This window comes from Mitsuaria sp. RG (assembly GCF_028369275.1).
In the GTDB taxonomy this organism is placed as follows: Bacteria; Pseudomonadota; Gammaproteobacteria; order Pseudomonadales; family Pseudomonadaceae; genus Aquipseudomonas; species Aquipseudomonas peradeniyensis.
Window position 1 is genome coordinate 1 of sequence record NZ_JAQMYQ010000005.1, and the last position, 56233, is coordinate 56233.

Here is a 56233-nt window from a genome sequence, read left to right on the forward strand (position 1 = left end):
GATCCTTCAAAAAGGGACCCGCCGTAAGGGCGGAAAGGTGACTATGCGTCCCCATCGCCAATGAATGCGCATAAAAAAATCAAAACTATCATCCCCAAACCCAAGCCCCCCAGAACACCCCCCACCCCATGGTCTAGTCTGAAACCTACCGGTACCGGCCCACCCCCAAACCACAAAAGCCGGCCCGGAAACCATTGGAGTCCCTGGGAGGTGCCCCATGAGCCTGCTGCTCGAGCCATACACCCTGCGTCAGCTGACCCTGCCCAACCGCATCGCCGTATCCCCCATGTGCCAGTACTCCGCCGTCGACGGCCTGGCCAACGACTGGCACCTGGTCCACCTCGGCAGCCGCGCGGTCGGTGGCGCGGGTCTGGTGATCAGCGAGGCGGTCGCGGTCACCGCCGACGGACGTATCACCGCCGAGGACCTCGGCTTATGGACCGACGACCAGATCAAACCCCTGCAACGCATCACCCGTTTCATCACCGCCCAGGGTGCCGTCCCCGGTATCCAGCTGGCCCATGCCGGGCGCAAGGCCAGCACCCACAGGCCATGGCTCGGCAAGCAGGGCAGCGTCAAGATCGAGGACGGCGGCTGGCAACCGGTCGGGCCATCGAAGATCGCCTTCGACCCACAGCACACCGCGCCACGTGAACTGACCAAGGACGAGATCCAGGACGTGGTCGGCGCGTTCGTCGCCGCCACCGAGCGGGCCTTGCAGGCCGGCTTCAAGGTGGTCGAGATCCACGCCGCCCATGGCTACCTGCTGCACCAGTTCCTCTCGCCGCTGAGCAACCAGCGCCGCGATGAATACGGCAGCTGCTTCGAAAACCGCATCCGCCTGACCCTGCAGGTTGCCGAGGCGGTACGCAAGGCCTGGCCGCAGGAGCTGCCGCTGTTTGTGCGGGTATCGGCCACCGATTGGGTCGAGGATGGCTGGAACCCGGATGAGACCGTCGAGCTGGCCCGTCGCCTGCGCGCCCTGGGTGTCGACCTGATCGACGTGTCGTCAGGAGGCACCTCGGTCAATGCCGAGATCCCCACCGGCCCCGGCTACCAGACCCGCTTTGCCGAACGGGTACGCAAGGAGTCGGAAATCGCCACCGGCACCGTCGGCATGATCACCGAACCGGCCCAGGCCGAGCATATCCTGCGCACCGGCCAGGCCGATGTGATCTTCCTCGCCCGCGAGCTGCTGCGCGACCCGTACTGGCCATTGCATGCCGACGACGACCTGGGTGGCAACAAGGCGACCTGGCCGGCGCAGTATCAGCGAGCCACCAGCCGGGCCAACCCCATCCACGAGTCGGACCTGCGCGACTGACTCAGCTACAGGCCGCCTGGCTGAGGATGTCGCTGACCCACTGGTTGATGCTCTTCTGCGCCAGCTCGGCCTTGGCCGCCACGCTGGCGTGGAGGGTGGGCTCCAGGCGCAGGCTGAGTTTTCCGGAGTAGGTCTTCTGCGGTTCGCGCCCCAGGCGCTGGCAGGTTTCGAGGTAGTCATCGACAGCTTCCTCGAACGCCTGGCGCAGTTCGCTGATCGATTCGCCATGGAAGCCGATCACATCGCGGATGCCGGCGACATGACCAACCAGCAGTTGGTCTTCGTCGCTGTATTCGATGCGGGCCGAGTAGCCGCGGTAATTCATCACATTCATGGGGTAACTCCTGCCTGCTCCAGGAACTGGCGGGCATCGCGCACCTGATAGGGCTTGGCGTGCCGGTCGGGGTGAGGGCGATGGAAGGTCGCGACCTCGCCATTGAGCTCAAACCGCACGCGTGAACCCCTGCCTTCGATCACCCGGGCATCGAGCGAAACCAGCAGGGACTCCAGGCGCGACCAGTCCAGCGTTCGTGGAACGGGCTTCTTGAAGACGAGTTCGAGTAACGCACGTTGATGATTATTCATGGTATCAGTCTGTGATACCAGTTCCACAAAGCTCAATAGATCAACGGTAGGGCGTCGCAGGGGCAATTCGTGGGAAATGTCGCGCGGTTGTGCGGAAAAACCGCTGCTCCATGGTAACGCTCCCGACTGGAAGCAACTGGCGAAGCCAACAAACCAAGCTGGGCAACATCCGGATGCAAATGCGTTAAGCGTGGCTTCAGCTTGCCGGCCTACTCTGGAGCCCTACCTACTTTGGATGCTTGCGAGGTCTGCCAGATGAACACCCGTGGTCTGCTCGATCAGCTATTGAAAACCGGTCAATCCATGCTGCAGAACCAACAGGGCAAGGGCACCAGTCACAAGGGCTCCGGTAGCCTCGGCAGCCTGCTGTCCGGTGCCGGTGGTGGCGCATTGGCGGCGGGAGCCATGGGCCTGCTGCTGGGGAACAAGAAGGCGCGCAAGTACGGCGGCAAGGCGCTCACTTACGGCGGATTGGCCGCGCTTGGCGTGCTGGCCTACAAGGCCTATGGCAACTGGCAGGCGCGCCAGGGCGCGGGCAATCACGAGCCGCAGACCCTCGACCGCCTGCCGCCGGCCCAGGCCGAGCAGCATAGCCAGGCCGTGCTTCGGGCGTTGGTGGCAGCGGCCAAGTCCGATGGCCATATCGACGAACGCGAGCGGGCGTTGATCGAGGGCGAGTTCACCCGCCTGGACAGCGACCGCGAGTTGCAGCACTGGCTGCATGCCGAACTGAACAAGCCGCTGGACCCGGCCGAGGTCGCCCGCGCCGCGCAGACCCCGGAAATGGCCGCCGAGATGTACCTGGCCAGTGTGATGATGGTCGATCAGGAGAACTTCATGGAGCGCGCTTATCTCGATGAGCTGGCCCGCCAGCTGCGCCTCGACCCGAACCTGCGCCAGGAGCTGGAGAACCAGGTCAGGCTTGCCGCGGGTCAATGACCCGGCATTTGGCCACCTGAACGGGCACGGACGCCTGAATACCGCCACATTCAGCCGCAATTGAACGGGAAGCCTGGGCTATACTTCGGCGATTTTTCCCGCTCGTATCGAATTCCTGAGGGCTGAATGTGAAGAACTGGACCTTGCGCCAACGGATCCTGGCAAGTTTCGCCGTGATCATCGCCATCATGCTGCTGATGATCGTGGCCGCCTACTCGCGGCTGGTGGCGATCGAGTCCAGCGAGGAAGCCGTGGGGTCCGACAGCATCCCCGGCGTCTACTACAGCTCGATGATCCGCAGTGCCTGGGTCGACAGCTACGTCACCAGCCAGCAACTGGTGGGGCTGTCCAACCACCGCGAGATCACCACGGCCGATCTTGAGTTGTTCAAGGGCTTTGATGATCGCCTCAAGAAACATATGGCCAGCTACCAGGCGACCATCCGCGACGCGGCCGACCAGGCAGCTTTCGATGACTTCACCCGTCTGGAGGAGGAGTACGTCAAGCTCGTCGACCAGGTCCTGGAGACCTACCGCCAGAAGAACTACCCCGAAGCCCAGCGCTTGATCATGGATGTGCTCACGCCAGCCTGGAAGGAAGGGCGCCAGCACCTGAACGAAGTGATCGAGCGTAACCGCGAGTCCGCCGACAAGGCCACCAACGACATCGTCAGCGCGGTCAACACCGCCAAGGGCAGCATGATCGTCTCGTTGCTGCTGGCCATCATCGCCGCTGTTGTCTGCGGCCTGCTGCTCATGCGCGCGATCACCGCACCCATGCTGCGAATCGTCCATGGGTTGGACGGCCTGCGCTCCGGCGATCTGAGCATGCGCCTGAACCTGGACCGCAAGGATGAGTTCGGCGCGATCGAGGGGGGCTTCAACGAGATGGCCGAGTCGCTGGCCAACCTGGTGGCCCAGGCCCAGCGCTCGTCGGTGCAGGTGACCACCTCGGTCACCGAGATCGCCGCCACCTCCAAGCAGCAACAGGCCACCGCCACCGAAACCGCCGCCACCACCACCGAGATTGGCGCCACGTCGCGGGAAATCGCCGCCACCTCGCGGGACCTGGTGCGCACCATGACCGAAGTCACCAGCGCCGCCGACCAGGCTTCGAGCCTCGCTGGCTCCGGCCAGCAGGGCCTGGCACGCATGGAAGAAACCATGCACCAGGTGATGGGCGCCGCCGACCTGGTCAATGCCAAGCTGGCGATCCTCAATGAGAAGGCCAGCAACATCACGCAAATGGTGGTGACCATCGTCAAGGTCGCCGACCAGACCAACCTGCTGTCACTTAACGCCGCCATCGAGGCGGAGAAGGCCGGTGAATACGGTCGCGGTTTCGCCGTGGTCGCCACCGAGGTGCGGCGTCTGGCCGACCAGACCGCCGTGGCCACCTACGACATCGAGCAGATGGTGCGCGAGATCCAGTCGGCGGTGTCGGCCGGGGTGATGGGGATGGACAAGTTCTCCGAGGAAGTGCGCCGCGGCATGTTCGAGGTGCAGCAGGTCGGTGAGCAACTGAGCCAGATCATCCACCAGGTGCAGGCGCTGGCGCCGCGGGTGCTGATGGTCAACGAGGGCATGCAGGCCCAGGCCACTGGCGCCGAGCAGATCAACCAGGCGCTGGCCCAGCTCAGTGATGCCAGCACCCAGACCGTCGAGTCGCTGCGCCAGGCCAGCTTTGCCATAGATGAACTGAGCCAGGTGGCTGCCGGGCTGCGGGGCGGTGTGTCGCGGTTCAAAGTCTGACGAAGATGAACGACATGTCCCCCCGCGAGGCGCGCGCCACCACTGAAAAGGGCGTGCTGTACCTGCAGTTTCGCATCGCCGACCAGCGCTTCGCCCTGGATGTGCGCGAGGTGATCGAGGTCCTGCCGCATCGTGCGCTCAAACCCATAGCCCAGGCCCCGGCCTGGGTGGCCGGCGTGCTTGCCCATCGTGGTGCGCTGGTGCCGGTGATCGACCTGTCGGCGCTCAGTTTCGGCTCGCCGGCCCAATCGCGTAGCAGCACGCGCCTGGTGCTGGTGCATTACCGCGTCGATCCACAGCGCCCGCAGTTGCAGTTGGGGCTGATCCTGGAGCAGGCCACCGATACCCTGCGTTGTGCGCCCGAGGAGTTCCAGCCCTACGGCCTGGACAATGCCGAGGCACGTTACCTCGGGCCGGTGCGCCAGGACGCACGGGGCTTGCTGCAACGCATCGAGGTGGACGACCTGCTGTCGGACGCGGTGCGCGAGTTGCTGTATCCGCTGGAGCCAGGGCAGGTGCAGGCATGATTGAGCAACGTTTCTTTCGCTTCCTGCAGGAGCGCATCGGCCTGGACGTCGAGTCGGTCGGCGCGGCAATGGTCGAGCGTGCCTTGCGCCAGCGCTGCACCCTCGTGCAGGCGGTAAACCTGGACGACTACTGGCTGCGCCTGCAGCAGTCGACCGATGAGCAGCAGGCCCTGATCGAGGCAGTCATCGTTCCGGAAACCTGGTTCTTCCGCTACCCCGAATCCTTCACTGCGTTGGCGGGGCTGGCCCACAAACGCGTGGCTGAACTGGCCGGTGCCCGGCCTCTGCGTATCCTCAGCCTGCCGTGCTCCACCGGCGAGGAGCCGTATTCGATCGCCATGGCGTTGCTCGACGGCGGGCTGAGCCCCGGGGCATTCCGTATCGACGGCATCGACATCAGCCCCAGCTCGGTGGCCAAGGGCGAGCAAGGTGTTTATGGCCGCAATTCCTTCCGCGGCAGTGAGCTGGCCTTCCGCGAGCGGCATTTCACCGCCGTCGACGAGGCCCATCGCCTGGATGCGCGGGTGCGCCAGCAGGTCAGCCTGCAGGTGGGCAACGTGCTCGATCCGGCGCTGCGGGCGCGTGAAGGCCTCTACGATTTCGTGTTCTGTCGTAATCTGCTGATCTATTTCGACGTGCCGACCCAGCAGCGGGTGTTCGAAGTGCTCAAGCACCTGACCCATGCCCAGGGCGTCCTGTTCATCGGCCCGGCCGAGGGTAGCCTGCTGGCGCGCCTGGGCATGCGACCGCTGGGGATCGCCCAGTCATTTGCCTACGTGCGTCAGGATGAAGCGCCGCCGGTCGTCATTGCCAAGCCGGCGCCGGTGGCCCGCCCAGCAGTCGCGCCACCCGTGCCACCGCGGGTCGTTGCGTTGCCGTCACGGAGCGGCAGGACGAGCGCCGCGCCAGTCGCCAGGGCGATGCCTGCCGAGGATGAGGCGCAACTGCTGGCCCGCATCGCCCAGCATGCCAATGCCGGCGACAGCGCCCAGGCCAGGGAAGGCTGCGAGCGCTATCTGCGCAAGTTCGCGCCCAAGGCACAGGTCTATTACTGGCTGGGGTTGCTCAGCGACACCGAGGGCGATGCCGCGCAGGCCATCACCCATTACCGCAAGGCCCTCTATCTCGAACCACAGCATCCAGAGGCGCTCATGCACCTGGCCATGCTGCTGGCCGCGCAGGGCGACGAGGCGGGCGCGCGGCGCCTGCAGGAGCGTGCTGCTCGGGCTGGCCGGGAGTCTGAACGATGAGCGGCGGATACCATATGCAACTGATCGCCCACGATGACGAGCAGATCGATGACTGCTGGAACCGTATCGGGGTGCATGGCGACAAGCAGTGCCCCTTGCTGCCACGGCATGTGCACTGCCGCAACTGCGAGGTCTATGCCGAGGCGGCCACGCGCCTGCTCGACCGTTATGCGCTGATCCAGGATGAACAGCTCGAGGCGCCAGTCGTGCAGGAAGAGGCGATCGGCCGCTCGATGCTGCTGTTCCGCCTGGGCGAGGAATGGTTGGCCCTGGCCACCGCCTGCCTGGCCGAGATCGCCCCGTTGCAGCCGGTGCACTCGTTGCCTCACCAGCGTTCGCGGGTGCTGCAGGGGGTCGCCAATGTGCGCGGTGCACTGGTGCCTTGCTTGTCGCTGGCCGACCTGCTCGGCGTGCCGATCGAGGCGGGCAGTGAGCGCGGCGGGCGGAGCATGCCGCGCATGCTGATCCTGGCGGCCGAAGGCGGGCCGGTGGTGGTGCCGGTGGACGAGATCGACGGTATCCATCGCCTCGACCCGGCGAGCCTGGACAATGGCCGCGATGCGGCGCACTTCACTGCGGCGGTGCTGCAGTGGCGCGGGCGCAGCGTGCGTGTGCTGGATGAACAACACCTGATGTCAGCCGTGAAGCGGAGCCTCTCATGACCCCGGAGCAAATGCGCGATGCGTCGCTGCTCGAGCTGTTCAGCCTGGAGGCCGAGGCCCAGACCCAGGTGCTCAGCGCGGGCCTGATGGCGCTGGAGCGCAACCCCGCGCAACCCGATCAGCTCGAGGCCTGCATGCGTGCGGCGCACTCGCTCAAGGGGGCGGCGCGGATCGTTGGCATCGACGCCGGGGTCAGTGTCGCCCACGTCATGGAAGACTGCCTGGTAGCAGCCCAGGAGGGCCGCCTGCTGCTGCGCCCCGAGCATATCGACGCGCTGCTACAGGGCAGCGACCTGCTGATGCGTATCGCCACGCCGGGCGATCAGGACAGCGAGGCCGCCGTGGCGGTGTTCCTGGCGCAGATGGCGGCCTTGCTCGACCCCTCGGCGCCCCAGCTGGCCAACGCGCAGCCGAGTGCAGCGAGCCTGCCGCCTGTCGTCCAGCCCGCACTGCCGGAGCCCGAGCCCCTGCCGCCACCGGAGCCCGACGTCGAAGCGGAACCGATGCCTGCCCGCAAGGCCGGAAAACGCGGTGGCGAGGGCAGCGAGCGGGTGTTGCGGGTCACCGCCGACCGACTGAACAGCCTGCTGGACCTGTCGAGCAAATCGCTGGTCGAGACCCAGCGCCTGAAACCCTACCTGGCCACCCTGCAGCGCCTGAAGCGCATGCATGGCCAGGGCATGCGGGGGCTCGACGGGCTGAAGGCCCAGTTGGAGGAGAGCGGCCAGGGGCCGGAGGTGCTCGAAGCCCTGGCCCAGACCCAGCAATTGCTGGCCGAGACTCAGCAGATCCTGTTGCAACAGGCCGCTGACCTGGACGAGTTCGGCTGGCAGGCCAGCCAGCGTGCGCAGTTGCTGTACGACACGGCACTGGCCTGTCGCATGCGTCCGTTCGCCGATGTGCTGACCGGGCAAAGCCGGATGGTCCGCGACCTTGGCCGCTCGCTGGACAAGCCCGTACGCCTGCTGATTGAAGGCGAGAAGACTCAGGTCGACCGCGATGTGCTGGAAAAGCTCGAGGCGCCGTTGACCCACCTGCTGCGCAATGCTGTCGATCACGGCATCGAGCTGCCCGAGCAGCGCCTGCTGGCCGGCAAGCCAAGCGAGGGCACGGTACGCCTGCGTGCTTCGCACCAGGCCGGATTGCTGATCCTCGAATTGTCCGATGACGGTGCCGGTATTGATCTGCAGCGTCTGCGCCGCAGTATCGTCGAGCGTGCCCTGTCGCCGGCCGAGACCGTGGCGCAGATGAGCGAGGCCGAGCTGCTGACGTTCCTGTTCCTGCCGGGCTTCAGCCTGCGCGACACGGTCACCGAGGTGTCCGGTCGCGGTGTCGGGCTGGACGCGGTGCAGCACATGGTCCGCGACCTGCGCGGGTCCATCGAGTTGACCCAGGTGGCGGGGCAGGGCTGCTGCTTCCACCTGGAAGTGCCGTTGACCCTGTCGGTGGTGCGCAGCCTGGTGGTCGAGGTGGGCGGCGAGGCTTATGCCTTCCCCTTGGCGCATATCGAGCGCACCGTCGAAGTGCCGGCCGAGGCCATCGTGCAGATCGAAGGCCGTCAGCACTTCTGGCACGAAGGGCGGCATATCGGCCTGGTGGCCGCCAGCCAGTTGCTCAACCGACCGGCGGCCCAGGGCGATGAACAGAGCCTTCGGGTAGTGGTGATCCGCGAGCGCGATCAGCTCTATGGAGTGGCGGTCGAGCGGCTGATCGGCGAACGGGTGCTGGTGGTGATGCCGCTGGACGCGCGCCTGGGCAAGGTCCAGGACATTTCCGCCGGCGCCCTGCTCGATGATGGCTCGGTAGTGCTGATTGTCGATGTCGAGGACCTGCTGCGCTCGGTGGACAAACTGCTCAGCACCGGCCGTCTGGAGCGTATCGAACGGGGCGGACGGGGCGGCAAGGGCGTGGCACGCAAGCGCATCCTGGTGGTCGACGACTCGCTCACGGTACGCGAGCTGCAGCGCAAGCTGCTGGGCAACCGCGGCTATGACGTGGCGGTGGCTGTCGATGGCATGGACGGCTGGAACGCCCTGCGCAGCGATGATTTCGACCTGCTGATCACCGACATCGACATGCCGCGCATGGACGGTATCGAGTTGGTCACCTTGGTAAGGCGCGACAATCGCCTGCAATCGCTGCCGGTGATGGTGGTGTCCTACAAGGATCGTGAAGAAGACCGGCGTCGTGGACTGGATGCCGGCGCCGACTATTATTTGGCCAAGGCCAGCTTCCATGACGATGCGTTGCTGGAGGCGGTCGTGGAGCTGATCGGAGGTGCCCAGGGATGAGAATCGCCATCGTCAACGACATGCCCATGGCCGTGGAGGCCCTGCGCCGTGCGTTGGCCTTCGAGCCCGCGCATCAGGTGATCTGGGTGGCGGGCAATGGCGCCGAGGCGGTGCGCCTGTGCGCCGAGCAGACCCCGGACCTGATCCTCATGGACCTGATCATGCCGGTGATGGACGGTGTCGAGGCCACCCGGCGGATCATGGCCGAGACTCCCTGCGCCATCGTCATCGTCACGGTGGACCGCAAGCAGAATGTGCACCGGGTGTTCGAGGCCATGGGCCATGGCGCCCTGGATGTGGTCGACACACCGGCGCTGGGCGCGGGCGACGCCCGGGAGGCGGCCGCGCCGCTGTTGCGCAAGATCCTCAACATCGGCTGGCTGATCGGGCAGCAGCGTCCCAGCGCTGCCCGGGCGGTGGCCGCGCCGCTGCGCGAGGCGTCGCAGCGGCGAGCACTGGTGGCCATCGGTTCTTCGGCGGGAGGGCCGGCGGCGTTGGAAGTGCTGCTCAAGGGCCTGCCGCGCACTTTCCCGGCGGCCATCGTGCTGGTCCAGCATGTCGACCAGGTGTTCGCCGCCGGCATGGCCGAATGGCTCAGCACCGCGTCCGGCCTGCCGGTGCGCCTGGCCCGCGAGGGTGAGCCTCCGCAGCCGGGGCAGGTGCTGCTGGCCGGCACCAATCACCATATCCGCCTGCTGAGGAATGGCGAGCTGGCCTACACTGCCGAGCCCGTCAACGAAATCTACCGGCCCTCGATCGACGTGTTCTTCGAGAGCGTGGCGCGCTACTGGTCTGGCGATGCGGTGGGCGTGCTGCTTACCGGGATGGGACGCGATGGCGCCCAGGGCCTGAAACTGATGCGCCAGCAGGGCTTCCTGACCATCGCCCAGGACCAGCAGAGCAGCGCGGTATACGGCATGCCCAAGGCTGCCGCGGCGATCGACGCGGCGGTGGAAATCCGTCCGCTGGAGCGAATTGCCGGGCGACTGATGGAAATCTTTTCGAAATGACGATATGTATTGAGGCGCGCCGCGTGGCCGGCGGTCAACGGGTGACTACGGATGAATGATCTACCGATCGAAGGTTTCACGACCATCAACGAAAGCGCGGCGATGGTCCTGCTGGTCGACGATCAGGCGATGATCGGCGAAGCCGTGCGCCGTGGTCTGGCCCACGAAGAGAACATCGACTTCCACTTCTGCGCCGACCCGCACCAGGCGGTGGCCCAGGCCATGCGCATCAAGCCCACGGTGATCCTTCAGGACCTGATCATGCCGGGTCTCGACGGCCTGACCCTGGTGCGCGAGTACCGCAACAACCCGGCCACCCAGGACATCCCGATCATCGTCCTGTCGACCAAGGAGGACCCGCTGGTCAAGAGCGCGGCCTTCGCCGCCGGGGCCAACGACTACCTGGTGAAGCTGCCGGACACCATCGAGCTGGTGGCGCGTATCCGCTATCACTCGCGCTCGTACCTGACGTTGTTGCAGCGTGACGAGGCTTATCGCGCCCTGCGGGTGAGCCAGCAGCAGTTGCTCGACACCAATCTGATGCTGCAGCGGTTGATGAACTCGGACGGTCTCACCGGGCTGTCCAACCGCCGTCACTTCGACGAGTACCTGGAGCTTGAGTGGCGCCGGGCTATTCGTGAGCAGCAGCAGTTGTCGTTGCTGATGGTCGATGTCGATTACTTCAAGGCGTTCAACGACAGTTTCGGCCACCTGGCCGGTGACGAGGCCCTGCGGCAGGTGGCCGAGGCCATACGTGGCTGCTGTTCGCGGCCGACCGACCTGCCGGCGCGATACGGCGGCGAGGAGTTCGCCCTGGTGCTGCCCAACACTTCGCCTGGTGGTGCGCGGCTGGTGGCGGAAAAGCTGCGCCAGACCATCATGGGCCTGAAGATCGCCCACACCGTGCCTGAGGCGGCCTCGCACCTGACTGTAAGTATCGGTCTGGCGACCTTGACGCCGAGTGTCGGCAGTCATTGCCGGCAACTGATTTCGGCGGCGGACAAGGGGTTGTATCTGGCCAAGAACAGCGGGCGTAATCAAGTCGGGATTGCCTAAGTGAGTTCCCGCGGGGTGTTAGTGTTTTCAGAACTTACTAACCCTGCGGGACCGGCTTGTCGGCAGAGGCCATAAATTACAATTGCTGGCTAAAACCTAAACTCCAATTTCTTCGCTCTTCGCTCTTCGCTCTTCGCTCTTCGCTCTTGCTTCTAAGTGCGCGGTAGATCAGGCAACACCAATTGCGACTTCAGGAGGCCGAGCGGAGTTCTTGCGAAGGGAGGTGACGGGCATGGATGCCCGTCAAGCGCTGCGCCCCAGGATGGGGCGTTCAGCGCGGTCCTCCCGGGAGCAAGAACGGAGCGAGGGAACCCCGGAGCGAAGCGTAGGGGCCGGATGAATGGAGCGAGGATTTTTTGGTTCCTTTTTGATCCTTCAAAAAGGGACCCGCCGTAAGGGCGGAAAGGTGACTTTGTGTCACCATCGCAAATGAATGCGCCTATAACTTTCAAAACTCATGCTTTAAAAGTCAAAGTCAAAGTCAAAGTCAAAGTCAAAGTCAAAGTCAAAGTCAAAGTCAAAGTCAAAGTCAAAGTCAAAGTCAAAGTCAAAGTCAAAGTCGGTCGGTGCTGGTTTTAATAGTTGTAAGTGCATTCATTTTCGATGTCGACGCATAGTCACCTTTTCGCCCTTACGGCGAGTTCCTTTTTGAAGGATCAAAAAGGAACCAAAAAATCCTCGCTCCATTCATCCGGCCCTCCGCTTCGCTACGGGTTCCCTCACTCCGGCCTTGCTCCCGGGAGGACCGCGCTGCAGGGCCCATCCTGCGCCCCAGCGCTTGACGGGCATCCATGCCCGTCACCTCCCTCCGCAAGGCCTGCGTTCGGCCTCCTGAAGTCGCGAAGGTACGGGCGGCGCCTGGGATGACGCAGCTGTCGCTAGCGGGTTATGGGGCTAGACTCCTGATCGGCAACGGCAACGGCAACGGCAACGGCAACGGCAACGGCAACGGCAACGGCAACGCCGGAAATAGGGCGTAATGGGGTTTGCGCCCAGACCGCCCGGCGGGTCTGCCGCCAGCCCCCAGACTCGGTTATACTCGCGGGCTTTTCACCGAATTCGCACGAGAGCTGCCCGCCCATGGAAATCCAACCGATCCTGAACACCATCAAGGACCTCACCGAGCGTTCCCAGTCTATTCGGGGGTATCTTTGACTACGATCACAAACATGATCGTCTGGTCGAAGTAAACCGCGAGCTGGAAGACGCCGCCGTCTGGAACAAGCCCGAATACGCCCAGGCCCTGGGCCGCGAGCGCGCCATGCTGGCGCAGGTGGTCGAAACCCTCGACAAACTGTCCAATGGCCTTGGCGACTGCAAGGACCTGCTCGACATGGCCGTCGAAGAAGGTGACGAAGGCGCCGTCAGCGATGTCGTGACCGAGCTGCAAGGGCTGGAGGAATCCCTCGCCCTGCTCGAGTTCCGTCGCATGTTCAGCGGCGAGATGGACCCGAACAACGCCTACCTGGACATCCAGGCCGGCTCCGGCGGCACCGAGGCCCAGGACTGGGCCAACATCCTGCTGCGCATGTACCTGCGTTGGGCCGACAAGCGTGGCTTCGACGCCACCATCATCGAACTGTCCGAGGGCGAAGTCGCCGGCATCAAGGGCGCCACCGTGCACATCAAGGGCGAGTACGCCTTCGGCTGGCTGCGCACCGAGATCGGCGTGCACCGCCTGGTGCGCAAGAGCCCGTTCGACTCCGGGGCCCGTCGCCACACCTCGTTCTCGGCGGTGTTCGTCTCGCCCGAGATCGACGACAAAGTCGAGATCGAGATCAACCCGTCCGACCTGCGCATCGACACCTACCGCTCCTCGGGCGCCGGTGGTCAGCACGTCAACACCACCGACTCGGCCGTACGTATCACCCACGTACCGACCAACACCGTGGTGGCCTGCCAGAACGAACGTTCGCAGCACGCCAACAAGGATACCGCCATGAAAATGCTGCGGGCCAAGTTGTACGAGCTGGAAATGCAAAAGCGCAACGCCGCCTCGCAAGCCCTGGAAGACAGCAAGTCGGACATCGGCTGGGGCCACCAGATCCGCTCCTACGTACTGGATGACTCGCGCATCAAGGACCTGCGTACCGGCGTCGAGCGCAGCGACTGCAACAAGGTGCTCGACGGTGATATCGACGAATACCTGGAAGCGAGCCTCAAGCAGGGCCTGTAACCCGTACACCACCGCCGCGATACCAGGCCCGACGGGCCGGTATCGCCTGCCCTGCCCGACAGGGGCAACGAACACCTGATGGAAAGAATGACGACATGAGCGACCTCAAGACCGAAGCGCAAGACCTGCAACAGGAAGAAAACGCCCTGATCGCCCTGCGCAAGGAAAAACTTGCCGCCGAGCGCGCCAAGGGCAATGCCTTCCCCAACGACTTCCGCCGCGACAGCTACTGCAACGATCTGCAGAAGCAGTACGCGGACAAGACCAAGGAAGAGCTGGAAGCAGCCGGCATTCCGGTCAAGGTCGCCGGTCGCATCATGCTCAACCGTGGCTCGTTCATGGTCATCCAGGACATGACCGGTCGCATCCAGGTCTACGTCAACCGCAAGACCCTGCCAGAAGAAACCCTGGCTGCGGTCAAGACCTGGGACCTGGGCGACATCATCAGCGCCGAAGGCACCCTGGCCCGTTCCGGCAAGGGCGACCTGTACGTCGAGATGACCAACGTGCGCCTGCTGACCAAGTCGCTGCGCCCGCTGCCGGACAAGCACCACGGCCTGACCGACACCGAGCAGCGCTACCGCCAGCGCTACGTCGACCTGATGGTCAACGAGGAAACCCGCCACACCTTCCGTGTGCGTTCGCAGGTGATCTCGCACATCCGCAAGTTCCTCATCGAGCGCGACTTCCTCGAAGTCGAAACCCCGATGCTGCAGACCATCCCAGGCGGCGCCGCGGCCAAGCCGTTCGAAACCCACCACAACGCCCTGGACATGGCCATGTTCCTGCGCATTGCGCCGGAGCTGTACCTCAAGCGCCTGGTGGTCGGTGGCTTCGAGAAGGTGTTCGAGATCAACCGCAACTTCCGTAACGAAGGCGTTTCGACTCGTCACAACCCAGAATTCACCATGCTCGAGTTCTACCAGGCCTACGCCGACTACCGCGACAACATGGACCTCACCGAGGAACTGTTCCGCGAGCTGGCGCAGCTGGTACTGGGCAGCACCGACGTGCCGTACGGCGACAAGGTGTTCCACTTCGGCGAGCCGTTCGTGCGCCTGTCGGTGTTCGACTCGATCCTCAAGTACAACCCGCAGCTCACCGCCGCCGACCTGCAGGACGTCGACCGTGCTCGCGAGATCGCCAAGAAAGCCGGCGCCAAGGTGCTCGGCCACGAAGGCCTGGGCAAGCTGCAGGTGATGATTTTCGAAGAGCTGGTCGAGCACAAGCTGGAACAGCCGCACTTCATCACCGAGTACCCGTTCGAAGTCTCGCCGCTGGCCCGTCGCAACGACGACAACCCGGCCGTGACCGACCGCTTCGAGCTGTTCATCGGTGGCCGCGAGATCGCCAACGCCTACTCCGAGCTCAACGATGCCGAAGACCAGGCCGAGCGCTTCCTGGCCCAGGTGGCCGAGAAGGACGCCGGTGACGATGAGGCCATGCACTACGACGCCGACTTCGTCCGCGCCCTGGAATACGGCATGCCGCCGACCGCCGGTGAAGGCATCGGCATCGACCGTCTGGTGATGCTGCTGACCAACTCGCCGTCGATCCGCGACGTGATCCTGTTCCCGCACATGCGCCCACAGGCCTGAGCGATCTGAACAAGCCGCCTTTCGAGGCGGCTTTTTCATGCCTGAAGCTTTATGTTGTTTGTGCTGGCCTCTTCGCGGGTAAATCCGCTCCCACAGGGGAGTCGCACTTAACCTGTGGGAGCGGGTTTACCCGCGAAGAGGCCGGCACCGGCAACCCACTGTTCATGAGGTACCTCCAGTGACCCCCGCAATGCCCCACCAGGGCGCCGCCGGCATCGCCACCGCCGTCGCCGAGAGCGTGCAGTACCAGGGCCGCAAGACCGCCCGCCAGGGCAGCGAACAGCGCCGCCAGCAGATCCTCGACGCTGCCATGCGCATCGTCGTGCGCGATGGCGTGCGCGGCGTGCGCCACCGCGCCGTGGCCGCCGAGGCCGCTGTACCGCTGTCGGCCACCACCTACTACTTCAAGGACATCCAGGACCTGCTGGCCGATACCTTCGCCCAGTACGTCGAACGCAGCGCGGCCTACATGGCCAAGCTGTGGACCAACACCGAAGGCGTGCTGCGCCAGTTGCTGGCCCAGGGCGACGGCACCCCCGAGGCCCGGGCGCACCTGGCCGATGAAGTGGCGCGCATGCTGGCAGACTACGTCCTGCGCCAACTGAACAACCGCCGCGATTTCCTCATGGCCGAGCAAGCCTTTCGCCAGGAGGCGCTGCTGTGCCCACGCCTGGCCGAACTGGTGCAGGCCCACGAGCAGATCCTGCTGCATGGCGCGCGGCAGATCCTGCAGGTGGTTGGCTCGCGCCAGCCCGAGCAGGATGCCCAGATGTTGACGGCGATAATCGAGCAGATGGAATATCAGGGCCTGCTCAAGGATGCGAATGCGCAGGCCGATGAGCAGATGCTCGCTATCCTTGTCCGATACCTGCAGATGGTGCTGGCCTCGGCCTGAGTGGCGAACGACTTTTCAAGGAGAACCTGATGAAAGCCTGGCGTGTGGTGTTGTTGACCTTGTCATTCCTCCTGCTGGGCGGTTGTCTGGTGACGTTTGACGAGCCGCTGCCGGCCAACCAGCCGGCGCCTAAGGCCCTGCTCGGGCAGTGGAGCAGCAAGGATGCCTGGGGCCAGCCGCTGAAGCTGAGCATCAGCCGCGCCGGCGGCAACACCTACAAGGCGGTGGCCCGCGCCCAGGGCAAGGCGCCCGAGGAGTACGCGTTCACCGTGGCCCGGCACGGCAACCGCTGGTACCTGTCGGCCGGCGTGCCCAAGCGCCTGGGCGGCAACTTCCTGATCGGTGGCTTCGAGGTGATCGACGGCAAGCAGCTGGTGGTCTACAACCTCGATGTCGAGCAGGTGCAGCAGGCCGTCGCAAAGAAAGAACTGAGCGGGCGCAATACCGAAGTGCCGGAAGATAACGGCGAGGGCGTGCTGATCGACAGTCCGACCGAGCGGGTGCTGGCGTACCTGGACGATCCCGCCAACTCCGATCTGTTCGTCGAGGTGGCGCGCTTCCAGCGTGTTGGCAAATAGTGGCGACAGTGTGTGCCTTTTCGCGGGTAAACCCGCTCTGCGCAGCTTTGCCGACGGTGCTGAACCTGTGGGAGCGGTTTTACCCGCGAAAAGGTCTGGCACGTATCTGAACCGTTAAGGAGTCCCGCGTGGACGAGTACCAGCAGACCATACGCACGTTGTCCGACCGCATCGTCGCCACCCAGACCCCGATCCGCGTGCTTGACGCAGTGAAATGGGACGACGGTATCCGCCAGGGCTTCCTCAAGGCCAAGGGCAAGGAGCCTCCGGCGGTGGACCGTGCCTACTACCAGAGCCGCCCGCTGTCGTTCGACTCCAGCGCGGTGAAGGCCGAATTCCAGAGCATCGAGCGCGACATCACCCGGCAGTTGGGCCAGTTCAACCCGGTCGGGCAGATCATGCGGCGCATGTGCAAGGAATACCGCATGGTGGTGCGCATGCTCGAGGCACGCGGCACCGAGGACTTCGGGTTGATTTCCCAGGAGCTCTACGGCGCCGCCTCCGACGCCTTCCACGCCGGTGATCCGACCCTGGCCGACCTGGGCCTGATGCTCTCGGATTACCTGAACAACATCGACGGTCGCGGCGACCTGAAGGACGAACCGAAGAACCTCACGGCCAAGGAAGCGGTGGCGATCCTTCAGCGTCGCCTGAACAAGGTGTTCGGCGAAGCCGAGGAGACCATCCGCGTGTTCGAGTCCGACGGCATCGTCGCTGACGCCGCGGCCGGCGCCGACTACATCAAGGTGCGCGCCGACGCGATGTTCAACAGCCGCGACGTGCGCGCCCTGGAAGTGCATGAAGGCCTGGTGCACGTCGGCACCACCCTCAACGGCCTGAACCAGCCGATCTGCACCTTCCTGGCCAAGGGCCCGCCCTCGTCGACGGTGACCCAGGAGGGCTTGGCCATCCTCATGGAGGTGATCGCCTTCGCCTCCTACCCCAGCCGCCTGCGCAAGCTCACCAACCGCACCCGTGCCATCCACATGGTGGAGGAGGGCGCCGACTTCCTGCAGGTCTTCGAGTTTTTCCGTGGCCAGGGCTTCGAGATGGGGCAGAGCTACAGCAATGCCAGCCGGGTGTTCCGTGGTTCGGTGCCCAATGGCCTGCCATTCACCAAGGACTTGTCCTACCTCAAGGGCTTCATCATGGTTTACAACTACATTCAGTTGGCCGTGAAGAAGGGCAAGCTCGAGCAGATCCCGTTGCTGTTCTGCGGCAAGACCACCCTGGAAGACATGCGCACGCTGCGCCAGCTGGTCGAGGAAGGGCTGGTCGAACCGCCCAAGTACCTGCCCGAGCAGTTCCGCGACCTCAACGCGCTGTCGGCCTGGATGTGCTTCTCCAACTTCCTCAATCACCTGAGCCTGGACCGTATTGAAGCCGACTACGCGAACATTCTCTGACGCCTGCCGTCACCTCGCCTTCGGCCTCGGGTTGCTGCTGTTGAGCGGCTGCAGCAGCCTGCTGTTCTACCCTGAGCCCGGCCAGCCGTTCACCCCGGAAATGGCCCACCTGCAGTACCAGGACCTGACCCTCAACGCCGCCGACGGCACGCGTCTGCATGGCTGGTGGCTGCCTGTGCCGCAGGGTGTCGAGGTCAAGGGCACGGTGCTGCACCTGCATGGCAATGGCGGCAACCTGGCCTGGCACCTGGGCGGCAGCTACTGGTTGCCGAAAGAGGGCTACCAGGTGCTGATGATCGACTATCGCGGCTATGGGCTTTCCCAGGGCAAGCCGACATTGCCTGACGTGTATGGCGACATCGGCGCGGCGCTGGACTGGCTCGACAAGGCGCCCCAAGCCAAGGGCAGGCCGCTGGTGCTGCTGGGCCAGAGCCTCGGCGGGGCCATGGCCATCCACTACCTGGCCCAGCACCCCGAGCAGCGCCGACGCTTCAGCGCCCTGGTGTTCGATGGCGTGCCGGCCAGCTACCGGGCGGTGGGGCGTTATGCCCTGAGCACTTCGTGGATGACCTGGCCACTGCAAGTGCCGCTGTCGTGGCTGGTGCCGGACGGCGACAGTGCGATCAACTCGATCGCCCGCCTGGACAGCCCGCCGAAGCTGTTCTTCCACAGCATCGACGACAACCTCGTGCCGTTGGACAACGGACTGCGCCTGTACCGCCAGGCGCCGCCGCCCCGGGTGCTGCAGCTTACCCGGGGCGACCATGTGCAGACTTTCGCCGACCCGACCTGGCGCCAGGTGATGCTGCGCTTCCTGGAAGACCCTAGCCATTTCAACGGCCTGCGCCGCCTGGCCGAAGTACCCAACTACCCTGACGAGAAGAACAAGCAATGAGTGAAGAACGCAACGCCATCCCGCTGATCCTGACCGGCGTCGGCAGCATCATCGTGACGGTGGGAGCCCTCTGGTACTACGGCTACCTGCATTTCGCCAAGCCCGAGGATGCGCTGTTGCTGCAGGATTTCACCATGCTCAAGACCATTCCGGGCGAAGACTACAAGCTCTCGCTGACGCCGGCGCCACAGGTGGCGCAGTGCATCGATGGTGTGCTGGTGCTGTTCGACACCGAGCAGAAGGGTCTGACCGGCGTGCTGGTGGACAACCGCAAGCGCGCGGTGCGTTGCATGGGGCAGGAGACGCCGCAGCAGGTGCAGTGAATGATGGGGCTGCTGCAATGCGGCCCGATCAGTTCAATCGCGCGCTGGCGACTGAATAGACATCGCATCGTTCACGTTTGCCGATCGCGATGACAAGCACTACCACGCGATGATCAATCACCTGGTAGACCAAGCGGTAGCCGGCTGATCTCAATTTGATCTTGTAGCAATCAGCCATGTTATTGAGCCGGTCTTTTTCAACTCTGGGTTGAGCCAGTCGGGCCTTGAGTTTCTTGGCAAGCTGCAGGCGCAGTGTGGGTTCGAGCTTGCGATACTCCTTGTGCGCTCGTGAATCAAACTCAAGGTTGTAGCTTGCTGTCGCGCTCTGCGTCGGCGATGAGCTCATCGATATCCACCTTCACGGTAGGCCCGCCAAGTCGCTGGCGTACCAGCTCGGCCAGTTGGATATCGTCAATCAGATCCATCATCGCCTCGTAGCGCTCTGGTGGTACTGCGTAGAAGGCGGGCTCGTTCCGATTGAGGATCACCACGGTTTCACCGTGCGCTTGGCGAATGGTGCCCATTGGGTCTTTCTTAAGGTCGGTGATGGATGCTGCCAGATCGGCGAGGACAGGGTAGGTCATAGTTGTATCAACCCATTTGTCGAGAAGGACGGTTGCCTCAGTTTAGTGCTTTTAAAGGTGTCTTCAAAGGTGCTTTTGACGGAAGGTCAAGCATGAAAAAACCCGCCATCAGGCGGGTTTTTTCATTCAGACAGCAGCCCTCATTGGACTTGGCTCACCGCCCGCGGTGCCACCGGCTGGTTGTCGTTGGAGATGGTCACCTCCACCCGACGGTTCTGCGCGCGGCCCGAGTTGCTGCCGTTGTCGGCCACCGGGTACTCCTTGCCATAACCCTGGGCGACGATGCGCGCGGGATCCACGCCGGCACGTACCAGTGCCATACGCACGGCGGCGGCGCGGCGCTCGGACAGGGTCTGGTTGTAGTTGGCCGAGCCGACGCTGTCGGTGTAGCCCTCGACGATCACCTTGCGCTCAGGGTTCTCCTGGAGGAACTGGGCCAGCTTGGTGACGTTGGGGTAGGCGCTGCTCTTGAGCACGGCCTTGTTGAAGTCGAACAGCACGTCACCGAAGGTCACCAGGGTGCCACGGTCGGTCTGCTTGGCGTTCAGGCTGTCCTGCAGCTTCTTGATCTGCGCGTCGCGGGCGTCCAGCTTGGCCTGGGCGCGCTGGGCGGCGGCGTTCTTGAGCTCGGCCTCGGCGCCGCGCAGGGCGATGGTCTGCTTGGCCACTTCGACACGCTGGTTGGTCAGGTAGGCGAGCTGGTCGACTTTCTTCGAGTCCTCGCGCTCCATGTAGGCCTTGTCGGCCTTGTTCAACCAGTCCTGGGCGTCCTTGGTCTCGAGTGCGGCCACCTTGCTCGATTGCGGGTCGCTCTGCAGGGCCGAGAAGTTGGTGCGGGCCGACTCCAGGTTGGCGTTCGGGTCGTGGGAGCAGGCGGCGAGGCCCACGCTCAGGGCCAGCAGGGCGGGAATCATGACGTAGTTGCGCATAGTGTTCATCCTTTGATCGTTAACGAAGGCTCATGAGGCTGGGCAGGGCTCATTCGGCGCTGCGCAGGCCTTCCTCGCGTACATCGTTGATACCCTGGCGGGCATCCTGCACGGCCTTCTGGGCCTTGGCCGCCTGGGCCTTGCGCTCGGCGACGCGGGCGTCCCACTCAGCTTGTTCGGCCAGCAGCTTGGCCTGGTCGTACTGCTTGTCGTGCATGGCGATCTCGGCCTTCTTGAACTTGTCCTGGGCAGCCTTCATTTCCACTGCGGCGAACTCGGTGCCACCGGCACTGACCGCCGAGTTGACCGCCGATTGGGTCACGGCGTATTGCTCGGTCGGCGGTTTGCCCGCGCAGCCGGCCAGCACCAGGCTGCTGCCCAGGGCCAGCGCGGCCAGCTTGAGCCCGCGCAGGTGAGTGGAGGAAGGTTGTGCGATGCGGGTCTTCATGGTGGTCAACTCCATTGGGTCACTCCTGTTAAACGACGATGCCACGCCGTGGCTATCGCTGTTCCCCTGTGGCCAGCGTCGGGCGCAAAGGCCCGTGTTTACAGGGTTTTGCCGTGATGGCTATTGGCTGTGACCGAGGCGTTTTTTGAATAGTTCAGAAAAATTTGCACGCTAAAGGTATTTTTTTCTGACTAATCAGTCAGCGGAATTTCCATGGAACTTCCGCTGTGGATGACGGTATGCCGGGTCTTGCCCGGCACCCGGAAAGGCTCAGTGCGACTGCTCTTCCCGCACCCGGCCAAGGGCCTGCAGGTGGCGCCGGGAGAGGGCCAGGAAGCGCGGCGTCGGGCCGATGTCCTCGTACAGCGGGTCGCCTTCCTCGTCGGTGGCGATCACCTGCTGGCCCTTGATGTAGGGGAAGCTGGCCTCCAGTTCCTCGAGCGCCGCCGCCACCAGTTCGCCCAGCAGTTCCTCTGGGCTGCGCTTGGGGTACATGTCGATCAGCGCGGCCAGGCGCGCTTCGGCTTCCATGTCCAGGTGCAGGACATGGCCGGTGGGGCTCAGGCGGCCGGCGGCGTTCTGTTCCCAGTGCTGGGCGAGTTGGCGAATTTTCATGATGACCTCTGTCAAAGCCTGGTAATGGCATTGCTTCGGATGTCCTGTGTTCACTTTAGTTGCTCTGGCCGTTTCTGGCTTGCCAGGCGCAGGCGCGAGTGGGCACTCTTGGGCGCATGCGGTTTCCTGGAGTGGAGAAGGCTGATGAGTGATATCGATCTGCGCTTGCGCGAGGATGTGCACCTTTTGGGAGAACTGCTGGGCGAGACCATCCGCCAGCAGCATGGCGAGGCGTTCCTGCAGAAGATCGAGGACATCCGCCACAGCGCCAAGGCCGACCGGCGCGGGCAGGGCGAGCGACTGAGCTCGACCCTGGGTGACCTGGCCGAGGAGGACCTGCTGCCGGTGGCGCGGGCGTTCAACCAGTTTCTCAACCTGGCCAACATCGCCGAGCAGTACCAGCTGATTCGGCGTCGCGACGCCGACCAGCCCGAGCCCTTCGAAGCGCGGGTGCTGCCGGAACTGCTGGCGCGGCTGAAGGCGGCGGGCCACGGCAACGATGAGCTGGCCCGGCAACTGGCCAGGCTGAACATCGAGCTGGTGCTTACCGCCCATCCCACCGAGGTGGCCCGCCGCACCCTGATACAGAAGTACGACGCCATCGCCGCGCAACTGGCCGCGCAGGACCACCGCGACCTCGTTCCCGGCGAGCGCCAACAGGTGCGCGAACGCTTGCGCCGCCTGATTGCCGAAGCGTGGCACACCGAGGAGATCCGTCGCACCCGGCCGACTCCGGTGGATGAAGCCAAGTGGGGCTTCGCGGTCATCGAGCATTCGTTGTGGCAGGCGATCCCCAACCACTTGCGCAAGGTCGACGCGGCCTTGTTCGAGGCCACTGGGCTGCGCCTGCCGCTGGAGTCGGCGCCAGTGCGCTTCGCCTCCTGGATGGGCGGTGACCGCGACGGCAACCCCAATGTCACGGCGGCGGTCACCCGCGAAGTCCTGCTGCTGGCGCGCTGGATGGCCGCCGACCTGTTCCTGCGCGATATCGATGGCCTGGCCGCCGAGCTGTCCATGCAGCAGGCCAGCGCCGCCCTGAAAGACAAGGTCGGCGACAGCGCCGAGCCTTATCGCGCCCTGCTCAAGCAGCTGCGCGACCGCCTGCGTGCCACCCGCGCCTGGGCCCATGCCTCGCTGACGAGCACGCAGCCGGCCAGCGCCGCGGTGCTGGTGGACAATCGCGAGCTGATCGCGCCGCTGGAGCTGGCCTACCAGTCGCTGCATGAATGCGGCATGGGTGTGATCGCCGACGGCCCGTTGCTTGACTGCCTGCGTCGGGCGGTGACCTTCGGCCTGTTCCTGGTGCGTCTGGACGTGCGTCAGGATGCCGCCCGTCACCGTGACGCGCTGTCGGAAATCACCGACTACCTCGGCCTCGGTCGCTATGCCGAGTGGGACGAGGAGCGACGCATCACGTTCCTTCAGGCTGAGCTGAAAAACCGTCGCCCGCTGTTGCCGGCGCACTTCCAGCCCCAGGCCGAGACGGCCGAGGTGCTCGCCACCTGCCGCGAGATCGCCGCCGCGCCTGCGGCGTCGCTGGGGTCGTACGTGATCTCCATGGCCGGCGCGGCCTCCGATGTGCTGGCGGTGCAGTTGCTGCTGAAGGAGGCCGGGCTGACCCGGTCGATGCGCGTGGTGCCGCTGTTCGAGACCCTGGCTGACCTGGACAACGCGGGCCCGGTGATGGAGCGCCTGCTCGGTTTGCCGGGTTATCGCGCAGGCCTGCAGGGGCCACAGGAGGTGATGATCGGCTATTCCGACTCGGCCAAGGACGCCGGCACCACCGCGGCGGCCTGGGCCCAGTATCGCGCCCAGGAGAACCTGGTGCGCATCTGTCGCGAGCATCAGGTCGAGCTGCTGCTGTTCCATGGCCGGGGCGGCACGGTCGGGCGCGGTGGCGGACCGGCCCACGCGGCGATCCTGTCGCAGCCGCCGGGCTCGGTGGGCGGACGTTTCCGCACCACCGAGCAGGGCGAGATGATCCGCTTCAAGTTCGGCTTGCCTGGCATTGCCGAGCAGAACCTCAACCTCTACCTGGCCGCCGTGCTGGAGGCGACCCTGCTGCCGCCGCCACCGCCGGAGCCGGCCTGGCGCGCATTGATGGACCAGCTGGCCGCCGATGGCGTCAAGGCCTACCGCGGCGTGGTGCGCGAGAACCCGGACTTCGTCGAGTACTTCCGCCAGTCCACCCCCGAGCAGGAGCTCGGCCGTCTGCCGCTGGGCAGCCGGCCGGCCAAGCGCCGCGCCGGGGGCATCGAGAGCCTGCGGGCGATCCCGTGGATCTTCGGCTGGACCCAGACAAGGCTGATGCTGCCGGCCTGGCTGGGCTGGGAAACGGCGCTGAACAATGCCCTGGCACGCGGGCAGGGGGCGCTGCTGGCGCAGATGCGCGAGCAATGGCCGTTCTTCCGCACCCGCATCGACATGCTGGAGATGGTCCTGGCCAAGGCCGATGCACAAATCGCCGAGGCCTACGACGAACGTCTGGTGCAACCCGAACTGCTGCCGTTGGGCGCGCACCTGCGCGACCTATTGTCGCAGTCGTGCCAGGTGGTACTGGGCCTGACCGGGCAGCCGGTGCTACTGGCGCACAGCCCGGAAACCCTGGAATTCATCCGTCTGCGCAACACCTACCTGGACCCGCTGCACCGCCTGCAGGCCGAGTTGCTGGCACGCTCGCGCAGCCGTGAAGCCGCTCTGGACAGCCCGTTGGAGCAGGCCTTGCTGGTGACCGTGGCGGGGATCGCGGCAGGTTTGCGCAACACCGGCTGAGGTTGTTCGAGGCCGGTCGTGGTCATTAGCCGGGCTGGCCTCGACCCAACCCCCGATGGCCGGTTGCGCCGGGCGCAACCAGTGCCCCGGCCAGCGGCGGGCGGCCCGTTCCTGGCACTTTTGGACGCTTGTCGGGGGGGCGGGCGCTGTGTATCTTGAGCAGCCTTTTGACCGATTTTACGGTCTCGTCCGATTTTCCGGAGTTGGCCTTGTGCGCCGAATCCGTTGATTTGCAAAGAAAAATATGAGGAGCACAAGATGCGCGTAATTCTGCTGGGAGCTCCCGGGGCCGGTAAAGGTACTCAGGCAAAGTTCATCACCGAGAAGTTCGGTATTCCGCAGATCTCCACCGGTGACATGCTGCGTGCCGCCGTCAAGGCCGGCACCCCGCTGGGCCTGGAGCTGAAAAAGGTCATGGATGCCGGCCAGCTGGTCTCCGACGAGCTGATCATCAGCCTGGTCAAGGAGCGCATCGCTCAACCGGACTGCGCCAACGGCTGCCTGTTCGACGGCTTCCCGCGTACCATCCCGCAAGCTGAAGCCATGGTCGCTGCCGGTGTCGACATCGACGCCGTGGTCGAGATCGCCGTGGACGACGAAGAGATCGTCGGCCGCATGGCCGGTCGCCGCGTGCACCTGGCCTCGGGTCGCACCTACCACATCCAGTACAACCCGCCGAAGGTGGAAGGCAAGGATGACGTTACCGGCGAAGACCTGATCCAGCGCGACGACGACAAGGAAGAAACCGTGCGTCACCGCCTGTCGGTCTACCACAGCCAGACCAAGCCGCTGGTGGACTTCTACCAGAAGCTGTCGGCGGCCAACGCCGGCAAGCCGAAGTACAGCCACATCGAAGGTGTCGGCTCGGTCGAGTCGATCACCGCCAAGGTACTGGCAGCCCTGAGCTGATCCGTCGACCTTGTCCGACAACGGCCCGCTTGCGGGCCGTTGTCGTTTATACTGCCGCTCTTTTTCCCCTGTTGCCTGGATACCTCGTTCGATGACCACCTTGCTGGCCCTGGATACCGCCACCGAAGCCTGTTCCGTCGCCCTGCTGCACGACGGCAAGGTGACCAGCCACTACGAGGTGGCCCCACGCCTGCACGCGCAGAAGCTGTTGCCGATGATCAAGCAGCTGCTGGCCGACTCGGGTGTGGCGCTGAGCGCGCTGGACGCCATCGCCTTCGGTCGCGGCCCGGGCGCCTTCACCGGCGTGCGTATCGCCATCGGCGTGGTCCAGGGTCTGGCTTTTGCCCTCGAGCGTCCGGTGCTGCCGGTATCCAACCTGGCGGCCCTGGCCCAGGGCGCGCTGCGCGAGCGAGGCGTGCAGCAGGTGGCCGCGGCCATCGATGCGCGCATGGACGAGGTGTACTGGGGTTGCTACCGCGCCGAGCAGGGTGAGATGCGCCTGCTCGACCAGGAAATGGTGCTGCCGCCCGAGCGGGTAACGCTACCGCAAGGTCTGGATGGCGAGTGGTTCGGCGCCGGTACCGGCTGGGGCTACGCCGAGCGCCTGGCGGTGCAGGTCGCGGCGAGCGACGCCGTTGCCTTGCCCAGCGCCCTGGACATCCTTGCCCTGGCCGGCTTCGCCTGGGCCCGGGGCGAGGCGGTCGCCGCCGAGCAGGCGCAACCGGTCTATCTGCGCGATAATGTGGCTACGCCCAAGGCGCGTTGAATGCAGTTCGTCGGCTATCGCTGTTCACGATAAAACCTTTTGCGCGTTCTGTGGTCCAGTTATCAGTTCGGGCATTAGCGAAGGATTCCTGATGCTGCTAAATTGCCATCATTGATCCTGAGTGCCCCTGTCATGCGTATCGACGGCTTCTCCTCACAGAGCTACCCCATCAAGCGTACGCCTCGCAAGGCGCCAGCGCGTGACGAAGCTATCGACGAAGCCGATGCCGAGATCATCGAGGACATCGACGCACAGGTCAGCCGTGCCAGCCGTCGCGGCGAGAACCTGCCGGCCCGCCAGCAGGACCTGATCTACCCCCGCGCCCGCGACCGGCGTACCTCCACGGCCCTGGCCAGCTACCTGACCACTGCCGGCTTCACCGACTGGGAGATGGAAGTACTGGGGCTGGACCTGTACATTTGATGGATGACGCCATCACCCCTCCCTTATTTCCTCGGTTGCCCGTCCTGGGCTGAAAACGCCTGGCGCGAGTACCTGTACCCCGCCGACGCTCGCACCAGCGAATTCCTCGGGCTGTACAGCCAGGTATTCAACGCCGTCGAAGGCAACACCACCTTCTATGCCCGTCCCGCGCCAGCGACGGTCGAGCGTTGGGCGCAGATCATGCCGGCGGGGTTTCGCTTCACCGCCAAGTTTCCCGGGGATGTCAGCCACGCGGGCGACCTGCGCGAACAGCTCGACTCGGCGCTGGACTTCACCCGACTGATGGCCCCCTTGGGCGAGCGCGTGTCGCCTTACTGGCTGCAATTGCCGGCGATGTTCGGCCCGGCGCGCCTGGGCGAGCTTGCGTACTTCCTCGATGAGATCGGCGTGCCGGTGGCGGTGGAGGTGCGCAACGACGCATTCTTCGCCCGTGGCGAGGAGGAGCGCCAGCTCAACCGGCTGTTGCATGAGCGTAGTGTCGAACGCATCTGCCTGGATCCGCGTGCGCTGTTCAGCTGCGCTTCGCGCGAGCCCGCCGTGCTTCATGCCCAGGCTAAGAAGCCCAAGGTACCGCCGCGCCCGGCAGCCTTTACCCAACACCCGCAGGTGCGCTTCATCGGCCATCCCGAGCTCAAGGCCAATGAGCGCTTTCTCACGCCCTGGGTGGACAAGGTCGCCGCCTGGATTGAAGAGGGGCGCCGCCCCTACGTATTCCTGCACACCTCGGACAACCGCCTGGCTGCGGCACTGGCGCAGCGTTTTCACCAGCGCCTGATGACCCTGTTGCCAGGCTTGGCGGCGCTGCCTGAATTGCCGCGCGCCCCTGAGGTCGAACAACTGGGATTACTGTGATCTGACTGTCGGAGGTTGAACCATGGATGTGCAAACCCTGCGAGCCGAAGCCTTCAAGGCACTGCATGAGCGTGATGGCGCGTTCGTCATTCCCAACCCGTGGGATGGCGGCTCCGCACGGTTGCTGGCCAGCCTGGGTTTCGAAGCGCTGGCCACCACCAGTGCCGGGTTGGCGTTCAGCCTCGGACGGCCGGATGCCGAAGGCGCGCTGACGCTCGAGGAGACCCTCGACAATGCCCGCGCCATCGTCGATGCCACGCCGTTGCCGGTGGCGGCGGACCTGGAAAACGGCTTCGGCGATCTGCCGGAAGACTGCGCGCAGACTATCCTGCGCGCTGCCGAGGCGGGGCTGGTGGGTGGTTCGATTGAAGATGCCAGCGGGCGCAACGATGCGCCGATCTACGATTTCGAACGCTCCGTGGCACGGGTGCGTGCCGCCGTTACGGCAGCCCGCAGCCTGGCCTTCCCATTCACCCTCTGTGCCCGCGCCGAGAACCTGCTGCACGGGCGCCTCGACCTGGACGACACCATCCGCCGGTTGCAGGCTTATGCCGAAGCCGGAGCGGACGTGTTGTACGCGCCGGGTCTGCGCAGTGTCGATGAGATCCGCGCGGTGGTGCAGGCCGTGGCCCCCAGGCCTGTGAATGTGTTGATGGGCATGGCAGGCGTGCCCTTGAGTGTGAACCAGTTGCAGGACCTGGGGGTGAAGCGGATCAGTGTCGGTTCCTCGCTGGCGCGGGCGGCGTTGGGCGCTTTCCAGCGGGCTGCGCTGGAGATCCGCGAGCTGGGCACCTTCGGCTATGGCGAGCAGGCCCTGCCTTTCGCCCAGCTCAACGATCTGTTCCGTCGCTGAGGTCGCATGCGCAGAATGTTCACCCTGCTGGGCGGCCTGTTGCTGGTTGTGCTGCTCGCCTGGTTGTCGGGCTGGCGTCTACCGGATGCCTGGAACCCCTGGGCTGCCCTGGATGTGCGGCATCCTCCGAATCTGCTGACGCCCTACAAGCTGTCGCGCCTGCGCGACGATCCCGAGCTATGCCGCCAGGCGTTGCAGACCACCCCGCTGCGGTATCGACCGCAGAGTGACAGCCCGCCGCAGGCCGCTTGCCCGTTGCGCAACGTCTGGCGTGTGGAGGGAGGACAGGCGCGCTTGAGCAGCAGTTTCCTCGCCAGTTGTCCGCTGGCGGTGGCCTATGCGCTGTTCGAAGTGCATGGATTGCAGCCGGCGGCGCAGCGGGTGTTCGGTCAGCCGGTGGTCCAGGTCGATCATCTGGGCAGTTTCGCCTGCCGCAATGTCTACCACCGCAAGCAAGGCCGGCTCAGCCAGCATGCCACGGCCAATGCGCTGGATATCAGCGGTTTTCGCCTGAAGGATGGCCAGCGCATCGTACTGGCTCAGGACTGGCGGGGAGAGGGCCCCAAGGCTGACTTCCTGCGGCAAGTTCAGGCGGCGGCCTGCGAGAGCTTCAGCACGGCTTTGGGGCCGAACTACAACGCCGCGCACCACAACCACTTTCACCTGGACATGGGTTTCTGGCAGATCTGCCGTTGAACTCAGGCGTGTACGCGCACGTTGTTCAGCACCACCGGGCGCGCCCAGTGGATATCGAACTCCAGGTCGTTCTGTTGCTTGGCCAGCGTCTGCTCGTCGAAGGGTTCGGGCGCAGGGTCGAGCAGGTTGGTCTCGAACTCGGCGATCGGCAGGAACAGCGGCCGTGGCGATGGGCCGGGGCCGGGCTCGGCGGTGGGGTGGCCCTGGCTCATGACCACAGGGCGCAGCCAGCTGTTGCTGATATCGAGCTGGCGCTGTTGCTCGATCAGTTCGACGGTGTCGAAGGGTTCGGGGGCGGGCGGCAGCAGCTTGGCTTCCAGTTCTGCCTTGGGCAGGAACAGCGGCTCAGGCGGAGCCACTTCGGTGTCGTGAACAGGCAGGGTGCGCTGGGCATCGATCAGGGCCAGGGCGCGGGCGCCGCCGACCGGTTCGCCGCTGTCCTGGTCGCACTGCATCAGCGCCTGGCTGAAGGTGTCGACTTCGCCTTGCGATTGCTCTGCCATGGCCTGGGCGAAGAAATCCTGCCACAGGTGGCTGACGCCACCCAGTGCCTGGGTATTCTGTCGACCGTAGTTGCCGACGGGCGACAAGTAGGTCAAGCCGATGGGAAGAGTGTCTGACATGGCAGTCGCGGACGTTGAGCTCTGGCAGAATAGCGGGATATTGCCTGTATCGGCTCTGGCCGGGGTTTCATTAATTTATTTCGAGTACGGGAACGGATGGTAGAGCAACAGCAGGGCGCAGGTATCAGGGTCGAGGCACTGGCCCCGCAGTTCCAGGCGCAGGCCGAGGCATGGGCCGAGCGGCTGGGCTTGCCGTTGGTCGATGAAACCGCGGAATTCGCCGTGCAGCTGGGGGGCGAGGGGCTGCAGATCCAGCAGCTCGGGCCACAGGCGCCGGGGCCGGTGCGGGTGGATTTCGTCGAGGGGCAGGCGGCGCACCGGCGGTTGTACGGGGGGGGCAACGGGCAGATGATCGCCAAGGCCGTGGGCATCGCCCAGGGCGTGCGGCCGCAGGTGCTCGATGCCACGGCGGGGCTGGGCAAGGATGCGTTCGTGCTGGCCAGCCTGGGTTGCCAGATGACCCTGATCGAGCGTCAGCCGTTGATCGCTGCGCTGCTGGAAGATGGTCTGGCGCGGGCGCGTGGGGACGAGGAGATCGGACCGATCGTTGCGCGCATGCGGTTGCTGACTGGTAATGCCATCGAGCGGATGCGGGCTTGGGAGGGGGAGGCGCCGCAGGTGATCTACCTGGATCCGATGTTTCCGCATCGGGACAAGAGTGCGTTGGTGAAGAAGGAAATGCGGGTGTTCAGGCCTTTGGTCGGCGATGACCTGGATGCGCCTGCTTTGCTCGAGGCGGCTTTGGCGTTGGCCACGCACCGGGTGGTGGTTAAGCGGCCGCGCAAGGCGCCTATTATCGAGGGGGCCAAGCCGAGTCATAGTCTGGAGGGGAAGTCTAGTCGGTATGATATATATCCCAAGAAGGCTTTGAAGGCTTGACTGCTGGTTAGTTAGTTGGTTGGTTGGGGTGTTTGTTTTTTAAGTTGTAGGCGCATTCATTTGCGATGTCGACGCTTATTCACCTTTCCGCCCTTACGGCGGGTTACTTTGGTCTTGGCCAAAGTAACCAAAGCCGTTGCGCTCCATTCATCCGGCCCTCCGCTTCGCTCCGGGTTCCCTCACTCCGGTCTTGCTCCCGGGAGGACCGCGCTGCAGGGCCCATCCTGGGCCCCAGCGCTTGACGGGCATCCATGCCCGTCACCTCCCTGCGCAAGACCTCCGTTCGGCCTCCTGAAGTCGCGAAGTTACGGGCGGCGCCTGGACTGGCGCAGCTGTCGCTAGTTGAAATTTAATTGATCTCCCGATCGCATCGCGGGGCAAGCCCGCTCCCACGCAATAGTCGCCGCGATATATAAACCTGTAGGAGCGGGCTTGCCCCGCGAAAGGGCAGGAACAGCCAATACATAATTAACTGTCAAACAACCAACTTCGAATTTCTTGCTCTTGCTCTTGCTCTTGCTCTTGCTCTTGCTCTTGCTCTTGCTCTTGCTCTTGCTTCTAAGCGCGCAATAGTCCAGGCGCCGCCAATTGCGACTTCAGGAGGCCGAGCGGAGTTCTTGCGGAGGGAGGTGACGGCCATGGATGGCCGTCAAGCGCTGCGCCCCAGGATGGGGCGTTCAGCGCGGTCCTCCCGGGAGCAAGAACGGAGCGAGGGGACCCCGGAGCGCAGCGCAGGGGCCGGATGAACGGAGCGGAACGGTTTTGCCTACTTTTCCCTAGAGAAAAGTAGGTCGCCGTAAAGGCGAAAAGGTGACTAAATGTCGACATCGCCTACGAATGAGCATGCAAAAATCAAAACAACCACCCCCGAACCCGATCCCGATCTACCCCCGAAAAGCCCGAACAAAAACCCCAACAGCCTCCCGCACATGCGCCTCAGCCTCATCCCCACTCAGCGCCTGCGCACACCCCAGCAACAACCGATAATCCGGCGCCCCCTTCACCAGGCAGAAGAAATGCTCCGCCGCCCGCAACGGGTTGTCGATCCGCAGCAACCCCCGCTGGTCGACACAGTGCAGCAGCGCCGCCATCCCGGCCATCACCCGCTTCGGCCCCGCCTCGTAGAAGTACTGCCCAAACCCCGGATCCTGGCTCCCGAGGGCAAAGATCAGGCGACTCAGCTTGACCGCCTCGTCACTGCTGATCAGCGCCTGGAACCCACGGGCAATGTTCAGCAGCACATCCTCCACCGCCACCCCTTCCGGATACTCGAACATCAAGTCAGGCAATTGGTTCTGGCAGGTGGACATGACCGCCGCGCCAAACAGCGTCTGCTTGTCGGTGAAATGGCTGTAGACGGTGAGCTTTGAAACACCTGCCGCCGCCGCGACCGCATCCATGCTGGTGTCGGCATAGCCAAGGCTGAGGAACAGGTGCTTGGCGGCTTCGAGGATGGCCTCTCGTTTGGCCAGGTCCTTGGGCCGGCCTGGGCCGATGGGTGCGTCGTTGGACATGAGGGACCGCATTCAGTGTGAAAGGGACACATCTTACCGGGTCGTGAAGCCGTCGGCTGCAGCATACGTCGCAACGCAAATATGAGTTTTCTCTGAAACGCCCGCTTCCCCGGCAAGGTTCGCTGACTTAATATACTCGCCAGTATAAATATTCGATGCACCCTCTGCCAAAGGTCATTCATCATGTTGCGTCGTGCGTTGTCCCTCGCCCTGCCGGCAGCCGCCGTGCTCCTGCTTTCCGCCTGCGGCCAGGAGGCCGCGCCACCTGCCGCGCCGCGGCCGGCGCTGGTGGTCCAGCCGCAACCCGCGCAGGCTTCGGCCGACAGCTATCCGGGCGAGGTGCGCGCGCGCTTCGAGCCTGAACTTGCGTTCCGCATCGGTGGCAAGGTCAACAAGCGCCTGGTGGAGGAGGGGCAGCGGGTCAAGACCGAGCAGCCGCTGGCCGAACTCGATCCCCAGGACGTGCGCCTGCAACTGGAGGCCAACCGCGCCCAGCTGGCGGCGGCCGAGGCCAACCTGGCGCTGGTGCGCGCCGAGCGCGACCGCTACCAGAAACTGCTGGACCGGCAGATGGTCAGCCGCTCCCAGTTCGATAACGCCGAGAACCTCTACCGCGCCGGCCAGGCGCGCCTGAAACAGGCCAAGGCCGAGTTCGAGGTGGCCGGCAACCAGGCCGAGTACGCGGTGCTGCGCGCGCCCCAGGCCGGGGTGATCGCCAAGCGCCAGGTCGAGGTGGGCCAGGTGGTGGCCGCCGGGCAGACCGTGTTCACCCTCGCCGCCGACGGTGAGCGCGAAGTGGCCATCGGCCTGCCGGAGCAGCAGTTCGCCGGTTTTGCTGTCGGCCAGACGGTGAGCGTGGAGCTGTGGTCGCACCCGAACCGACGCTTCGATGGCCGCATTCGCGAGCTTTCCCCGGCGGCGGACCCGCGTTCGCGGACCTTTGCCGCACGCATCGCCTTCACCTCCAGCGACACGCCAGCCGAACTGGGGCAGAGCGCCCGGGTGTTCATCGAGCATGCCGAACGCTCGCCGCTGGCGGTGCCGCTCTCGGCGGTGACCGCCGAGGCCGGCCAGGCCTATGTCTGGAAGGTCGGCAAGGACAACCGCCTGGAGCGCGCGCAGGTGCGCCTTGGCGCCTATGGCGCCGACAGTGTGCCGGTGCTCGAAGGGCTGCAGGCCGGCGATTGGGTGGTCGCCGCGGGCGGCCATGTGCTGCGCGAGGGACAACAGGTGCGGCCTGTGGACCGCAGCAACCGTGAAGTGAACCTGGCGGCCAAGGAGTAAGTCCCGATGGGTTTCAACCTTTCCGCCTGGGCGCTGCGCAATCGCCAGATCGTGTTGTTCCTGATGATCCTGCTGGCGGCGATCGGCGCCATGTCCTACACCAAGCTGGGGCAGAGCGAGGATCCACCCTTTACCTTCAAGGCCATGGTCATCCGCACCCTGTGGCCCGGGGCGACCGCCGAGGAAGTGTCGCGCCAGGTCACCGAGCGCATCGAAAAGAAGCTGATGGAGACTGGCGAGTACGAGCGGATCGTCTCGTTCTCGCGGCCCGGTGAGTCCCAGGTCACCTTCATGGCCCGCGATTCGATGCATTCCAAGGACATCCCCGAGCTGTGGTACCAGATCCGCAAGAAGGTCGCGGACATCAAGCACACCCTGCCGCCCGAAGCCCAGGGGCCGTTCTTCAACGACGAGTTCGGCACCACCTTCGGCAACATCTACGCCCTGACCGGCGCCGGCTTCGACTATGCGGTGCTCAAGGACTACGCCGACCGTATCCAGATCCAGCTGCAGCGAGTCAAGGACGTGGGCAAGGTCGAGCTGATCGGCCTGCAGGACGAGAAGGTCTGGATCGAGCTGTCCAACGTCAAGCTGGCCACCCTGGGCATACCGCTGGCCGCCGTGCAGCAGGCGCTGCGCGAGCAGAACGCGTTGAGTACCGCAGGCTTCTTCGAGACGCCCAGCGAGCGCCTGCAACTGCGGGTCAGCGGGCGCTTCGACAGCGTCGAGCAGATTCGCCAGTTCCCCATCCGCGTAGGTGACCGCACCTTCCGTATCGGCGACGTCGCCGAGGTGCAGCGCGGTTTCAATGACCCGCCCGCGCCGCGCATGCGCTTCATGGGCGAGGATGCCATCGGCCTGGCGGTGTCGATGAAGGACGGCGGTGACATCCTGGTGCTTGGCAAGGCCCTGGAAGGCGAATTCGCCCGCCTGGCGCAAAACCTGCCGGCGGGCATGGAGCTGCGCAAGGTGTCCGACCAGCCGGCGGCGGTAAAGGCCGGGGTCGGCGAGTTCGTGCAGGTGCTGATCGAGGCCCTGGCGATCGTCCTGTTGGTGAGCTTCTTCTCCCTGGGCCTGCGCACCGGACTGGTGGTGGCGCTGGCGATCCCGCTGGTGCTGGCCATGACCTTTGCCGCCATGTACTACTTCGGCATCGGCCTGCACAAGATTTCCCTGGGGGCGCTGGTGCTGGCCCTGGGCCTGCTGGTGGACGACGCGATCATCGCGGTGGAGATGATGGCGATCAAGATGGAGCAGGGCTACGACCGGCTCAAGGCAGCGAGCTACGCCTGGACCAGCACGGCATTCCCGATGCTCACAGGTACCCTGATCACCGCCGCCGGTTTCCTGCCGATCGCCACGGCGGCTTCCGGCACGGGGGAGTACACCCGTTCGATCTTCCAGGTGGTGACCATCGCCCTGCTGACCTCATGGGTCGCCGCGGTGGTGTTCGTGCCCTACCTGGGTGAGCGCCTGCTGCCGGACCTGGCCAAGCTTCACGCGGCCCGCCATGGCGCCGACGGGCATGCCCCCGATCCGTACGCCACACCGTTCTACCAGCGCGTCAGACGGGTGGTGGAGTGGTGCGTGCGGCGGCGCAAGACGGTGATCGTCCTGACCATCGCCGCGTTCGTCGGCAGCATCCTGCTGTTCCGTTTCGTGCCGCAGCAGTTCTTCCCGGCCTCCGGCCGGCCGGAGCTGATGGTCGACCTGAAACTGGCCGAAGGCGCCTCGCTGAACAACACCGCCGAACGGGTCAAGCAGCTGGAGGCGCTGCTCAAGCAGCAGGATGGCATCGCCAATTACGTCGCCTACGTCGGCACCGGCTCGCCGCGCTTCTACCTGCCGCTGGACCAGCAACTGCCGGCGGCGAGCTTTGCCCAGTTCGTGGTGCTGGCCAAGTCGCTGGAGGACCGTGAGCGTCTGCGCAGCTGGCTGATCGGCACCCTCGACCAGCAGTTCCCCGACTTGCGCTCGCGGGTCACGCGCCTGGAGAACGGCCCACCCGTGGGCTATCCGGTGCAGTTCCGCGTCACCGGCGAGCACATCGAGAAGGTCCGCGCCCTGGCCCGCGAGGTGGCGGCCAAGGTGCGCGAGAACCCGCATGTGGTCAACGTGCACCTGGACTGGGAGGAGCCGAGCAAGGCGGTGTACCTGGACATCGACCAGGACCGCGCCCGGGCCCTGGGGGTGAGCACTGCGCACTTGTCGAGCTTCCTGCAGAGCTCGCTGACCGGCAGCAACGTCAGCCAGTACCGTGAGGACAACGAGCTGATCGAGATCCTCCTGCGCGGCACCTCGGAGGAGCGCCGCGAGCTGGGTAGCCTGGGCAGCCTGGCAGTACCTACCGACAACGGCCAGAGCGTGGCCCTGTCGCAGGTGGCGACCCTGGAATACGGCTTCGAGGAAGGCATCATCTGGCACCGCAACCGCCTGCCCACCGTCACCGTGCGTGCCGACATCTACGACAAGGAACAGCCGGCGACCCTGGTCAAGCAGATCCAGCCGACCCTGGCCCAGATCAAGAGTGAGCTGCCCGATGGCTACCTGCTTGAAGTGGGCGGCACGGTGGAAGACTCCGAGCGTGGCCAGCGCTCGGTGAACGCCGGCATGCCCCTGTTCATCGTGGTGGTGCTGAGCCTGCTGATGATCCAGCTGCGCAGTTTCTCGCGGATGTTCATGGTGTTCCTCACCGCGCCCCTCGGGTTGATCGGCGTGACCCTGTTCCTGCTGGTGTTCCGCCAGCCGTTTGGTTTCGTCGCCATGCTCGGGACCATCGCCCTGGCGGGGATGATCATGCGCAACTCGGTGATCCTGGTGGACCAGATCGAACAGGATATCGCTGCGGGGATGGCGCGTTGGCAGGCGATCATCGAGGCCACGGTGCGGCGCTTCCGGCCGATCGTGCTGACCGCATTGGCGGCGGTGCTGGCGATGATTCCGCTGTCGAGGAGCGTGTTCTACGGGCCGATGGCGGTGGCGATCATGGGCGGCTTGATCGTCGCCACGGTGTTGACCCTGCTGTTCCTGCCGGCGTTGTATGCGGCGTGGTTCAGGGTCAGGAAGGACTGACAACATCGCGGGTCAAGCCCGCTCCCACGGTGGGAGCGGGCTTGACCCGCGATCGGAACCGACGCCTCAAAGCGCGCCGAACACCTTCTTGGCCAGGCTGGTCGCGGCACCGGCCGGGTTCTGGCGAATGCTTTCTTCCTGCTTGGCGATCATCTCGAACAGCCCGTCCAGGGCTTTCTCGGTCACGTAGCTCTCGATGTTGGCGCTCTTGGCGTCGACCACGCCCAGGCCTGCGGCTTGCCCGGCGAAGTTGTTGTACTGCTGGGCCAGGCCGACCTTGTCGGTGGCCTGCTTGACGATCGGCAGGAACTTGGCGCGGATCTGCTCGCGGCTGCTCTTGTTCAGGTACTGGGTGGCCGAATCCTGGCCGCCGCTGAGGATGCCCTTGGCATCGGTCACGGTCATCTTCTTCACCGCGTCCACCAGGATCGCCTGGGCTTGTGGCACCGCAGCCTCGGCGGCCTTGTTCATGCTGGATTCCAGGGCTTCGACCTGTTCACCCTTGCCGAACATCTTCATGGCCTTGGCGGCCTTGCCGAGGTTGCCCGGCAGCTCGATGCGCACGTCGGGGTTGTTGCTGAAACCGCCGGGGGTGCTCAGTTGCTTGACGGCGATCTGCGCGCCTTGGGTGAGGGCGTCCTTCAGGCCGCCGGAGGCGTCGCTCTGGGACAGGTCGCCGAGCGACAGGGCCAGGGCGCTGGCCGACAGCAGCAGGCCGGCGCACAGGGTGGTGAAGCGCAGGGAGGAGCGGATCATGGGGATTTCCTTATGGGCAGAATGGTGCAGGTTCAGCGTATCGGGTAGACCGGGATCGGGCCAGTTCACTCAACCGCCACAGGTTCCGGTGTTTCATCGCGGTGCAAGGCTACCTGGCGAATCGACAGACGCAGCTCTGCCGACAGTACCCGCTTGGCCACGCCCTCGGCCAGCTCGGCAAGCTTGTCGTGGTAACCCAGCTTGCCGTTGTCGTCCGGCTGCAGCACGCCTTCGCGCACCAGGGTCTGGATGAAGTGGCGGAACAAGGTCTTGTCGAAGAACTCCGGGGCGTTCAGGCCATGCAGGATCGACAGGCGCTGGGCCATCATCACGCACAGCTCCTCCAGCTCTTCGGCGCTCAGTGTGTGCTGGCCGCTGTTGAGCAGCAACGAGGTGGCCATGTAGAAGCGCTGCAGGGTCTGGGTGATGGTGCGTGCCAGCAGGGTCAGCAGGACGAACTGCCGCGAGCTGGGAGCTGGACGCATGTAGATGTCCTGCTCCCTGCGCAGCAGCCCCTGCTCGACCAGCGCCGTCAGCCACTGGTCGATCACCTCGTCCAGTTGCTCGGGCGTCCAGCGCAGGAACAGCTCGGCCTGCAGGTACGGATACAGCGCCCGCACGTACTGGCCCAGCAATTCGCGGCTCATGCGCGAGCTGCTGAGGAAGAAGCTCGCCAGCAGCCCCGGCAGGGCGAAGATGTGCAGTACGTTGTTGCGGTAATAGGTCATCAGCACCGCATTGGCTTCGTCCAGGTAGAGGATGCGCCCCAGCGCGTCCTTCTGCTCGGCCAGCAGGTCCATGCCCAGCACGTGGTCGATCAGCGCCTTGCCGTCGCCATCGGGCAGCGTGGTATGCGGCGAGTAGGGCACCTGGCGCAGCAAGGCCAGGTACAGGTCGAGTACGCGGGTCAGGGCGCGTTCGTCCAGGGCCAGGCGGCTGGTCGACAGCAGGGCCAGGGCCACCAGGTTGACCGGGTTGATCGCCGCGGCTTCGTTCAGGTGACGGGCGACCGTCTCGCCCAGACGGGTGGTGGTGTCGTTGAGCCAGTCCGGGCGGAACTGCGGGCCGAGCGGCTGATCGCGCCAGCCGGGCTGCTGTTCGTCGAGGAAGCTGTTGAGGCGGATCGGCTCGCCGAAGTTGACGTAGACCTGGCCGAAGCGCTGCTTGAGCGCGCCGATGACCTTGAAGATGTCGAAGATCGATTCTTTCTTCTTGCTGGCGCCGCGCAGTTCGCCCAGGTAGGTGCGGCCTTCGAGCACCCGCTCGTAGCCGATGTACACCGGGACGAAGACGATCGGCGTGCGCGAGGAGCGCAGGAAGCTGCGCAGGGTGATCGCCAGCATGCCGGTGCGCGGCTGCAGCATGCGCCCGGTGCGCGAGCGGCCGCCCTCGACGAAGTACTCGACCGGGAAGCCCTTGGTGAACAGGGTGTGCAGGTACTCGTTGAACACGGCGGTGTACAGCGGGTTGCCCTTGAACGTGCGGCGCATGAAGAAGGCGCCGCCGCGGCGCAGCAGGCCGCCGATCACCGGCATGTTGAGGTTGATGCCGGCGGCGATGTGCGGCGGCGTCAGGCCGTTGCGGAACAGCAGGTAGGACAGCAACAGGTAGTCGATGTGGCTGCGGTGGCAGGGTACGTAGATCACCTCGTGGCCGGGGGCGATGCCCTGCACCTGCTCGATGTGGTTGACCTTGATGCCGTCGTAGATCTTGTTCCAGAACCAGCTGAGCACCACTTCGAGGAAGCGGATGGCGGTGTAGGTGTAGTCCGAGGCGATCTCGTTGCCATAGTGCAGCGCCTTGGCCTCGGCCTTGGCGTAGGGGATCTTCTCGCGATCGGCCTCGTCGCTGATGGCCTGGCGCACCAGCGGGTCGTGCACCAGGCCCTTGACCAGGTTGCGTCGGTGCGAGATGTCGGGGCCGATCACCGCGGTCTTCAGGTTGCGGAAATGCACGCGCATCATGCGCTGGGCCATGCGCACGGTGCGCTCATGCCCCTTGTTGTGCTGCACCAGCTCGCGCAGGTGGATCGGCGCGGAGAACTGCACGCGGGTCTTGCGCCCCAGGATCAGCACGCTGAGCAGGCGGCGCAGGCGGCCGGTGACGGCCCAGCTGTCGGCGAACAGCAGCTTCCACGGGCTCGACTCGCTGGCGGGGGTCTGGCCCCAGAAAACGCTGACCGGAATGATCTGCGCGTCTTCCTCGGCGTGCTGGCTGATCGCCGCGACCAGGCGCTCGAGCGTCGGTGGCGCGCCGCGTTTGTCCTGGCGGCCGAGCCAGTCAGGCTCGGGGGTCAGGTAGAAGAACGCCGCGGGCTCCTGCAGCGGGCCGACGGCCACCGGCAGCACCGGACGTGGCAGCCCCGCCTTGGTGCACTCGTGGTCGATCACGGCCAGATCGGTGAGCGACGGCGAGGAGAGGGCGTAGAACACCGGTCGGCTGCGGTCGAGCTTGAGCGTCAGCGAGGACTGGTTGATGGTTTCGGAGCGCACCCACAGGTAGAGAACGCGACGCAGGGCGCCGAAGATGAGGCGGCGCAGGGGGGAACGGGTCATGGGGTGGGGCCCTGGGTGAAAGTTTTCGTGTTTTACTGCCCGTTAGTCTGCCGTATCTGCGTAAGTTCAGCAAAATTCGGCCAAAAATGACCCTGTCATGAATTTTTTTTGTTCCCTGTCATATACTCGGCCTGCCGCTTGCAGGATATTCGTGCAAGCTGCGTCGGCGCGGACGGTGAACCCGCGCCAGCAAGGCGATCTTCAAAATAAAAATCCGGAGTAGTTCAGATGTCGTCTCGTGAGACTGGGAATGTGAAGTGGTTCAACGATGCCAAGGGTTATGGCTTCATTCAGCGCGAAGGTGGTGCGGACGTGTTCGTCCACTATCGGGCTATCCGCGGTGAGGGGCATCGCACCCTGGTCGAAGGGCAGCAGGTCGAGTACGCCCTCGTGCAAGGCCAGAAAGGCCTGCAGGCCGAGGACGTGGTAGGGCTCTGAGCCTCGCGGCTGTACGCTCAAGCTGCAAGTTGACCGTGGAACTTGCAGCCTGATGCGAACGCCTTCAGTTCGTGCGCCAGGTGATTTCCTGTTCACCGTCGGCGCTGATGCGGATCCAGCGATCGGCATCTTCTTCCCCGTCTTCCTCCGCCCAGCTGCCAGGCGCACAGCGCACTTCGACGTTGAGCGCGGCGAATGCCGCACGGGCGCAGGCGATGTCGTCGGCCCACGGGGTCTGGTCGCTTTCCAGGTACAGGCTGTTCCATTTCCCCACAGCTTTCGGTAACCAGGTGACCGGAATGTTACCGGCCATGCACTTGAAGGTCTGGCCTTTCTGCTTCCATTCGCTGCACGGGCCCAGGGCCAGGGCGAGCCAGTCGGCGATCTGCTTGTGATCGACGTCGTCGTCCTTGAGGTAGATCTCGATATCGGGTTGACGCATGGGGGGCTCCAGTGTGCTCAGTCTTGGCGCACGAAATAGTCATAACGCATGGAAACGGTGACCTCAAAGGGTTCGGGCTGGTCGATCACCCGTGCGCGCTTCTCGGCGCTGGCACGCCAGCCGTGCGGGGTCATGGCCAGCAGGTCGGCGCGGGCCTTGGCGTCGGCCAGGCTCAGGCGGAACTCGAGGATCTCGCCGTGGGCGTGGGCCATGCCCTCGGGGACCAGGGCCAGGTGCTTGTCGTCGGCGTACGGGCGCACTTCATCGTAGAGCACCTCGCGCAGTTCCATCAGGTGGCCGCTGGTCGGTCCGACCCGCATCAGGCCGCCGCCGGGGGCGAGCAGGCGCCTGGCCTCCTGCCAGTCGAGCGGGCTGAACACGCTGGCGATGAAGCCGCAACTGGCATCGGCCATGGGCACGCGGGCCATGCTGGCGACCATCCAGGTCACCTCGGGGGCGCGGCGGCAGGCGCGCTTGACCGCCTCGCGGGAGATATCCAGGGCGTAGCCGTCGGCGGCCGGCAGGGCCTGGGCGATCTGCGCGGTGTAGTAGCCTTCGCCGCAGCCGATGTCCAGCCAGGCCTGTGGCTGGCGCTCGGCAGCCAGTTGCGCCAGGCGGTGCGCTACCGGGGCGTAGTGGCCGGCGTCGAGGAAATCGCGGCGGGCTTCGACCATGGCCTGGTTGTCGCCCGGATCGCGGCTGTTCTTGTGCTGCACCGGCAGCAGGTTCAGGTAGCCCTGGCGGGCGCGGTCGAAACGGTGGCCGGCGGGGCAGGCCACGCCATTGTCGAGTTGCGCCAGCGGCGCCTGGCAGAGAGGGCAGGAGAGCATCAGGCGAGCAACCGTACCAGGGTCTGGTAGTAGATCTCGGTCAGCAGGTCGAGGTCGCTGGCCAGGATGCGTTCGTCCACCTGGTGGATGGTGGCGTTGACCGGGCCGAGCTCGACCACCTGGGTGCCCATGGTGGCGATGAAGCGGCCGTCGGAGGTACCGCCGCTGGTCGATGGGCGGGTTTCGCGACCGGTGACCGCCTTGATGCTCGACGACACCGCATCGAGCAGGTCGCCCGGCTCGGTGAGGAACGGCAGGCCCGACAGCGCCCAGTCGATGTTCCATTCCAGCTGATGCTTGTCGAGGATTGCCGCGACGCGCTGCTGCAGGCCTTCGACCGTCGATTCGGTGGAGAAGCGGAAGTTGAACAGCGCGGTCAGCTCGCCCGGGACCACGTTGGTGGCGCCGGTACCGGAGTTGAGGTTGGAGATCTGGAAGCTGGTCGGCGGGAAGAACGCGTTGCCTTCGTCCCAGTGCTCGGCGGCAAGTTCCGCCAGGGCCGGCGCGGCCAGGTGGATCGGGTTGCGCGCCAGGTGTGGGTAGGCCACGTGGCCTTGCTTGCCGCGCACGGTCAGCTTGGCGCCAAGTGAGCCGCGACGGCCGTTCTTGACCACGTCACCGAGCAGGGTGGTGCTGGACGGTTCGCCGACGATGCACCAGTCCAGGCGTTCGTTGCGTGCCTTGAGGCGCTCGACCACGGCCTTGGTGCCGTGGTGGGCCGGGCCTTCCTCGTCGCTGGTGATCAGGAAGGCGACCTTGCCGCGGTGGTTCGGGTAATCGTGCACGAAGCGCTCGCTGGCTACCACCATGGAAGCCAGGCTGCCCTTCATGTCGGCGGCGCCGCGGCCGCAGAGCATGCCGTCGGCATCGATCAGCGCCTCGAACGGTTCATGCTGCCACTGTTGCACCGGGCCGGTGGGGACCACGTCGGTGTGGCCGGCGAAGCACAGCACCGGGCCGTCCTGGGTGCCATGGCTGGCCCAGAAGTTGTCGACGTCCTCGATGCGCATCGGCTCGAGCTGGAAGCCGACGGCGCCCAGGCGGTTCATCATCTGGGTCTGGCAATCGGCATCGACCGGGGTGACCGAGGGGCGACGGATCAGGTCGCAGGCCAGTTGCAGGGTAGGCGAGAGCTCGGCTGGGGCCGTCATTGAAGGACTCCGGGGCAAGGCAAGGCGGGGAAACTGAGGGGCGTTATCTTATATCAAACCATGGTGGAATGGGGCCGCGTTACGGCCCTTTCGCGGCACAAGGCCGCTCCTACAAAGACCGCGCTGCCTGTGTAGGAGCGGCCTTGTGCCGCGAAAGGGGCGCAACGCGCCCCCGGCGATCTCAAGCCTGTTGTGGCTCTGCAACCTTCTCGGCGGGCTTGGGCAACGACGACAGCAACGCCATCACCAGCGCCGCCAGGTACGGCAACGACTGCACCAGCAACATCGCCACCCAGAAGCGCATGTCCGAACTCGGCAGCCCCTGCACCAGGTAGATCCCCAGCGCCGCGCCCCACAGCAGCAACATGATGAACAGCTCTTCGCGGGCTTCGGAGATCGCCACCAGCACACCGTGGCTGTCGGCATTCTTCGGTGTGCGGAAAAACGGCATGCTGCTGGTGAAGAAACCGTACAGCACCGCCTTGGCAATGGTGTGCGACAGCGCCAGCCCCGCCAGCGCTGCAGCGAAGGCATCTTTCATGTTGACCCCAACCGCGCGGCGGTAGAGGAAGACGATCTTGCCGACCTTGAAGAAAAACAGCGCCAGCGGCGGAATGGCGAACATCATCAGCGGCGGGTCGACCCGGTGCGGCACGATGATCATCGCCGCCGACCACAGCAGCGCGCCGACGGTGAAGAAGATGTTCATGCCGTCGGCGATCCATGGCAGCCAGCCGGCCAGGAAGTGGTAGCGCTGGCCGCGGGTCAGCTCGCTGCCCTTGCCGCGCAGCAGGGCGCCGGCGTGGTGCTTGATAATCTGGATGGCGCCATAGGCCCAGCGGAAACGCTGTTTCTTGAAGTCGATGAAGGTGTCGGGCATCAGGCCCTTGCCGTAGCTGTTATGGGCATAGGCTGCCGACAGACCCTTCTCGAACACGCGCAGGCCAAGCTCGGCATCCTCGCAGATGCACCACTCGGCCCAGCCCAGCTCCTCGAGCACGCTGCGCCTGGTCATGGTCATGGTGCCGTGCTGGATGATCGCGTCACGGTCGTTGCGGGTGACCATGCCGATATGGAAAAAGCCCTTGTATTCGCTGTAGCACAGCTTCTTGAAAGCGCTCTCGTGCTGGTCGCGGTAGTCCTGGGGCGATTGCACCACGGCGATCTTCGGGTCGGCAAAGTGCGGCACCATGTGCTTGAGCCAGTTGCGATCGACACAGTAGTCCGAGTCGATCACCGCGATCACCTCGGCGTCCTTGGCCGTGTGCGGGATCAGGTAGTTCAGCGCGCCACCCTTGAAACCGGCCAGCGGCGCGACGTGGAAGAACCTGAAGCGCTCGCCGAGCTTTTCGCAGTGGGCCTTGAGCGGCTCCCACACGGCCGGGTCCTTGGTGTTGTTGTCGATCACCAGCACTTCGTAGTCCGGGTAGTCCAGCGCGGCGAGGGCGTCGAGGGTCTGCTTCACCATCTCCGGCGGTTCGTTGTAGCACGGCACGTGCACCGAGACCTTGGGCCGGTAGGCGCTGTCGCCCTGCACGGGCAGGAACTCCCGCCGTCGCTTGTGAATCCACACCGCCTCGGCCAGTTCATGGGCCTCGGTCAGCAGCACGATGAACACCCCGAGGGCGCCCAGCGCCAGCAGCACGCCCACGGTGAGGCTGAACCAGGTGCTGTACTGCTGGCTGTAGTCATAGGCGATCCACACCAGCACCGACCCGCACAGGAAGGTGATGAAGGTGAGGAAGGTGCGCCCGCGCTGGCGCAGGGCCGAGCCGTCGATCAGCAGGATGGCCAGGGCGATCATCGCCAGCACCACCGAGGCCACGGCCAGGGCGCGCCATTGCGGGATCGCCACGATCGGGCCCTCGAAGTTGAATTTCTGCTGGCGCTCGGCGTTGTACACGCCCCAGTAGGCGCCCACCGAGCCTTCGTCGCTGGCCTTCCACGGCTGATCGTAGGCTTCGATGACGAAATAGTTGTAGCCGCGGCGGTTGAGGGTGTTGACCAGGGTGCGCAGGTAGATGGCCTGGTCGGCCTGGGTGGCGTCGGCGCCGCCGCGCATGCGGCCGTTGCTTGGCCAGCCGACCTCGGACAACAGCAGCGGCTTGCGCGGGAACTGCTTGCGCAGCTCGCGGGCACGGTCGAGGACGAACTGCACCGAGTCCTTCATGGGCACGAACTCCCAGTAGGGCAGGATGTGCGCGGCGACCAGGTCGACGTGTTTCGCCAGTTCCGGGTGCTCCTTCCAGATGTGCCACTGCTCACTGGTGGTCACCGGCACCTTGACCGCGGCGCGGACCCGGTCCAGGTATCCGATCAGTTGCTCGGCGGTGACTTCCTCGCGGAACAATGCTTCGTTGCCGACCACTACCCGCACCACGCTGCGCGAGGTGTTGGCCAGGCCGATGGCCTTTTCGATCTCCCGCTCATTGCGTTCCTGATCGTTGCTGATCCAGATCCCCAGGGTGACACGCAGGCCAAGCTCTTCGGCCAGGCGCGGCACCTCGGCCTGGGTACCCTCGACGGTGTAGATACGGATGTTGTCGGTCAGCTTGTTCAGTTGCTCGAGGTCCTGGCGGATCTCGTCCTCGCTGGGGTATTGGCCCTTCTGTGGGCTCTGGCCGAGACGGAACGGCGAGTAGGAGAAACCGGAAATCTGTTCCGGCCAGGCGGGGGCGGATACCGGGCGGTTGATCAAGGCCCAGAACCCGGTGAACAGCGCGGCGATGGCCAGGACCACCACCAGGTTGAGACCGAATTTACGTGATGACATAGGTGTTCGAGGTTCCGAAGAGGGGAGCGAGGCGTCGCCGCTGGGGCGTGGGTCCTACGGATTCCGGGGAAGGTAATCCGTTGGATTGTCGACAGAGGATGTAGTTCTCAGTCCGCCTGGCTGTCGTCCAGATATAGTTGCTTGATAGGACATTAAAGCAGGCATGGCAGGATTTTTTCCAATCCGTGGCCGCTCTGGCACGCCCAGGTGGCGTGATCGGGCCGTGCGCTATGCCCGCGAGCCCATGGCTTGGCCTATAATGCGCGCCGGTTTTTTCGGGGTATCAGCATGAGCACAGAAGATCCACGCTTCGCCGGCGTCGCCCGGCTCTACGGCGACGACGGCTTGCAGCGCCTGAGTCAGGCCCATGTGGCCATCGTCGGCATTGGCGGGGTTGGCTCGTGGGCGGCCGAGGCCCTGGCCCGCAGCGGCGTGGGCGAGATCAGCCTGTTCGACCTGGACGATGTCTGCGTGAGCAACACCAACCGTCAGGCCCATGCCCTCGAAGGCCAGGTCGGCCGAGCCAAGGTCGAGGTGATGGCCGAGCGCCTGCGGGCGATCAACCCAGCCTGCACGGTGCATGCGGTGGCCGATTTCGTCACCCGCGAGACCATGGCTGAGTACATCACCGAGCAGATGGACTGCGTGATCGACTGCATCGACAGCGTGATGGCCAAGGCGGCGCTGATCGCCTGGTGTCGCCGTCGCAAGATCGCCATCGTCACCACCGGTGGTGCCGGCGGGCAGATCGACCCGACCCAGATCCAGCTTGGCGACCTCAACAAGACCTTCAACGACCCGTTGGCTTCACGGGTGCGCTCGACCTTGCGCCGCGACTACAACTTCTCGCGCAACACCAGCCGCAACTATGGCGTGCCATGCGTGTTCTCCAGCGAACAACTGCGCTACCCCAAGGGGGATGGCAGCGTGTGCCTGCAGAAGAGCTTTGTCGGTGAAGGCGTGCGCCTGGACTGCGCCGGTGGATTCGGTGCGGTGATGATGGTGACCGCGACCTTCGGCATGGTCGCGGCGAGCAAGGCCGTGGAGAAACTGGTGGCCGGGGCGCGCCGGCCTTCTGAGCGGATCAAGCCTGAATAAATGGGGCCCTTCGCGGGTAAACCCGCTCCCACAGGTCTTGCACACTTCCTGTGGGAGCGGGTTTACCCGCGAAGAGGGCAGCACCGATTCAACGGTTAGACACCAGCTCCGCCATCTTCAGCAACACCGCATGCAGCCCATTGCTGCGTGACGGCGACAACTGCCGCTCCAGCCCCAACTGGGTAAACCAGGCGCTCAGGTCCAACCCCATCAGTTGATCGCTGGCCAAGCCTTGCACCCGCACCAGCAGAAGCGCCAGCAAGCCCCGCAGCATCCGCGCATCGCTGCCGGCCTTGAACCGCCATTGGCCGTCATCTTGCACCGCCACCAGCCATACCAGGCTTTCGCAACCGTGCACGCGGTTGTCCTCGGTCTTCTCCGCATCCGTCAAAGGCTCAAGGCGATCCCCCCACTGCATCAGCAACCGCGCCCGCTGCTCCCAGCCGCGCGCCTGCTGGAAACTCTCCAGCGCCTGGCTGGCCTCGGCCGACAGGCTCATCGCAGCAGCTCCAGGCCCTGGTCGAGCGCCTCGAAGAAACGTTGCAGGTCGTCGCTGTCGGAATAGAGCCCCAACGACACGCGGATCGCGCCGTCCAGGCCCAGGTGCCTGAGCAGCGGCATGGCGCAATGATGCCCGGCGCGCACGGCGATGCCCTGTTCGGTCAGCAGGTGGGCAATATCGGCGTTGTGCACCCCATCGATGACGAAACTGGCCAGCGCCACCTGGGGCGCGCCGAGCAGACGAACCCCCTCGCGATCAGCCAGACCGCGTACCAGATGCTGGTGCAGGGTGGCCTCATGGGCAACCACCGCGTTGGCATCGAGGCTGGCCAGGTAATCCAGGGTGGCGCCCAGTCCGATGACACCCGCGATCGGCGGCGTGCCGGCTTCGAAGCCCAGCGGTGCCGGGCGGAAGCTGGCCTCCTGGTAGTCCGCCAACTGCACCATCTCGCCGCCGTACTGCCAGTGGCGCAGCAGTGCCAGCGCCTGCTGGCGGCCGTACAGCACGCCCACGCCATCCGGGCCGTAGAGCTTGTGGCTGGAAAACACATAGAAGTCGCAGTCCAGTTGCTGCACGTCGTGGCGACCATGGACCACGCCTTGCGCGCCATCGACCACGCTCAGCGCGCCTTGGGCTCGGGCATGGGCCAGCAACGGTGCCAGCGGCTGCCAGGTTCCCAGCACATTGGACAACTGGCTGATCGCCAGCAAGCGGGTGCGCGGGCCGATCAGTTGCAGGGCCTGTTCCAGGTCGACATGCCCCAGGTCGTTCACCGGCAGGATCACCAGGCGCAGTTGACGTCGATGCGCCAGTTGTTGCCAGGGCAGCAGGTTGGCGTGGTGTTCCAGGGCGCTGACGGCGATTTCGTCACCGGCCTCGAAGCGGTGCTCCAGGCCATAGGCCAGAAGGTTCAGGGCCGAGGTGGCGCCGTGGGTGAAAACGATCTGCCGCGAGTCGGCGGCATTGAGCCAGGCGGCGACCTTGTCGCGGGTACCCTCGAAGGCCTGGGTGGCCAGGGCGCCGGGCAGGTGCTGGGCGCGGTGCACGTTGGCGGCGCCATGGCCATAGTAATGGCTCAGGGCATCCAGCAAGGCCTGGGGCTTCTGGGTGGTGGCGGCGCTGTCCAGGTAGGTCTGGTGCTGCCGTTGCAGGGCGGCGATGGCGGGGAAATCGGCGCGCCAGGGAGAGGGCTGGAACATGTTAGCGGGGCCTGGAATAAAAATCGGGTCTGCCCACAAGCAAAGCCTGTGAGCAGACCCGATCTTATCACTTCAAACCTGGGCAGGTTCTCAGTTGTGCGCGTGCAGCGCCTCGTTCAGCTCGATGGCCGACTTATGGGTCTTGCACTCCACCGCGCCATTGAGCGAGTTGCGACGGAACAGCAGGTCGGTCTGGCCGGCCAGGTCGCGGGCCTTGACCACCTTGACCAGCTGGTTGTTCTCGTCCAGCAGGTTCACCTTGGTGCCGGCGGTGATGTACAGGCCGGCCTCGACGGTGTTGCGGTCGCCCAGCGGGATGCCGATGCCGGCGTTGGCGCCGATCAGGCAGCCTTCGCCGACCTTGATGACGATGTTGCCGCCACCGGACAGGGTACCCATGGTCGAGCAGCCGCCGCCCAGGTCCGAGCCCTTGCCGACGAACACGCCGGCGGAGACGCGGCCTTCGATCATGCCCGGGCCTTCGGTGCCGGCGTTAAAGTTGACGAAGCCTTCGTGCATGATGGTGGTGCCTTCGCCGATGTAGGCGCCCAGGCGCACACGGGCGGTGTCGGCGATGCGCACGCCGGCCGGCACGACGTAGTCGGTCATCTTCGGGAACTTGTCCACCGAGAACACTTCCAGCAGTTCGCCTTTCAGGCGCGCTTCCAGTTGCAGCTCGGCCAGCTCGGCCAGGTCGACCGCGCCCTGGTTGGTCCAGGCGACGTTCGGCAGCAGCGGGAAGATGCCGGCCAGCGATACGCCGTGCGGCTTGACCAGGCGGTGCGACAGCAGGTGCAGCTTGAGGTAGGCCTCGGGGGTGGAGGTCAGCGCGCCGTCTTCGGCCAGCAGGGTGGCGACCAGCGGCTTGTGGCTCTCGGCCAGGCGGGTCAGCAGCGCGGCCTGGGCGGCATCGACGCCCTTGAGCGCGTCGGCCAGCTGGGCGGCCTGGGCGGTGGTGAAGGCGATGGCCTGGTTGCCCCCTTCATAGCCCAGTACCGGTGCAACGGCCGCGACCAGTTCGGCGCAGGGCTTGAGCACAGGCTGTGCGTAGAAGACTTCCAGCCAGGCGCCCTGGCGGTTCTGGGTGCCGACACCGAAGGCCAGGCTGAACAGCGATTGAGACATGCGATTACCTCGTACGAAATTGGGATGGAGCGTAATGCGGGATCAGGTCAGCGCCGCGGCGTACAGGTCGGGCTTGAAGCCGACCAGCGTGCGCTCGCCGAGGTCGAGCACCGGGCGCTTGATCATCGACGGTTGGGCGAGCATCAATTCGACGGCCTTGGCCTGGTCGAGATCGGCCTTGCTGGCGTCATCGAGCTTGCGGAAGGTGGTCCCGGCGCGGTTCAGCACGACTTCCCAGCCGTGCTCGTCGCACCAGCGGTTCAGGCTGTCGCGGTCGATGCCCTGGGTCTTGTAGTCGTGGAAGTCGAAGCCGATGGCCTTGTCTTCAAGCCAGGTGCGGGCCTTTTTCATGGTGTCGCAGGCTTTGATGCCGTAGAGAGTGTAAGCCATTGAATGCCTGGGGCAGCCTGGTCGGGCCGGGCGTCCCCGATGCTCCTTGAAGATTGGGTGGGCCGATTATGCGGCATCGATGGGGCTGGCGCCACGGCTGCGGGCTGGAAGGCCACGCCGATGTGTTTCACCGCTTCTCGCGTAGCATTGTGTTACATATTCACGGCCAGGCTGCGACTATCGTGCAGCGGTCCACGATAGCGCGTCCCCGCTAACATATTGTTTCAATGGCGATGTTTCGCCTCGCTGTGGTTTCTCCGATCAAACAGGAAGCTTGCCGATGCAGTCAGCCTATACCGTCCTTATCCTGCTGATGCTGGTGAGCGTGTCAAAACTGGTCGGGCGGGTGCTGCCGCTGCCCTTGCCGCTGGTGCAGATCGGCGCCGGCGCCTTACTGGCCTGGCCGACCCTGGGGCTGCACGTGGCGCTGGACCCTGAGCTGTTCCTGTTCCTGTTCCTGCCGCCGCTGCTGTTCGCCGACGGCTGGCGCATGCCCAAGCGCGAACTGTGGCGCATCCGCGGACCGGTGGTGGCGCTGGCGGTGGGGCTGGTGCTGTTCACCGTGGTCGGGGCCGGCTACTTCATCCACTGGTTGCTGCCGAGCATTCCGCTGGCGGTGGCCTTCGCCCTGGCGGCGGTGCTGTCGCCCACCGACGCCGTGGCCGTGTCGGCCATCGCCCAGGACCGTCTGCCGACACCGCTGATGCACATGCTTCAGGGCGAGGCGCTGATGAACGACGCCTCGGGCCTGGTGACCTTCAAGTTCGCCCTGGTGGCGGCGATAACCGGGGTATTCTCGTTGACCGAGGCCAGCCTGACTTTCGTCCTGGTCGCCCTTGGTGGCCTGGCGGTGGGGGTGGCGTTGAGCTGGCTGGTCGGGCGCCTGCGCATGTGGATGATCACCCGTGGCTGGGACGACCCGGCCACCCATGTGGTGTTCATGCTGCTGCTGCCCTTTGCCGCCTACGTGCTCGCTGAGCGCCTCGGCGTGTCCGGCATTCTCTCGGCGGTGGCCGCCGGGATGATGCAGAGCTGGCTGGACCTGCTGCCCCGGCAGACCAGCACCCGCCTGCTCAACCGCAGTGTCTGGTCGCTGCTGGAGTTCGCCTTCAACGGGCTGATCTTCCTGCTGCTGGGCCTGCAACTGCCGGACATCATCAAGGCGGTGGTGAGCGACGAGGCTGCCGTGTGGTCGACCCTGGCCTGGCGCTGCCTGGATGTGGTGGCAATCTTCGCCACGCTGGTGCTGTTGCGGTTCATCTGGGTGCAGAGCATCTGGCGAGCTATCGGCGTGGTTAGACGCTGGCGTGGCAAGCCCGCGCTGGTGCTGATGCCGACTGCGCGCTCGTGCTGGTTGCTGACCCTGGGCGGCGTACGCGGCGCGGTGACCCTGGCGGGCGTGATGTCGGTGCCGCTGCTGATCGGCGCGAGCAAGGCGTTCCCCGAGCGCGACCTGCTCATCTTCATCGCCGCCGGGGTGATACTGCTGTCGCTGGTCAGCGCCTGCATTGCCTTGCCGATCCTGCTGCGCGGCGTGACCAAGAGCCCGGACGAGCGCTTGCACCAGGAAGTGCAGGAGGCCTGGCGACGCACGGCAGAGGCGGCGATCCATGCGCTCGAGGCCGAGGAGGTGATCGATGCCAACGCGCCGCAGGATGCCGCCCAGGCGACTCTGGCCACCGAGCTCAAGGCGCGGCTGATGGCCGAGTACCGCGATGAGCTGGACAGCTACAACGACAGCGCCGAGGCCAGGGCGCTGGCCGAGCAGATGGATCAGCTGGAGCGTCGTTTGCGCCTGCGCGCCCTGCGTGCGCAACGGCTGGAACTGTACGAGCTGCATCGCCAACACTTGGTGGGGGACGAAGTGGTGCGCCAGGTGCTGGGCGAGCTGGACCTGAGCGAGGCCAATCTCGGGCAGGTCCGCTAGTTACTTGCACGAAGCCGGATAGACCAGGCGCATGAAGCGCTTGTCCTTCTTGCTTATTTTCAGGTTATGGCTGCGCTTGAAGCCATGGTGCGTGAGCTTCTGCCTGATGCGGTAATGCATGATCGACTGGCTGTCATAGGGCAGGATGAGCAGGTCGCCGTTGTCGGGCAGTGGCAGGAACTGAGTGGCGAGGTCCTCTTCGATCAGCTCGTCGAGGTCATCCGGGTTGTTGGCCTCGTCGACCAGGAGCACGGCCAGCAACTGGCGCAACGCGTCCAGGTCCCAGGGGATGTTGGCTTGTGGGTGCTGGTGCTCGTGCTCCATGCCCAATGCGTGCCCGAACTCATGCAATACGTACGACTCGAACAACGGGTCCGACAGCTTGACCCCCAATGCCATGGTGGCGCCGTCCACTTCCAGGGCCTGGTTGCCCAGGAAACTGAAATTCACGCCTTCCTGCACATCGGTCTGGATGCGGATCTCGGCTTCGTTGACGTTGTTGTCGAGGAGTTCGAATGTCAGGTTGGCGTATTTCAGCCATTGGCACGCGGTGTCGAAGATCGCTTTCTTGAGCCACGGGCAGGGCGTACCGATGAACGAGATCCTCAGCGTCTGGCCTGGGCGCCAGAACACGGAATGATCGGCCACCGAGCGCTTCTTGCGCGGCTTCATCGCTTGGGGCAGTTGCAGCTTCTGGCGTAGGCGGTAGGTCGCGTTTGCCACGAGAACATCGGACATCGTTGTGCACCTTCAGGGGTTGGGAGGTGCCAACTATCGGTCGCCAGCGTTCTGCACTGACGGTACTTAATGCTTGCCTCGATTGAGATTGCGCCCCCCTGTGAGGAGGGGCGCCTGCCATCAGCGGCCCAGGAACGCGCGAATCCGCTCGGCCGCCTCGATGCACTCGGCCAGCGGCGCGACCAGCGCCATGCGCACGCGCCCAGCGCCCGGATTGGCCCCGTCCACTTCGCGGGAGAGGTACGAACCTGGCACCACGGTCACATGCTCGGCCTCGAACAGGTCGCGGGTGAAGTCGGCGTCGCTGCCTGGCACCTTGGCCCACAGGTAGAAGCTGCCGTCCGGGCGTTGCACATCGAGCACTGGCTGCAGGATGTCGAGCACGGCATCGTACTTGGCGCGGTACTGGTCGCGGTTGTCGCGCACATGGGCCTCGTCCTGCCAGGCGGCGATGCTGGCCAGCTGGGTCTGCACCGGCATGGCGCAACCATGGTAGGTGCGGTACAGCAGGAACGGCTTGATGATCGCGGCGTCGCCCGCGACGAAGCCCGAACGCAGCCCCGGCAGGTTGGAGCGCTTGGACAGGCTGTGGAACACCACGCAGCGCTTGAAGTCATGACGGCCCAGCTGCGCGCAGGCGCTGAGCAGGCCCGGTGGTGGCGCGTCCTCGTCGAAGTACAGCTCGCTGTAGCACTCATCGGCGGCGATCACGAAGTCGTGCTCGTCGGCCAGGGCGATCAGCTTTTTCAGGGTGTCCATCGGCACCAGGGCGCCGGTGGGGTTGCCCGGGGAGCACAGGAACAGGATCTGGCAACGTTTCCAGACTTCGGCCGGCACGGCGTCGAAGTCGGGGTTGAAGCCATTGTCTTCCAGGCAGGGCAGGTAGTGCGGGGTGGCGCCCGCCAGCAGGGCCGCGCCTTCGTAGATCTGGTAGAACGGGTTGGGGCTGACCACCAGGCCATCTGCCGAGCGATCGACCACGGCCTGGGTGAAGGCGAACAGCGCCTCGCGGGTGCCGTTGACCGGCAGGATATGGCGGTCGGCGTCCAGCCAGCCGGCCGGCACGCTGAAGCGCCGTTCGCACCACTGGCCGATGGCCTGGCGCAGGGCCGGCAGGCCCAGGGTGCTGGGGTAAACCGCCAGCTTGTCGAGGTTGTCAGCCATGGCCTTGGCGACGAAGGCCGGCGATTCGTGCTTCGGCTCGCCGATCGACAGGGCGATCGGGCGTTTGTCCGCCGCCGGCTTCACGCTCCCCAGCAGGGCACGCAGTTTCTCGAACGGGTAGGGCTGGAGCTGGGTCAGTGCTGGGTTCATTGGCGCAAGGTCTCGTTATCGTCAAAAGGTCATGCGGGTGGGGCTGGCATCGCTGGCCTGGCCGGCCTGCAACTGCTGGACGATGGCCTCCTGCAGGCGGCTGCACAGCTGCGGGTCGGACAGCGGCTGGTTGTCGGCGTCGGTGATGAAGAACACGTCCTCCACGCGCTCGCCGAGAGTGGCGATCTTGGCGTTCTGCAGCGAGATGTCGAACTCCAGGAAGATCCGCCCGATCCGCGCCAGCAGGCCGGGCCGGTCCGGGGCGGTGATCTCGAGGATGGTCACCGGGCGCTGGGCATCGTTGAGAATGGTCACCTGCGGTGGGAAATCGAAGTGCTTGAGCTGGCGCGGGACCCGGCGCTGGATGATCGCCGGGTAGTCCTCGGGGGTGCGTAGCGCTTCGGTCAGGCCATCGCGGATCTGCCTGACCCGCTGTGGGTTGTCGCCGATCGAGCCGCCGTCGTTGTCGAGCACGATATAGGTGTCGAGGGTGAACTGGCTGCTCGAGGTGATGATCCGGGCGTCGTGGATGTTCAGGTTGAGCTGGGCCATGGCGGCCACGGTCACGGCGAAGAAATCGTGCTGGTCGGGGGCGTAGATGAAGATCTGCGTGCCGCCCTCGAACTCGCGCTGGGTGGTTTCCTTGATCAGCACCAGCGGCCCGCCGTCGGCCGGCTGCTGGAGGATCGCGTCGCTGTGCCAGGCCACGTCGGCAGCGTTGTGCTTGAGGAAGTAGTCGTCACCCAGTTGCGACCAGAGTTGCTCGACGTCGTCCGGGTCGGTGCCTTCGCGCACCAGGATGTCGAGTGCGGCGCTCTGGGTCTGGCGGATCTGCTCCTCGCGGTCCAGCGGGTTTTCCAGGCCCCGGCGCAGGGCGCGCTTGGTCTCGGTGTAGAGCTGGCGCAAGAGGCTCGCCCGCCAGGAGTTCCACAGGCTGGGGTTGGTGGCGTTGATGTCGGCCACGGTCAGCACGTAGAGGTAGTCCAGGCGCGTCTCGTCGCCCACGTGCAGGGCGAAGTCGTTGATCACCTGCGGGTCGGAGAGGTCCTTGCGCTGGGCAGTGGTAGACATCACCAGGTGGTTCTGCACCAGCCAGACGATCAGCCGGCTGTCCCAGGCCGGCAGCTGGTGACGCGCGCAAAAGGCTTGTGCGTCCACTGCGCCCAGCTCGGAATGGTCGCCCTGGCGACCCTTGCCGATGTCGTGGTAGAGGCCGGCCAGGTAGATCAGCTCGGGCTTGGGCAGGCGACCCATGAGCTTGCTGGCCAGCGGGAATTTCTCGGAAACCGGGGTGTACTGCAGCTTGCGCAGGTGTTTGATCAGGTTGAGGGTGTGCGCATCGACTGTATAGATGTGGAACAGGTCGTGCTGCATCTGCCCGACGATCAGGCCGAACTCCGGCAGGTAGCGGCCGAGGATGCCATAGCGGTTCATCCGTCGCAGGTTGCGGTGGATGCCGATCTCGCATTTGAACAGCTCGATGAACAGGCTGGTGTTGCGGATATCGTTGCGGAACTTGTCGTCGATCAGGTGGCGGTGCTCGCGCAGCAGGCGCACAGTGTCGGCGCGCACCCCCTTGATCTCGGGGTGCTGCGCCATCAGCACGAAGATTTCCAGCATGGCGAACGGGGTGCGCCGGAAAACATTCGGGTTGACCGCTTCTATATAGCCGTCGTGCAGGCGGAAGCGTGCGTTCAGTGGCTGGGTGGCGCCACTGTCATCATCGGCGAGGATCACTTCCTCGAAGTGCTGGATGATCAGGTCGCACAGCTGGCTGATGCTCATCACCACCCGGTAGTACTGCTGCATGAACTGTTCGATGGCGCGCTTGGGGTTGTCGTCGGTGTAGCCCAGCAGCGCGGCGATGCTGCGCTGGTGGTCGAACAGCAGACGGTCCTCGGCACGCCCGGCGAGCATGTGCAGGGCATAGCGCACGCGCCAGAGGAAGGCCTGGGACGAGGCCAGCAGTTCGTTCTCGCTTTCCAGCAGGAAGTCCTCGCCGGCCAGGGCGTGCAGGTTCAGGGTGCCGTACTGGCGCCGGGCCACCCAGAGCACCGTCTGGATGTCGCGCAGGCCGCCCGGCCCGCCCTTGACGTTGGGCTCGAGGTTGTACTCGGTGTCGTTGTACTTGTGGTGGCGGGCCTTGAGTTCGGCACGCTTGGCCAGGAAGAACTCCTTGCTCGGCCACATGTGCGCGGTGCTGGTGGCGTCGAGCATGCGCCGACGCAGCGACTCGGGGCCGGCAATGGTGCGGCTTTCCATCAGGTTGGTGATGACCGTGAGGTCGGCCCGGGCCTGTTCGGCGCATTCGTCGATGGTGCGCACGCTCTGGCCGACTTCCAGGCCAATGTCCCACAGCAGCGTGAGGAAGCGTTCGATGGCGTCGCGGTACTGCTCGTGCTCGGCGGCGTCGAGCAGGATCAACAGGTCGATGTCCGAGAACGGGTGCAGCTCGCCACGGCCGTAGCCGCCCACCGCCACCAGGGCGA

At 65.1% G+C, this 56233-nt stretch carries 51 protein-coding genes (1 of these 51 cut by a window edge); 29 read left to right on the forward strand and 22 right to left on the reverse strand.

Going from position 1 to position 56233, the window contains the following annotated elements; genetic code table 11:
- The first annotated feature begins 217 nt into the window (after positions 1-217).
- Positions 218-1324 (forward strand): NADH:flavin oxidoreductase/NADH oxidase, encoded by a 1107-nt coding sequence (locus tag POF53_RS04335; RefSeq protein WP_232857704.1) that lies wholly within the window; start codon positions 218-220, stop codon positions 1322-1324.
- Position 1325: 1 nt separating this feature from the next.
- On the opposite strand, the gene POF53_RS04340 is transcribed toward POF53_RS04335, so the two are convergent.
- Together POF53_RS04340 and POF53_RS04345 are read right to left on the reverse strand one after the other, a co-directional pair.
- Positions 1326-1658, reverse strand: a complete 333-nt coding sequence (locus POF53_RS04340) for a type II toxin-antitoxin system HicB family antitoxin (RefSeq protein ID WP_232857705.1) — start codon at positions 1656-1658, stop codon at positions 1326-1328.
- Positions 1655-1909 carry a type II toxin-antitoxin system HicA family toxin gene (locus tag POF53_RS04345; protein WP_232857706.1) on the reverse strand — a complete coding sequence of 85 codons (255 nt, stop codon included), beginning with the start codon at positions 1907-1909 and terminating at the stop codon, positions 1655-1657. Before POF53_RS04345 ends, POF53_RS04340 begins: the two co-directional genes overlap by 4 nt.
- 255 nt (positions 1910-2164) lie before the next feature.
- Between POF53_RS04345 and POF53_RS04350 the strand changes: the two genes are divergently transcribed.
- From POF53_RS04350 to POF53_RS04420, 15 genes are all read left to right on the forward strand, one after another.
- Positions 2165-2848: a tellurite resistance TerB family protein gene (locus tag POF53_RS04350; RefSeq protein WP_203651040.1), complete on the forward strand. Its 684-nt coding sequence runs from the start codon at positions 2165-2167 to the stop codon at positions 2846-2848.
- A gap of 128 nt (positions 2849-2976) precedes the next feature.
- The gene (locus POF53_RS04355) at positions 2977-4599 is read left to right on the forward strand and encodes a methyl-accepting chemotaxis protein (protein ID WP_232857707.1); all 1623 of its coding nucleotides are present in this window, start codon (positions 2977-2979) and stop codon (positions 4597-4599) included.
- Positions 4600-4604: 5 nt separating this feature from the next.
- Positions 4605-5126 (forward strand): chemotaxis protein CheW, encoded by a 522-nt coding sequence (locus tag POF53_RS04360; RefSeq protein WP_232857708.1) that lies wholly within the window; start codon positions 4605-4607, stop codon positions 5124-5126.
- Positions 5123-6376, forward strand: a complete 1254-nt coding sequence (locus tag POF53_RS04365; RefSeq protein ID WP_498966545.1) for a CheR family methyltransferase — start codon at positions 5123-5125, stop codon at positions 6374-6376. Before POF53_RS04360 ends, POF53_RS04365 begins: the two co-directional genes overlap by 4 nt.
- On the forward strand, positions 6373-7038 hold the full coding sequence (locus POF53_RS04370; protein ID WP_232857710.1) for a chemotaxis protein CheW: 666 nt from the start codon (positions 6373-6375) through the stop codon (positions 7036-7038). The genes POF53_RS04365 and POF53_RS04370 overlap by 4 nt, the downstream gene beginning before the upstream one ends.
- Positions 7035-9329, forward strand: a complete 2295-nt coding sequence (locus POF53_RS04375; protein WP_232857711.1) for a hybrid sensor histidine kinase/response regulator — start codon at positions 7035-7037, stop codon at positions 9327-9329. Before POF53_RS04370 ends, POF53_RS04375 begins: the two co-directional genes overlap by 4 nt.
- Positions 9326-10339 (forward strand): chemotaxis response regulator protein-glutamate methylesterase, encoded by a 1014-nt coding sequence (locus tag POF53_RS04380; RefSeq protein WP_203651051.1) that lies wholly within the window; start codon positions 9326-9328, stop codon positions 10337-10339. The genes POF53_RS04375 and POF53_RS04380 overlap by 4 nt, the downstream gene beginning before the upstream one ends.
- A gap of 51 nt (positions 10340-10390) precedes the next feature.
- A complete protein-coding gene (locus POF53_RS04385; RefSeq protein WP_050704372.1) occupies positions 10391-11395 on the forward strand; it encodes a response regulator in 1005 nt (334 codons plus the stop codon).
- A gap of 1080 nt (positions 11396-12475) precedes the next feature.
- Positions 12476-13571, forward strand: a protein-coding gene (gene prfB / locus POF53_RS04390) for a peptide chain release factor 2 (RefSeq protein WP_203651053.1) whose coding sequence is annotated in 2 segments (ribosomal slippage) — positions 12476-12547 and positions 12549-13571 — 1095 coding nt in all. Because the reading frame shifts where the segments join, the coding sequence is not laid out codon by codon here.
- A 95-nt stretch (positions 13572-13666) separates the two neighbouring features.
- Positions 13667-15169: a lysine--tRNA ligase gene (gene lysS / locus POF53_RS04395; RefSeq protein ID WP_232857712.1), complete on the forward strand. Its 1503-nt coding sequence runs from the start codon at positions 13667-13669 to the stop codon at positions 15167-15169.
- Between the two features lie 178 nt (positions 15170-15347).
- Positions 15348-16064 (forward strand): TetR/AcrR family transcriptional regulator, encoded by a 717-nt coding sequence (locus POF53_RS04400; RefSeq protein ID WP_498966549.1) that lies wholly within the window; start codon positions 15348-15350, stop codon positions 16062-16064.
- Between the two features lie 29 nt (positions 16065-16093).
- Positions 16094-16642 carry a LolA-like protein gene (locus tag POF53_RS04405; RefSeq protein ID WP_232857713.1) on the forward strand — a complete coding sequence of 183 codons (549 nt, stop codon included), beginning with the start codon at positions 16094-16096 and terminating at the stop codon, positions 16640-16642.
- Between the two features lie 128 nt (positions 16643-16770).
- On the forward strand, positions 16771-18048 hold the full coding sequence (locus POF53_RS04410) for a flavohemoglobin expression-modulating QEGLA motif protein (protein ID WP_232857714.1): 1278 nt from the start codon (positions 16771-16773) through the stop codon (positions 18046-18048).
- 40 nt (positions 18049-18088) lie between these two features.
- Positions 18089-18943, forward strand: a complete 855-nt coding sequence (locus POF53_RS04415) for an alpha/beta hydrolase (RefSeq protein WP_498966552.1) — start codon at positions 18089-18091, stop codon at positions 18941-18943.
- Positions 18940-19266, forward strand: coding sequence for a PA3694 family proteiin (locus tag POF53_RS04420; protein WP_186659985.1), 327 nt, complete (start codon positions 18940-18942; stop codon positions 19264-19266). The genes POF53_RS04415 and POF53_RS04420 overlap by 4 nt, the downstream gene beginning before the upstream one ends.
- A 28-nt stretch (positions 19267-19294) precedes the next feature.
- On the opposite strand, the gene POF53_RS04425 is transcribed toward POF53_RS04420, so the two are convergent.
- The 5 genes from POF53_RS04425 to POF53_RS04445 form a co-directional block, all read right to left on the reverse strand.
- Positions 19295-19612 (reverse strand): type II toxin-antitoxin system RelE family toxin, encoded by a 318-nt coding sequence (locus tag POF53_RS04425; protein ID WP_232857716.1) that lies wholly within the window; start codon positions 19610-19612, stop codon positions 19295-19297.
- Positions 19566-19850, reverse strand: a complete 285-nt coding sequence (locus tag POF53_RS04430) for a type II toxin-antitoxin system Phd/YefM family antitoxin (protein WP_232857717.1) — start codon at positions 19848-19850, stop codon at positions 19566-19568. Before POF53_RS04430 ends, POF53_RS04425 begins: the two co-directional genes overlap by 47 nt.
- 140 nt (positions 19851-19990) lie before the next feature.
- Positions 19991-20779, reverse strand: a complete 789-nt coding sequence (lptF, locus tag POF53_RS04435) for a lipotoxin F family OmpA-related lipoprotein LptF (protein ID WP_232857718.1) — start codon at positions 20777-20779, stop codon at positions 19991-19993.
- 49 nt (positions 20780-20828) lie between these two features.
- The gene (locus POF53_RS04440; protein ID WP_028691568.1) at positions 20829-21242 is read right to left on the reverse strand and encodes a DUF4398 domain-containing protein; all 414 of its coding nucleotides are present in this window, start codon (positions 21240-21242) and stop codon (positions 20829-20831) included.
- A gap of 255 nt (positions 21243-21497) precedes the next feature.
- Positions 21498-21842 (reverse strand): hypothetical protein, encoded by a 345-nt coding sequence (locus POF53_RS04445; protein ID WP_050704382.1) that lies wholly within the window; start codon positions 21840-21842, stop codon positions 21498-21500.
- A 144-nt stretch (positions 21843-21986) separates the two neighbouring features.
- On the opposite strand from POF53_RS04445, the gene ppc reads away from it, so the two are divergent.
- The 7 genes from ppc (at position 21987) to POF53_RS04480 (ending at position 29134) form a co-directional block, all read left to right on the forward strand.
- Positions 21987-24614: a phosphoenolpyruvate carboxylase gene (ppc, locus tag POF53_RS04450; protein ID WP_232857719.1), complete on the forward strand. Its 2628-nt coding sequence runs from the start codon at positions 21987-21989 to the stop codon at positions 24612-24614.
- Positions 24615-24872: 258 nt separating this feature from the next.
- Entirely contained in the window at positions 24873-25523 is a 651-nt protein-coding gene (gene adk, locus POF53_RS04455; RefSeq protein WP_028691565.1) for an adenylate kinase, read from the forward strand.
- 91 nt (positions 25524-25614) lie between these two features.
- A complete protein-coding gene (gene tsaB / locus POF53_RS04460) occupies positions 25615-26289 on the forward strand; it encodes a tRNA (adenosine(37)-N6)-threonylcarbamoyltransferase complex dimerization subunit type 1 TsaB (protein WP_232857720.1) in 675 nt (224 codons plus the stop codon).
- A gap of 132 nt (positions 26290-26421) precedes the next feature.
- Positions 26422-26712, forward strand: a complete 291-nt coding sequence (locus POF53_RS04465) for a hypothetical protein (protein ID WP_203651067.1) — start codon at positions 26422-26424, stop codon at positions 26710-26712.
- A 3-nt stretch (positions 26713-26715) separates the two neighbouring features.
- A complete protein-coding gene (locus tag POF53_RS04470; RefSeq protein WP_498966559.1) occupies positions 26716-27585 on the forward strand; it encodes a DUF72 domain-containing protein in 870 nt (289 codons plus the stop codon).
- Between the two features lie 22 nt (positions 27586-27607).
- Positions 27608-28438, forward strand: coding sequence for an isocitrate lyase/PEP mutase family protein (locus POF53_RS04475; protein ID WP_475859428.1), 831 nt, complete (start codon positions 27608-27610; stop codon positions 28436-28438).
- Positions 28439-28444: 6 nt separating this feature from the next.
- The gene (locus tag POF53_RS04480; RefSeq protein ID WP_232857723.1) at positions 28445-29134 is read left to right on the forward strand and encodes an extensin-like domain-containing protein; all 690 of its coding nucleotides are present in this window, start codon (positions 28445-28447) and stop codon (positions 29132-29134) included.
- Between the two features lie 2 nt (positions 29135-29136).
- On the opposite strand, the gene POF53_RS04485 is transcribed toward POF53_RS04480, so the two are convergent.
- Complete coding sequence (locus POF53_RS04485) at positions 29137-29757, reverse strand: energy transducer TonB (RefSeq protein WP_203651072.1); 621 nt, start codon at positions 29755-29757, stop codon at positions 29137-29139.
- 96 nt (positions 29758-29853) lie between these two features.
- Between POF53_RS04485 and POF53_RS04490 the strand changes: the two genes are divergently transcribed.
- Positions 29854-30636, forward strand: coding sequence for a class I SAM-dependent methyltransferase (locus POF53_RS04490; RefSeq protein WP_498966562.1), 783 nt, complete (start codon positions 29854-29856; stop codon positions 30634-30636).
- Positions 30637-31520: 884 nt separating this feature from the next.
- Here POF53_RS04490 and POF53_RS04495 read toward each other — a convergent pair.
- Positions 31521-32150, reverse strand: a complete 630-nt coding sequence (locus POF53_RS04495; protein ID WP_498966564.1) for a TetR/AcrR family transcriptional regulator — start codon at positions 32148-32150, stop codon at positions 31521-31523.
- Positions 32151-32333: 183 nt separating this feature from the next.
- Between POF53_RS04495 and POF53_RS04500 the strand changes: the two genes are divergently transcribed.
- Together POF53_RS04500 and POF53_RS04505 are read left to right on the forward strand one after the other, a co-directional pair.
- Positions 32334-33434: an efflux RND transporter periplasmic adaptor subunit gene (locus POF53_RS04500; RefSeq protein WP_498966566.1), complete on the forward strand. Its 1101-nt coding sequence runs from the start codon at positions 32334-32336 to the stop codon at positions 33432-33434.
- Positions 33435-33440: 6 nt separating this feature from the next.
- Positions 33441-36506, forward strand: a complete 3066-nt coding sequence (locus POF53_RS04505) for an efflux RND transporter permease subunit (RefSeq protein ID WP_498966568.1) — start codon at positions 33441-33443, stop codon at positions 36504-36506.
- Positions 36507-36572: 66 nt separating this feature from the next.
- Here POF53_RS04505 and POF53_RS04510 read toward each other — a convergent pair whose 3' ends face one another.
- Both POF53_RS04510 and plsB read right to left on the reverse strand, forming a co-directional pair.
- Positions 36573-37262, reverse strand: a complete 690-nt coding sequence (locus tag POF53_RS04510) for a DUF4197 domain-containing protein (RefSeq protein ID WP_475859421.1) — start codon at positions 37260-37262, stop codon at positions 36573-36575.
- 65 nt (positions 37263-37327) lie between these two features.
- Positions 37328-39817 carry a glycerol-3-phosphate 1-O-acyltransferase PlsB gene (plsB, locus tag POF53_RS04515; protein ID WP_203651085.1) on the reverse strand — a complete coding sequence of 830 codons (2490 nt, stop codon included), beginning with the start codon at positions 39815-39817 and terminating at the stop codon, positions 37328-37330.
- A gap of 228 nt (positions 39818-40045) precedes the next feature.
- On the opposite strand from plsB, the gene POF53_RS04520 reads away from it, so the two are divergent.
- Positions 40046-40255: a cold-shock protein gene (locus POF53_RS04520; RefSeq protein ID WP_011535295.1), complete on the forward strand. Its 210-nt coding sequence runs from the start codon at positions 40046-40048 to the stop codon at positions 40253-40255.
- 64 nt (positions 40256-40319) lie between these two features.
- Here POF53_RS04520 and POF53_RS04525 read toward each other — a convergent pair whose 3' ends face one another.
- From POF53_RS04525 to POF53_RS04540, 4 genes are all read right to left on the reverse strand, one after another.
- A complete protein-coding gene (locus tag POF53_RS04525; protein ID WP_203651087.1) occupies positions 40320-40697 on the reverse strand; it encodes a hypothetical protein in 378 nt (125 codons plus the stop codon).
- Between the two features lie 17 nt (positions 40698-40714).
- Positions 40715-41527: a putative RNA methyltransferase gene (locus tag POF53_RS04530; RefSeq protein WP_498966571.1), complete on the reverse strand. Its 813-nt coding sequence runs from the start codon at positions 41525-41527 to the stop codon at positions 40715-40717.
- A complete protein-coding gene (dapE, locus tag POF53_RS04535) occupies positions 41527-42678 on the reverse strand; it encodes a succinyl-diaminopimelate desuccinylase (RefSeq protein WP_232856790.1) in 1152 nt (383 codons plus the stop codon). Before dapE ends, POF53_RS04530 begins: the two co-directional genes overlap by 1 nt.
- Before the next feature lie 181 nt (positions 42679-42859).
- Positions 42860-45451 (reverse strand): glycosyltransferase, encoded by a 2592-nt coding sequence (locus tag POF53_RS04540; RefSeq protein ID WP_203651100.1) that lies wholly within the window; start codon positions 45449-45451, stop codon positions 42860-42862.
- A gap of 288 nt (positions 45452-45739) precedes the next feature.
- On the opposite strand from POF53_RS04540, the gene tcdA reads away from it, so the two are divergent.
- Positions 45740-46549, forward strand: a complete 810-nt coding sequence (tcdA, locus tag POF53_RS04545; protein WP_203651101.1) for a tRNA cyclic N6-threonylcarbamoyladenosine(37) synthase TcdA — start codon at positions 45740-45742, stop codon at positions 46547-46549.
- Positions 46550-46637: 88 nt separating this feature from the next.
- Here the strand turns inward: tcdA and POF53_RS04550 are convergent, their stop codons facing one another.
- The 4 genes from POF53_RS04550 to POF53_RS04565 all read right to left on the reverse strand — a co-directional run bounded on the left by POF53_RS04550 (position 46638) and on the right by POF53_RS04565 (position 49765).
- Positions 46638-47048, reverse strand: a complete 411-nt coding sequence (locus tag POF53_RS04550; protein WP_475859418.1) for a SufE family protein — start codon at positions 47046-47048, stop codon at positions 46638-46640.
- The gene (locus POF53_RS04555) at positions 47045-48250 is read right to left on the reverse strand and encodes a cysteine desulfurase (protein ID WP_254463928.1); all 1206 of its coding nucleotides are present in this window, start codon (positions 48248-48250) and stop codon (positions 47045-47047) included. Before POF53_RS04555 ends, POF53_RS04550 begins: the two co-directional genes overlap by 4 nt.
- A 90-nt stretch (positions 48251-48340) precedes the next feature.
- A complete protein-coding gene (gene dapD, locus POF53_RS04560; RefSeq protein WP_203651106.1) occupies positions 48341-49375 on the reverse strand; it encodes a 2,3,4,5-tetrahydropyridine-2,6-dicarboxylate N-succinyltransferase in 1035 nt (344 codons plus the stop codon).
- Positions 49376-49417: 42 nt separating this feature from the next.
- Entirely contained in the window at positions 49418-49765 is a 348-nt protein-coding gene (locus POF53_RS04565; protein WP_203651108.1) for an ArsC family reductase, read from the reverse strand.
- 280 nt (positions 49766-50045) lie between these two features.
- Here POF53_RS04565 and POF53_RS04570 point away from each other — a divergent pair, with 280 nt between their 5' ends.
- Positions 50046-51692: a Na+/H+ antiporter gene (locus tag POF53_RS04570; RefSeq protein ID WP_234562479.1), complete on the forward strand. Its 1647-nt coding sequence runs from the start codon at positions 50046-50048 to the stop codon at positions 51690-51692.
- Here the strand turns inward: POF53_RS04570 and POF53_RS04575 are convergent, their stop codons facing one another.
- The 3 genes from POF53_RS04575 to POF53_RS04585 all read right to left on the reverse strand — a co-directional run.
- Positions 51693-52430, reverse strand: coding sequence for a zinc metalloprotease (locus tag POF53_RS04575; protein ID WP_203651110.1), 738 nt, complete (start codon positions 52428-52430; stop codon positions 51693-51695).
- A gap of 120 nt (positions 52431-52550) precedes the next feature.
- Positions 52551-53744: a succinyldiaminopimelate transaminase gene (gene dapC / locus POF53_RS04580; protein WP_498966576.1), complete on the reverse strand. Its 1194-nt coding sequence runs from the start codon at positions 53742-53744 to the stop codon at positions 52551-52553.
- A gap of 21 nt (positions 53745-53765) precedes the next feature.
- On the reverse strand, positions 53766-56233 hold the 3' portion of the coding sequence (locus POF53_RS04585; RefSeq protein WP_475859417.1) for a [protein-PII] uridylyltransferase. It continues 235 nt past the right edge of the window; only the last 2468 of its 2703 coding nucleotides appear in the window; the start codon falls outside the window, past its right edge; its stop codon occupies positions 53766-53768.

Excerpts from the sequence above, each read along its gene's own strand:
- POF53_RS04345 (WP_232857706.1), bottom strand. The coding sequence starts at position 1,909 with ATGAATAATCATCAACGTGCGTTACTCGAACTCGTCTTCAAGAAGCCC.
- POF53_RS04505 (WP_498966568.1), top strand. The coding sequence starts at position 33,441 with ATGGGTTTCAACCTTTCCGCCTGGGCGCTGCGCAATCGCCAGATCGTG.
- POF53_RS04335 (WP_232857704.1), top strand. The coding sequence starts at position 218 with ATGAGCCTGCTGCTCGAGCCATACACCCTGCGTCAGCTGACCCTGCCC.
- lptF (WP_232857718.1), bottom strand. The coding sequence starts at position 20,779 with ATGCGCAACTACGTCATGATTCCCGCCCTGCTGGCCCTGAGCGTGGGC.
- POF53_RS04480 (WP_232857723.1), top strand. The coding sequence starts at position 28,445 with ATGCGCAGAATGTTCACCCTGCTGGGCGGCCTGTTGCTGGTTGTGCTG.
- tcdA (WP_203651101.1), top strand. The coding sequence starts at position 45,740 with ATGAGCACAGAAGATCCACGCTTCGCCGGCGTCGCCCGGCTCTACGGC.
- dapE (WP_232856790.1), bottom strand. The coding sequence starts at position 42,678 with ATGACGGCCCCAGCCGAGCTCTCGCCTACCCTGCAACTGGCCTGCGAC.
- POF53_RS04350 (WP_203651040.1), top strand. The coding sequence starts at position 2,165 with ATGAACACCCGTGGTCTGCTCGATCAGCTATTGAAAACCGGTCAATCC.
- POF53_RS04500 (WP_498966566.1), top strand. The coding sequence starts at position 32,334 with ATGTTGCGTCGTGCGTTGTCCCTCGCCCTGCCGGCAGCCGCCGTGCTC.
- POF53_RS04430 (WP_232857717.1), bottom strand. The coding sequence starts at position 19,850 with ATGACCTACCCTGTCCTCGCCGATCTGGCAGCATCCATCACCGACCTT.
- POF53_RS04440 (WP_028691568.1), bottom strand. The coding sequence starts at position 21,242 with ATGGAGTTGACCACCATGAAGACCCGCATCGCACAACCTTCCTCCACT.
- adk (WP_028691565.1), top strand. The coding sequence starts at position 24,873 with ATGCGCGTAATTCTGCTGGGAGCTCCCGGGGCCGGTAAAGGTACTCAG.
- POF53_RS04540 (WP_203651100.1), bottom strand. The coding sequence starts at position 45,451 with ATGTCATCACGTAAATTCGGTCTCAACCTGGTGGTGGTCCTGGCCATC.
- POF53_RS04475 (WP_475859428.1), top strand. The coding sequence starts at position 27,608 with ATGGATGTGCAAACCCTGCGAGCCGAAGCCTTCAAGGCACTGCATGAG.
- POF53_RS04530 (WP_498966571.1), bottom strand. The coding sequence starts at position 41,527 with ATGCTCTCCTGCCCTCTCTGCCAGGCGCCGCTGGCGCAACTCGACAAT.
- POF53_RS04425 (WP_232857716.1), bottom strand. The coding sequence starts at position 19,612 with ATGAGCTCATCGCCGACGCAGAGCGCGACAGCAAGCTACAACCTTGAG.
- plsB (WP_203651085.1), bottom strand. The coding sequence starts at position 39,817 with ATGACCCGTTCCCCCCTGCGCCGCCTCATCTTCGGCGCCCTGCGTCGC.
- POF53_RS04465 (WP_203651067.1), top strand. The coding sequence starts at position 26,422 with ATGCGTATCGACGGCTTCTCCTCACAGAGCTACCCCATCAAGCGTACG.
- POF53_RS04510 (WP_475859421.1), bottom strand. The coding sequence starts at position 37,262 with ATGATCCGCTCCTCCCTGCGCTTCACCACCCTGTGCGCCGGCCTGCTG.
- POF53_RS04555 (WP_254463928.1), bottom strand. The coding sequence starts at position 48,250 with ATGTTCCAGCCCTCTCCCTGGCGCGCCGATTTCCCCGCCATCGCCGCC.
- POF53_RS04565 (WP_203651108.1), bottom strand. The coding sequence starts at position 49,765 with ATGGCTTACACTCTCTACGGCATCAAAGCCTGCGACACCATGAAAAAG.
- POF53_RS04370 (WP_232857710.1), top strand. The coding sequence starts at position 6,373 with ATGAGCGGCGGATACCATATGCAACTGATCGCCCACGATGACGAGCAG.
- POF53_RS04420 (WP_186659985.1), top strand. The coding sequence starts at position 18,940 with ATGAGTGAAGAACGCAACGCCATCCCGCTGATCCTGACCGGCGTCGGC.
- POF53_RS04365 (WP_498966545.1), top strand. The coding sequence starts at position 5,123 with ATGATTGAGCAACGTTTCTTTCGCTTCCTGCAGGAGCGCATCGGCCTG.
- POF53_RS04360 (WP_232857708.1), top strand. The coding sequence starts at position 4,605 with ATGAACGACATGTCCCCCCGCGAGGCGCGCGCCACCACTGAAAAGGGC.
- POF53_RS04375 (WP_232857711.1), top strand. The coding sequence starts at position 7,035 with ATGACCCCGGAGCAAATGCGCGATGCGTCGCTGCTCGAGCTGTTCAGC.
- POF53_RS04575 (WP_203651110.1), bottom strand. The coding sequence starts at position 52,430 with ATGTCCGATGTTCTCGTGGCAAACGCGACCTACCGCCTACGCCAGAAG.
- POF53_RS04470 (WP_498966559.1), top strand. The coding sequence starts at position 26,716 with ATGACGCCATCACCCCTCCCTTATTTCCTCGGTTGCCCGTCCTGGGCT.
- POF53_RS04570 (WP_234562479.1), top strand. The coding sequence starts at position 50,046 with ATGCAGTCAGCCTATACCGTCCTTATCCTGCTGATGCTGGTGAGCGTG.
- dapD (WP_203651106.1), bottom strand. The coding sequence starts at position 49,375 with ATGTCTCAATCGCTGTTCAGCCTGGCCTTCGGTGTCGGCACCCAGAAC.
- POF53_RS04525 (WP_203651087.1), bottom strand. The coding sequence starts at position 40,697 with ATGCGTCAACCCGATATCGAGATCTACCTCAAGGACGACGACGTCGAT.
- ppc (WP_232857719.1), top strand. The coding sequence starts at position 21,987 with ATGAGTGATATCGATCTGCGCTTGCGCGAGGATGTGCACCTTTTGGGA.
- tsaB (WP_232857720.1), top strand. The coding sequence starts at position 25,615 with ATGACCACCTTGCTGGCCCTGGATACCGCCACCGAAGCCTGTTCCGTC.
- POF53_RS04550 (WP_475859418.1), bottom strand. The coding sequence starts at position 47,048 with ATGAGCCTGTCGGCCGAGGCCAGCCAGGCGCTGGAGAGTTTCCAGCAG.
- POF53_RS04380 (WP_203651051.1), top strand. The coding sequence starts at position 9,326 with ATGAGAATCGCCATCGTCAACGACATGCCCATGGCCGTGGAGGCCCTG.
- lysS (WP_232857712.1), top strand. The coding sequence starts at position 13,667 with ATGAGCGACCTCAAGACCGAAGCGCAAGACCTGCAACAGGAAGAAAAC.
- POF53_RS04495 (WP_498966564.1), bottom strand. The coding sequence starts at position 32,150 with ATGTCCAACGACGCACCCATCGGCCCAGGCCGGCCCAAGGACCTGGCC.
- POF53_RS04340 (WP_232857705.1), bottom strand. The coding sequence starts at position 1,658 with ATGAATGTGATGAATTACCGCGGCTACTCGGCCCGCATCGAATACAGC.
- POF53_RS04445 (WP_050704382.1), bottom strand. The coding sequence starts at position 21,842 with ATGAAAATTCGCCAACTCGCCCAGCACTGGGAACAGAACGCCGCCGGC.
- POF53_RS04520 (WP_011535295.1), top strand. The coding sequence starts at position 40,046 with ATGTCGTCTCGTGAGACTGGGAATGTGAAGTGGTTCAACGATGCCAAG.
- POF53_RS04385 (WP_050704372.1), top strand. The coding sequence starts at position 10,391 with ATGAATGATCTACCGATCGAAGGTTTCACGACCATCAACGAAAGCGCG.
- dapC (WP_498966576.1), bottom strand. The coding sequence starts at position 53,744 with ATGAACCCAGCACTGACCCAGCTCCAGCCCTACCCGTTCGAGAAACTG.
- POF53_RS04405 (WP_232857713.1), top strand. The coding sequence starts at position 16,094 with ATGAAAGCCTGGCGTGTGGTGTTGTTGACCTTGTCATTCCTCCTGCTG.
- POF53_RS04485 (WP_203651072.1), bottom strand. The coding sequence starts at position 29,757 with ATGTCAGACACTCTTCCCATCGGCTTGACCTACTTGTCGCCCGTCGGC.
- POF53_RS04490 (WP_498966562.1), top strand. The coding sequence starts at position 29,854 with ATGGTAGAGCAACAGCAGGGCGCAGGTATCAGGGTCGAGGCACTGGCC.